Origin of the sequence: Peribacillus sp. YIM B13477 (genome assembly GCF_042787955.1) — a bacterium.
Classification (GTDB): Bacteria; Bacillota; Bacilli; order Bacillales; family DSM-1321; genus Peribacillus; species Peribacillus frigoritolerans.
In genome coordinates this window covers 1-57,671 of sequence record NZ_JBHZPD010000015.1, presented here as the reverse complement: position 1 = coordinate 57,671, position 57,671 = coordinate 1, and the positions used below count along the sequence as shown (strand labels likewise).

Below are 57,671 nucleotides of genomic sequence, written 5' to 3'. Positions count from 1 at the left end.
TTCAATCTTAATTTTTGACCGATATAAATTTTGTCTGGGTCTTTAATTCCGTTTAGACTGACAAGCGATTTTACGGTTGTTTTATGTTTTTTTGCAATGAAGCTAAGTGTGTCGCCTTTTGTTACAGTATAAGTTGAGATTGTTTCAGTTTTAAATGCACGTGGTTCATCAGTCCTAAAAGTATTTATGGTATTTGTAAAATCCCTATAGGCTATATTCAAATCCACCTTTGTGCTGATCCCACTTACCTTACCTGAATCGGAATGCTGCCAAATGTCCGTGCTGCGTCCCAACGTCCTGTTGTATCTTGCAATCCAAAAAGCGTAATTCTTCAACCTTGATTCCTCTAAATCATTTTCGAGAAAATATTTACCAGTATACAGCATAGCCGTGTAGCCAGCTTTTTCAATGGCTGCTAAAAAAGCGATTGCGGCATCGGTCAGCGTTTTTTTATTTGCCTTTTTTTTATTTTCCTCAAGATCAAGAACAACAGGGTAATTTAAAGCAAACGAGCTGATTGAATCTAAAAAATAAGCAGCCTCAGCCTTTGCTTCTGCAGCAGTTGCAAACTTTGCATAATGATAGGCCCCGACTTTCAATCCCGCTGCCAATGCTAGTGGTGCATTTTCTTTGAAATAGGATAGCTTAGAATAACTCGTTCCCTCTGTTGCTTTAATGAAAACGAACTTCACGCCTGCCTTTGCAACTTCCCCCCAATTTATAGTACCTTGCCAATGTGAAACATCGATTCCCTTGATATATTCCATATTAAAGTCCTCCTTAAGGAAATAACCCTATGGGGGTAAATGTTTTATGATTTTAACATATCCCTTATAAAAACATCATATAGTGAAAACTGCAGTCTTGTTGCCCGCTGCCCACCTTATAATAAGATATTTGATTGGGTTAAAACAATTTTAAATCTTTAAATTTGGCTCTTTTCGTAAAGATTGTTGTTTTTAAAACGAAACTATTTAAGGTTGATTGGAGCGGAAGCGAGCATCTGGAGGGAAAATTAACCACACCTCACTACTTGGTAAATAGCAACAAAGTATGTTAAAACAGCCTTAAATTTAGATTGAAAGCAAAGTATTATGCTGTTTCCTTTTGTTTTCAAAGATTATTTTATGCTATACTGATTCTATTAATATCAGAAGGGATGATGGGTGGCCGATGATTAACTAATCTTATTTTTAAAATTTGAAATCGCATATTTCAAATCATACAAAATAGGATTAGTCTGCCCATTTTCTATAAATTTTAGAGCTATCGTGAAAATAGCTCTTATTTGATAATGCACAGGTACGACTAATCCTTCCATATGAACTGGGGAGGATTTTTTTTATTCTCCCTTAAAGAGAGGGATGGATTATATGAAAGAACTTTTAAAATTAACCAATATTAGTTATGAAGTATTGGACCAGAACATTTTTGAAAAAGTTAATGCTACAGTTCAACAAGGCGAGATCATCGGTATCATTGGTAAAAATGGTGCCGGAAAATCTACGTTGTTGCAATTAATCAATAATGATTTAGAGCCTGCACATGGACAAATCCAATGGCTGCAGCAAGACGTGAACGTTTTTATGGTTGAACAAGAAGTCGAGTCCCATTCTTCAGAAGATAAGACGCCTTCAGAAGTTAAATTACTTGATAAAATGCATGTACCAAGACATGACTTCCCACAATTAAGCGGGGGAGAAAAACTGAAAGCCCGGTTAGCAAAAGGACTTTCTAAAGATGCTGACCTTTTACTATTAGATGAACCGACGAACCACCTTGATGAGGAAAGTTTAGAATTCCTCAAAGGACAAATTAAAAATTATGGAGGTACCATCATTTTTGTTTCGCACGATCGTTATTTTTTGGATGCTGTAGCAACGAAAATTTGGTCGATTGAAGATAAAAAGCTAATTGAGCACAGAGGGAATTATTCCAGTTATATGGAGGTTCGCAAACAGAAAAGACTTACACAACAACGTGAATATGAAAAACAGCAAAAAATGGTTGAACGGATTGAGGGACAAATGAAAGAAATCACTTCTTGGTCAAAAAAAGCCCATTCCCAATCGACCAAAAAGGAAGGAATTAAGGAATACTATCGCGTAAAAGCAAAGCGCATGGATGCACAGGTAAAGTCTAAACAAAAGCGTCTTGAAAAAGAGCTTGAAAAAGCAAAAACTGAACCTGTTGAGTCAGAATATACTGTACGCTTTTCAATTAATGCAAAAAACAAGATGGGAAAACGTTTTTTGGAAGTTAAGAAATTAACTAAGTCTTTTAACGGTCGAACACTATTTAAAAACGTCAATTTCACGATTCAACATGGTGAGAAGGTTTCCATAATGGGTCCCAATGGCAGCGGAAAGACTACATTATTAAAAATTATCCTTGGACATGAAACTTATGCGGGCGATGTATGGATTTCACCATCTGCAAAAACAGGCTATTTGACGCAGGAAGTGTTTGATTTACCACTTGAACTAACACCCGCCCAGCTATTTCATAAAGAAACTTTCGAGTCTAGAGGGCAGGTTCAAACTTTAATGAAGCATTTAGGCTTCACGGTATCTCATTGGACAGAACCCATTAAGAATATGAGTATGGGTGAGCGAGTGAAATGTAAGTTAATGGAATATATATTAGAGGAAAAAGATGTGCTCATTTTGGATGAACCGACAAATCACCTGGACTTAGCTTCACGGGAACAACTTGAGGATACCTTAGCACAGTACACCGGAACGCTACTTGTCGTTTCGCATGATCGATATTTTCTCGAAAAAACGACAAGCAGCAAACTCGTCATTTCAAATAATCGCATACAAAAGCAATTGTATGAATCACCCTTAAAAAGAGATGATCTGGAAGAACTGCGATTAACGCTTGAAACAGAAAGACAAGAAGTTTTAGGAAAGCTTAGCTTTATGACTCCAAACGATAAAGCGTACACAGAACTCGACCAAAAGTTTAATGAGCTTACGAAAAAAATAAATGAACTTGCTGACAAATGACTATCTTTTGTAACTTATTGAAACGGATAAATTAAATGTAAAAACCCTTAGAATGATTTAAGTCTAAGGGTTTTTTAGATAGGCTCTTTTCGTAAAGATTGTTGTTTTTAAACGAAACTATTTAAGGTTGATTGGAGCGGAAGTGCGAGACTCCTGCGGGAGCAGCGGGACAGGTGAGACCCCACAGGCGTTTACGCCGAGGAGGCTCACCGCCCGCCCCGCGGAAAGCGAGCATCTGGAGGGGAAATCAACCAAAACTCACTACCTGGTAAATAGCAACAAAGTATGTGAAAACAGCCTTTAGATAAGACTCAAATCGTCCAGGATTTTTGTACACCCCTCAGTTCGAAATCCATTTCCCTTCCTTAATACTCGCTTACTTTTCTTCAAGAACATGGATGAATCACGGTATTTTTCCTAGAAAACAAAAAAACTCATTGGTTTGAGATGTTAAAAGGATATCGGTAATGATAGGATTTGCAATTCGAGCAGAATAATAATGCCCCCTCGTTAATATGCTTTTAATGATGGATTTGTTAAAAGGGGGCATTAGTTATGAATGAGAATACACAGGAAGCCAATATGAGGAATAACTCGGGAATGTTTGTTGCACGCTCTTTAGATGAGATTCGTTTTTGGTCAAGAATAATGAAGGAACACTCGTTATTTCTAAGACTTGGTTTTAGATGTGAAGATACACAGTTAATTGAGGAAGCTAATCAGTTTTATCATTTGTTTGAACGGATAGAACAGCAATCCCATTCATTAACAAATCAAGCTGATCCCGAACAGATCAGGAGATTTAACTCGGAGGTGCAGCAAGCTGCTACAGGAATATTTTTGTTTAAAAGAAAAATATTAGGATTAATACTCACGTGTAAATTGCCTGGTGCGAACAATTTCCCGCTATTAGTTGACCATACAAGCAGGGAAGCCAATTATTTTAGAAAACGATTAAAAGAATTAAATGAGGGTAAATTGAAACCTCTCGCAGATGCGATCATCAAAGAAAATGTTTTCTTTTTAAGAATCATGGCGGATCATGCAAAATTCATCGGACATCTCCTTGATCCATCGGAAAGAAAGCTGGTGGATATGGCGCGAAACTTCAGTAATGATTTTGATCAATTAGTCTTTCAAGCTGTTGACTTAGAGTCCATGAAACCGCAATCACAAACCGCCCCTCTTTTGGATCAATTTCTAGATCAGAACCGTGTTTCCGTCGTATCACTTCGAGACTTTAAGAAAACGGCCAGGGATTTAATCGAAGAATGCAAAATCAAGAGCATTATCCATCCACTTTTGGCTGATCACGTTTTCCGTGAGGCCGAACGATTCCTTGAAATTATCGATATGTTTGAATCTCACCTTACAGGTGAAACATACAATTAATTAGAGATGTTTATAAAATTGCTATTTTGGATTCATATATTCAAATAAAATTGGCCCTTCTCGATATAGAGAAGGGCTTTTATATTTGAAAAGTTAAGAATGGGAGTTCACCATTGCTTTAAGTTTCTCTTTATCAGATACAGAAATCCAAGGTAATTCCTGATTAACTTCATTAATACCAGGTTGGATAACGCGGCTATTTAAAAGGTCACAAATACAATCATTTATTAATTGGATATCCTGGTCTGATATTTTTCGGTTATATGTAGCGGCTCCTGTTTGTTTGGTTATCCCCCCTATCAAGCCTCTTTGATTTAAAGAACTTCTGATCACTTCTCTTATAGCCTCTATACTAGTCAACGGAAATACATCAAGGTGCTTAACAATCATCCTAAAAATATCCTCTTTAGATAAATCCTGTTCAATATGTTGTCGCAATTATTCCACCCCCATTTGTCAAAACATTCTCCAAATGAAACGTAAAATCCTCCTCCTATTAACAAAAATCATTTAACAAATCCCAAAACAAAAAACCCCTCTCAATTAAGAGAAGGGCTTTTAACAATGGAGGAGTACCACTTAGGGGGTAGTACAATAATATAATTATCGCCAAACGTATACATTTATATTCACTCCATTCCTCAAGTTGGTGAAAACGGCCTTGCGTGACATTGAAAAATGACGCCATAGTCGTTCCCGTTCTGCCCTTCCAACGTTTTATCTCCTTTGATCGGAGTGTCGTGATTGGCATTATATTAACGGATTCAAATGATTAAACGGTTGGATGGTCCTATCTTTTGAATTATGGATGCCTCTTACACTATTTAATTTTCACCATGTTTCTGATATGCTTTTATCAATTGAAAAAAGAAAGGTGTAGTTACAATGATAAAAGAATTCAGGGAATTTATTACCAAAGGAAACGTTCTCGATCTTGCGATAGCTGTAGTAATGGGTGCTGCTTTCGGGAAGATCGTTTCATCACTAGTCGATAATATTATCATACCGCTAATAGAAATTTTATTAGGTGGGGTCAATGTTTCTTCGTTATCTTTCCCAGTTGGAAAAGCAGTTGTTCAATACGGTCAATTTGTCCAAGCTGTGATTGATTTCTTGATCATTTCATTTGCGATTTTCATATTTATGAAGGTAGCGAATTCTCTTATTAGAAAAAAACAAGCGAACGAGGAAGAGGTATTGGAAGCGGTACCGGCATCCGAGCAATATTTAAAGGAAATCCGAGATCTTTTACAAAAAAATGCACGGCAGGATGAAACATCGTAAGTATATACTGAATCAGTGAAAAAGTGCAGAAAAAGTCAAAAATCAGAATAAGAAAAAGCCCCTCTCTTTAATGGGAGGAGCTTCAGACTGTAGACAAACTCGATGAAAATCGAGTTTGTCTATTTTTATGACTTGTATAATTTGGACGTTGATTGGAACGTAGGGCACTCGCTTTCCGCGGGCGGTCGGCCCTCGGCTTTCACCTGCGGGGTCTCCCCTAGACGCGCTTTTCCCGCAGGAGTCTCGTACCTTCCGTTCCAATCAACTTTGTCTTACCTTGATAGAACACTTTTGCCTGGAGTCATTTTTGTTTTAAAATAGAAGTATTAAAACTTGAGGTGATGAGGATGCTTTCTAAACATGATTCTATTCAGCGAGATCAACTTGAAATGATTACTTTAGATCAACTGGTGCCACCGAACCATTTGGTTCGTAAAATGGAGGCTGCCATTGACTTCACTTTCATTTATGACTTGGTGAAAGATATGTATTCAGAGTTAGGACGCCCAAGTATTGATCCAGTTATTTTAGTACCTTATACACGTCCTCGCACCAAAGAAGGATTTTTCCGCAAACAGGACTATGTATACGATGAACATTTTGATTGTTACCTTTGTCCTTCGGGCGAAACTTTAAAGTACTCAACAACAAATAAAGAGGGCTATCGCGAGTACAAATTGCCAAAACAAATTTGTACAACATGCTCATTTTTATCTCGGTGTACAGAAAGCAAAGACTGTCAAAAAGTGGTGACACGGCATATCTGGCAAACACATGTGGAAGAAGCAGATCATCTGCGTCATCATCAAGATGTAAAACCTATATATGCAAAGTGTAAAGAAACGATTGAGCGTGTATTCGCAGATGCAAAAGAAAAGCATGGTATACGTTGGACTACTTTAAGGGGACTTAAAAAATTGTCAATGCAGGCGATGCTTACTTTCGCTGCCATTAATTTAACGAAGATGGCCAATTGGACATGGCGAGGTCCAAAAATGGCCTAACTTGTGGGCCCGTAGAGCCGAATCTCTTAACTTTAGGCGAAAAGTCAAAGGGAATTTCAAAAGGGGTTCAGAATTTTAATTCCGAACCCCTTTTGTCTACAAACTGAAGCCCCTCTCTTAAATGAGAGGGGCTTTTTCTTGTCATAATGAACTACGTATCCGTTCCTATAACTGGACAGGCGACACTTATTAAAGAACTTGTGTGTTGGTATTCGTAAAGCAAATTGACAGTAATGTTGGCAATCAAAAGAGGCTCTCTATCAACTCAATAGCAAGTATCAGCTGGAACTGCTGCAATAATTTTTATTATATGAACAAAATTATACAACAACCCTGCTTCTACATATTATTTATCGGCAATATTTATCGCGTAAAGCAAGGGTATACTTAACCGATTGCTCTGTACCTTTTTCTTGATCTTCAATCATTTGTTCTAAAAGTTCTTTTGGAGGATAATAGTAATCCAATGGTTTAATGACACTTAAATCATAAGGAGGTTGTTCAACTTTGAAAGCTCCTTCTCCAACCGCAAAGACTCCGCCAGCACCATGCTCTCTCTTAAAATTGATGGCATATGGAAAACACATTTCAACGTTGATTCTAGTTAGGGTAGATTTCTCAACCAGTATTTTAAAACATTCTTCTGTATCAATATTGCCTGTCCCTACTGGTACACCACATACCCTATAATCCTCGCCATCATGAATGATAATATGATCTTTAAAATGGGTTGTGAATGCATATGGTGCTAATTTCCTTACAGCTTCAACCGGATCCTCCCATGCCATCATTCCGTTGCCCACATCACAATGAGCGCTAACCCAAGGGCTGTTGACTTCATTTATAATTTGAATAACCTCATCTGTTAACTCTTCCTCATGATTTTCCACAGCTAGTTTTATCCTGTATTTCTCTAATAATGGTACAATTTGTTTGATATCTTCTGGTGCTTTTTTCAATCTTTCCGGATCATACTCTCCCAAGCATGTATACGTGCGAATCACATCCGCTCCGATTCTATGTGATGCTTTAATGACTTCTTTTAGATGTTCCGGATCGCTTCCATTTGTGTCTATTTCAGCGAAAAATCCATACTTTTGAATTTCTTTTCTTACTCTCTCTAAATATTCCGGTTCAAATGATTCTAAAGTGCCCCATCCTGACAACCCTGGCCATGGAACAATATTGATCATGACTCCGTCTAATCCCAATTCAGCTGTTTTTCTGATAAAACCGAAAATATCCATTCGCCCTGTAATAAATTGCAAGTGATAGCTTTCTGTTTCCAATCCAATTTTCATTTTTTCCCCACCTTTTATTAAGTATTTAGTTTTTTTGTTGATTTTCTTTTATTTGTTTACGATTTTAACTAGCTGTTTATAATAAAACCTTTGACTCCCAACGCAATCATTGTCAAAAAGACAAGTCTTTTGCCTTCTATTCCTGGTGATCGATCGAACATGCTTCCATGTAGAATAAATCCAAACATAGAAGGGGCATATCCAACTAAGCAGGCTATAGAAACTGCTGCGCCACTTTTTTCTACAGGTCCGCTTAACAAACCATTTTGAATAATTTTGATGAGTTACACTAATTAATTGAATAATATATAGAAGAATACAATTCGTTACCAATGAAGCCTAAATAGAATGACTCCCGCACCATACGGGAATCATCAATTAGCTCCATAAATTAATAGTCTTTTTCGATTAATGTCCAGAAGTCATTTTAATACCTATAGCGCCTACAATGATACAAATAATGAATAGGTTTAATCTTAAACTTCTAGGTTCATTAAAGAAGATCATTCCTGCTAAAACACTTCCAACTGAGCCGATACTGGTCCATATTGCATAGGCAGTACCCACTGGAAGTGAAGTTAATGACAAGGAAAGAAAATAAAAGCTTAAACTACCCAAAAAAAGACACGCTACAGAGGGGAGCAATTTTTTAAAGCCGTCTGCACGCTTCAGGCTAATAACACTACCAATCTCGGCAAATCCGGCAATAATAAGAAAAAACCAAGCCATTGAATCATCCCCTAACCTTGTATTTCCGTTCATTTCCTTTAATGTTTAGGCTCTGCTGGATTGACTTTTATTCCAATTATCCCTAATATCATTAAAGCCATAAAAAATACTTTCAGTGGATCAATGGTCTCACCCCAAAAAAGCATCCCAATTACTACAGTTCCAACCGTTCCCAATCCAGTGAAAATGGCGTAACCAGTTCCTAATGGTATTGAATGTAAAGCTTTTGAAAGTAAAAAGAAACTAAAGATTATAATAACTACCGTAAATATACTAGGTATAATTTTGGTGAATCCGTATGAATGTTTAAGACCAATCACCCAGACAATTTCCAAAAGTCCTGCCATTATGATATATATCCATGCCATTTTATCGCTCTCTCCTTTGGCATTGACACTTATTTTTGAACCACGAAGTTCTCCATATATCGATAAATCGCATAAGCTACCCCATTTTCATCATTATTAAGGGTTGTCGTTGTACAAACAGTTTTTATGACATCTTTTGCATTTCCCATCGCTACGCTGTATCCAACTTTCTGGAACATGGATAAATCATTGTTGCTGTCCCCGATTGCCATTGCCTTATCTAATGAGCCATTCATCAAGAAAGCCAATTTTTCAAGGGCTATTCCTTTTGAAGCTCTTTTACTGGTAATCTCAATGTTATGATCAGCAGATGAAACGACCATCAACTCATCAAACTTTTTGAATTGGTTCCAGGCTTCCTCTAATTTATTTTCATCAAAAGAACATGCTAAAATGTTATGGAATTCTTCCTCCTGTTTTAAGATATCATGATAGTTTTCAACTAAAACATATCCAAACTGGTCAAATTGCCTTTCCGCTATTTCAACTAATTCTTTCATATCTGGATTCAAATCTGCGCTTTTCAAACTTTTAATCTCGTTATGGAAATGTTCTCTTCCTTTTTTAAGAGCATAGATGGCTTTATCAGTGAACACTTCGTAATAATAATTCCGTTCATCTAACCATTGGAGAATGGATTCAACACGATCTTTAGTTATCGTAATAGAAGAAATGCACTTTGCGCTTTTTGAATGAATGGTTGCTCCATTTGTCCCGATTACAAATGGGGATATCCCGGCTTTTTCACATATTGTTTGAACGTCAAAATAAGCCCGTCCTGTTGAAATAACTACTTCAAAGCCTCTATTTTGGGCATATTGAATCGCCTTTATATTTTCTTCACTAATTTCATTCTGGTCGTTTAATAATGTTCCGTCTAAGTCTATCGCAATGAAACTCATGCTATATAGCTCCTTTTCATTCTATCTATTAAATTTTCTTTCTAGCTTTTTTTTGCTGCTATCAAAAAAAGAGAGTACTCCCTCTTCCATCTCTTTTATGGGCTATGCTTGAATCCAATTGACTTCCTCTAATTTTGAATCATTTCTCCATTCCTCTGGAAATGGCTGCTCGCAGACAATCACATCTACTTTTTCTAGAGGACAAACTTTACAAAAGGTGTCAACACCAATTTTAGAGTAATCCGTTAGCAATATGACTTGCTTTGATACCTCGACCATTTTGCGTGAAACTAATGTTTCACGTAAATGATAATTACTAACACCACTTTGAATGGAAACACCACCAGCTGAAATGAACGCTTTATCGATATTAAATTGACTTAACATTTGTTCAGTGAGACCCCCGCATATGGATTGATGCTTTGGATCAATTTGTCCTCCCAGTAATAGAATTTGTCCTGTAAACTTATTTTGATTGAGCAATTCGGTCAACACAGACGACACAGGAAGAGAATTGGTTAAAATCGTAATGTCTTTTTTATTTTCAATACACTGGGCAAATTCAAGCATGGTTGTACCTACATCAATGGCAATCACATCTCCGTTGGAAATGAGTTCCACCGCTTTTTTCCCAACCTTGATTTTTGCTTCTTGATTCACCGTTGTACGCTGTGTAAATGGAGGCTCCTCAAATTCAAAGACTGTTTTAATCGCTCCACCGTAAACCCTCTTTAACAGTCCTTTTTCCTCTAATATCATCAAATCGCGTCGAATCGTTTCCTCTGAAACATTAAATTGATCAACTAATTCTATAACTTTTACTTTTCCCATTTTGTTAAGTTCTTTTAAAATTTCATTCTTTCTTTCTTCAGGCAAAACAGACATATTTCTCCCCCTCGATCATCAATACTTTATAACATAATGCATTCTTTCTTCGGTACAAGAATTTGAACGCGTGCTCCTTGCTCAAACATTTCCCCACGGTGGTGAAGATAGTCTACATGAAAAGCGCACTCCTCTGTTTCTACTTCATATCTTAAAACATTCCCTGCCATGGAAACATCTTTAACAAATCCTTTAATTTCCCATTTTCCTTGTAAGTCCAAGCTGTCCTCACCAACAGAAACTAATTGTAAAACTTCTGGACGAATGGCAACTTCATTCCCTTTTAATTCTGTGGTGCGAACAAGTTTACGGAAAACTTCCATATTACAGACATTATAATTCCCGATAAATTTTGCAACAAATGTATTGACTGGAGAAGTATAAATTTCTGATGGAGAACCGGATTGTACAACTTGTCCTTTATTCATGACAAAAATTCGATCAGACATCGTCATTGCTTCTTCCTGATCATGTGTAACAAAAATAGTTGTAATATCTAATTCTTTCTGTATTCTCTTTAATTCTTTTTGCAGACTTTTTCTGATTTTAGCATCCAATGCGCTTAACGGCTCATCCAGAAGCAGTACTTTTGGCTCCATGACAAGCGCACGGGCAAGAGCAACCCTCTGCTGTTGTCCACCAGATAATTGATGAGGATAAGACTCTTCTTTTCCTATTAAATCAACCATATCAATCATATTATTCACTTTTGACTTAAGATTTTTCACCTTTTTCATTTTAAGGCCGTAAGCGATATTATCAAAAACATTCATATTCGGGAAAAGCGCATAAGACTGAAACACCATACCGACTTCACGCTGACGCGGTGATAAATCAGTAATATCTTTTCCATCAATTAAGATTCTTCCTACATCAACGTCTTCAAGTCCCGCAATGGAACGTAATAATGTACTTTTTCCGCACCCGCTTTGCCCAAGAAGTGTAGCAAATTCACCTTTTTTTAATGTTAAAGAAATATTATTTAAAACTAATTGATTGTCATATCCCTTAGTCACTTGTTCGATGGTTACATAGCTCATTAGTTTTCACCTTCTAAAGTAGTATTTTATGACGGTATTTTTCTTAAAAAAATGAAGGAATTCGCTTCTTATTTTGACCCGACAGGATTTCTTTTGTTTCTAAACGTAAGCTTTAATACAGTCCCCGTTAAAAGTAAAATCATTGAATAATAGGTAATAACAATTGCACTTGTTAAGTGACCACTGCTGTTTAGTTTGTCGGATAGATAAATTTGAAGGGTTTCGAATCGGCCCCCGACAAGCAAATTGGCAAAAGCAAACTCACTAAATAAAAGAGAGACAGATAATAAGGTAGACACTAAAATTCCAGATATGATATTTGGAAACACCACCGTACGAAAGGCTTGGAATTTTGTAGCACCGAGTAATTCAGCTGCATCAACAAGTTGTACAGCATTAAGCGTACGAAGGCTGTTACGAATTCCTTGATACATAAATGGTAGAATGGTTATGAAATAAGCACCAATTAAAATCCAAGGTGTTCCGGCTATTTGAATCGGTCCAGCAGAATAAAGCTTGATTAATCCAACAGCTCCAACAATGGGAGGAACTCCATAAGGAAGCATGGCTGCGGCTTGGAGTAATCCTTCCCATTTACTGAAATATACCGTGATAATAAAAATTGTCGGAAGCATAATAACAACACTAAGACCTACAGACATGACAATTAAAAACAGTGTTCGTCGGAAAGCATCATAAAACCGTTCATCTTGAAACAGTTCAATATACCATTTCAGCGTATAACTCTCAGGTAAAATCGTATGATCCCATTTACCAGCAATCGAGAATAAAAGTGTTCCTACAAGCGGAATTAATAAATATATAACTAGTAATCCAACAAATAATTTATGAAATGTCAATGAAGACTTCATCGTAAATCCCTCCTAACTCTACGCATCATTCGTTCATTGAACCACATCGCCCCTATCATGGTCGTTGCTAGAAGGACTCCCAATGCACTACCTAGCTGCGGCTTTAATGCAACATCACTAGCAACTAGAGAAGCAATTTGCAATGACAATATGTTAAAGTTGCTGCCGACCAATGCATAGGCTGTTGCGTAGGCTCCCATCGCATTAGCAAACAAAATACTGAATGTACCTACAATACTAGGTAAAAGAACTGGAACCCCTATCCGAAGCCAAAATGAAAATGTTGACCCTCCTAATAATGAAGATGCTTCTTTCCATTGTTGCCTAATTCCTTGATAAGATGGGTAAATGAGCATAATGGCAAGCGGAATTTGAAAATAAATATAAACAAGAATGAGGCCTGTCCAGGAATATAAATTAAAATCTGCAAACAGGTCCCAACCAATCTTGGCAAATAGCAACGTAAACAACCCATTGTTTCCAAGTAAGATAATATATGAAAATGAAAGGGGAATCCCTTCAAAGTTTGACGTCATATTGGTAACCATCAGTAGTCGGTTTTGTATTTTTTGAGAGAACTTTGTAAACGAATAGGCTGCAATGACTGCTACAATCACAGAAGTTATAGCAGAAAACAAGGAAATGACCAGGCTATTTTTAATGGCTTGTAAGTAAAATTCACTTTTGAATATGGTTAAGTATTGATCAATCGTAACTTGAATTCCATCATCTGCATAAAAACTATTTTTAATCATTGCCACTAATGGTCCTATCTCAAATCCAATCACAAACATAATAAATGGCAGTAAAAGAGCTAATAAGTAAATTTTTTGTTTTTTTATTTTTCGCAAGACTTCTCGCTCCTCTATGTTCTCTAACAATTTTGGAATTGGTCTAACAGTACATTCGTTAAGCCAATTCCAGTCAATCTTGAATCATCATTTAATGTTTTTACAAGGTGACTTTTCCTTTCAGACCTGGAAATTGATATGAAATCATTTTATCGGACGGCTCAATATTTAATAGTTCACAAACGAGCGGTGCAAAAGCTAATTGCGGAACCACTTCACCATAAATACCAGGCTCAACTTTTGGACTAATGATAAAGAGCGGTACATCACGTTCACCATCAGTTATGCCGCCATGGTTGCCATATTCACTCATGCCATGATCCGATGTAATTAATATGTGGTAACCTTCTTTGATCCAAATGGGCAATAGTTGTGCCAACAAGCTTCCCATTTTTAGGATTTGCTCACGATATTCTTTTGATTCCGAGCCAAAAATTTCTCCTTTTACATCTACACCGAGCGGATGAATATATAAAAAGTGAGGGTCATACTTTCTACGTATAGCTTCTGCATCCATTAACACATGGCTATCTGGATAGTCATCGTCCCAATAAAATTTTCCGTATTGAATTGGATTGGATTCATCTTCTTGCTCACGGTCTTCAATAAAATGGAATGGCGCACGATTATAAAGTTCGCTTACCCAGTAATAGGACACTGTTCCGTTTCTTAACCCGTTTTCTTTCGTAAGATGAAAGAGACTTTTCTCAGTAGATAAACGAACGGCTTGATTGGACGTAATCCCATTCATTGAAGCCGGCGTACCTGTTAACAACACTTCATATAATGGACGGGAAAGACTTGGAAGCTCCGACTTAACTTTGTAAAGTGACGCTTGATTCGTTTCGACTAAATGCTGAATAAATCCCAGCGCTTCGCATGCTTTATCGTATCTCATACCATCAACAACAATTGCTATTACTTTATTTGACATGGACTAACACCTCTTCTTGCCAAATCTGAGGTAAATTTTTAGCCGTTTCTTCCCAAGCTTTGTAATCTTCAATTGGTTTTGCATTTTTGTACTGTTCTTCTGGAACCATTTTTTCAGCTACTTCTTTCGGAAGTTCTACATCGCGAATTGGACGGGCAAATCCTTTAGCTAAATTAATTTGTCCTTCATCGCTTAAGATATATTCTCTAGTTGCCATCGCCGCATGCGGATGCTTTGCAAATTTGTTAATAATGGTTGCGTAGCCGCTTACGACTGAACCTTCACTTGGAATGGTCACTTCAAATTGATCGCGGTCAATTTGGTCAGCGTACCCAAGAGCATTGAAATCCCAAACAAGGGCAACTTCCACTTCCCCTTTTTCGATGTTAGCCGGCTTGGCATCAGTTAAACTAAGGCGGCCTTGCTTGGCAAGCTTAGCAAAAAAGTCAATTCCTGGTTGGAGATTTGTTTCATCACCGCCGTTAGCGATAGCGGCAGCAAGTACGGCCATTTGATTCTGTGTACCACGCTGAACATCTCCAACTGTTACTTTATAATCCCCTTTTAATATGTCATCCCAAGATTTAGGCGGGTTATCTACTAATTCTTTATTAGTAAAGAATGCAATCGTTCCTTGGTAGCCAACAACCCAATCTCCATTGTCATCTTTTGCCCACTCAGGTACCTCGTCCCAATAGGAAGTTTTATATGGCATCGTTAATTCTTTTTGTTCCGCGATTGGCCCAAAGGAAATCCCTACATCGCCGATATCGGCTGTTGCATTCTCTCCTTCAGATTCCATTTTGGCAATCTCTTCGGCACTGGACAAATCTGTATCATTGTGTTCCAATTTATATTTTTTTATCACTTCATTCCAAGTTTCTCCCCAGTTAGCCCATGAATCAGGCATACCGACACTATTAATGGTCCCCTCTTCTTTTGCCTTTGTTTCAATTTCTTTCAAGGTTAACGAACTTGGATCCTTAACCACTGGAGTAGCCTCCTCATTAGTAGCTCCACAAGCGGCTAATCCCAGTACACTCCCCCCTAACATCAAAGCTTGAATAGACTTGTAACAATTCTTCTTGAATGTGCGATTCATAAAAAGTGCCTCCATTTAGTGTGGAATCTTTAATGTTTATTACTGTTTATTACGGTTTTATCATAATCAGTAAACATTAATTCCACATAAACCAAATGTTAAGATTTTGTAAATTAGCTCTTATTTTTCCTTATCATCAGCTTTTTTCTTCATAAGCATTAACAACAATCCGCAAACAGGACCAAGTAAAAATCAAGTCTATAAAAGAGAATGTGAAAAACTTTTATTTAAAACATATCACCCTTTTCCCCCTCTTTTTAGCTCGCCGTTAACAAAAATCCATATTAGCTAAATAAATTTTCATGAAAAAAACTCTCTTGATACAAGAGAGTTTTACATAGATCTTATTATTATCAATGTTTGGCTATATATAATAATTGGTCTGGGTGGAATTTTTATACTTCATCCATTCCCCCAATTATAGCGCACACTACTAAACTGACAATTACAATATAAAAGTCGTTACACTTCAAAGCCATGTCGAGACTATGAACTATAATAGCCACACCAATTGTAACCATCACAGTTTATTTCATATGATCTGGAATTCTTCTTTCAAAAGCACAATTACTGTTCCGAGCACTATGCCTAGTGCATTAGCAGAGGAAACACTTTTTTTCCCATTATTGTAAAAATTCAAGAGAGGAAGAAATAAATATGCGTCATATTTTCGTCAATTCCACTACCCTTAGCGCTTTTCTTTTTCCACTTATTTAACTAAAGGGAAGCTTCCTCCGCTCAATGAAAAGCTCCTTACCCCCTGCATCAACTAAACCAGTTCATTCATTTCAGACTGGGCTAAATCACCAGCAGCTTTCACACGAATACGGGTTGCATTCCCAGGCATATACGCTAAAGGTACATCTTCTATGTCGACAATAACAAGCGTTTGAGGATCGGCTCCAGCACTGATAGCTTCTGACATCGCTATTTCCTTGGCCTGTTCCAATGCCGCTTCCCTTCCTATTTCAGCTAGTGCATATACTTTTTCAATTTGCCCGCTAACCTGGGAGATAGCCGACCCAATGGCATTTGCTACACCTGAATGTAATGGGCGTATGACTTCAGATGCACCTTTTAATTCCTCAGGTAAGAGGATGCTTCCACCCCCAACGAGAATGACAGGCACTGGTGCAGCGCTTGTTTTCATCTTATCGATAGCTTCTTCGACCAGATTGACCATGCTTAAATAGATTCTATTTAATAGCTCCTTATCAAGGTGAGCCACTTTTGAAGCATCCCCAAGTTCCACTTTTCCAAGAGCCACAGCAACATCCGTTGTTGTTAAAGTATCACCTCCGAAAATCAAGGCTTTTTCTGGCAATCGGTAACCGACACTGTCTGGTCCAATCGTGAACTCTCCATTTTCTCCTATGCGGATTATTGTACCTCCTCCAAGTCCAATCGAGATTAAATCAGGCATCCGGAAGTTTGTTCTGGCTCCTCCTATCTCTACTGCCAAAGAAGATTCCCTTGGAAACGATTGAACGAGGACACCGATATCCGTAGTTGTTCCCCCAACATCCAAAACGATTGCATCGGTTAATTCACTCAAATAGGATGCTCCCCTTAAAGAGTTAGTCGGACCGCAAGCAACTGTGAAGATTGGGTATTTGACTGCATATTCGATTGACATTAATGTCCCATCATTTTGGCAAAAGAATACTTTTGCCTCAATTCCTTCATTCTTCAGTGCATTGATGAATCCGTCCGCTGTCGTTTTAGCGACATTCACGACAGCAGCATTAAGAATCGTCGCATTTTCCCTTTCCAGTAAACCGACTGATCCAATTTCTGAAGATAAAGAAATTGAGATTTCTTCTCCGAGTACTTCTTTGAAAATTTCACTTGCTCTTTGTTCGTGTGTTTGCGATACAGGTGAAAAGACGGAAGTTATCGCGATGGAATCCACTTTCCCCTTGATTTCTTCGGCAATTTGATACAAATGCGCTTCATCTAAATCAACAATCTCCCGGCCATCAAATTCATGTCCGCCGCGGATTAGGTATACGTATTTTCCGAGGACGGCGCGAAGGTCATCAGGTACGCCGATAAGCGGTTTAACCGCTAAAGTAGCAGGAGCACCAATACGGATTATGGCGATATTGTTTAATCTCTTTCGTTCAACAATAGCATTTGTACAATGGGTCGTACCCAGCATTGCATATTTAATTTGCTCCCGAGGAACCTTTGCGTCATCGATTATTTTTCTCATTGCTGTATAGATGCCTATGGAAACATCCTCCGTTGTCGGTGATTTCGTTTCCGAAATGACCTGATTATATTGATCTAAAAGCACTGCATCTGTATGGGTTCCCCCGACATCAATTCCTATTCGATAAACACCCATTATACTAGCCCTCCTTTTTTCATTAGTTCTTCAACAGGAACATAATCGACTTCATAGCCAAAGTATTTTGGGCCAACTGCTTCAATTCCCTTTTCGGTTCGCCACTTTGGATGGCATGGCATTCCGATTACCACGCATCTTGCTCCATACCTGATCCCTTCAGTAGTGATCGGCAAGCCTGTTTCTGCATCAAGCACGGCAATTAAATCTGGAGTTACGCAAAGCAAGCGTTCTTCCGTCTGTGCAATTAAATGCTCGTTTTGGAATCGCACCTCGAGTTTTTCTCCCTTGTACTCATTGATTCCCTCAAATGTTGCCACACCTCTAGCAAATCCCGACTCTGTCTTGCGGTTGATATCACTCACTTTTCCACGGAACAATTCAAACCCGTCCGCCTTATTCAACACTTCTTTTATTGGATCAACATTATTTTGCTTTGCAAGCCTGATTGTCTTGCCGATTTGTTCTTCTAAGGTCAGTATATTTTTAATTCCGCTTTCCTTAATATTCTTTCCTGTCATTGGATAAATCGCTGTCATTGTGGAACCGCCCATTTCAATCGTTGCGGCACGGGCAATCCTCTCTGTCCAGACATTGTTTATGGTTGAGAGCAGTGAAGTATTTCCTTTCTCATCCGCAAGCACCATCGGAGTAGCAGCAATTCCGTCCAAATAAAAAGTGACCATTTGCAATTCCGGAAATGCTCTCCCCATCCCATCAACATCCACCACAGGCAAGCCAAGCTTTGCAGCAAGTGCAAGGGGCACCATCGAATTCACTCCGCCCGCTTCAATCGGCATCGTTGCAAAAATCTTTTTTCCCAAATAGGATTCGAGGTTTTCGAAAGCTGCAGTTGCTTCTTCTCCACTCGGAGCTTTTTCCAACATTACCGTCGGTGCTCCCATCATCGCGGAAGGAACCACTAATGCGTCATCAGGAACTTCATCCACATCCAACAATGTGATTTCCCCGTATTCTTCAATTGCCTGTAAAGCCATTAGTTTACCAATGTAAGGATCTCCTCCCCCGCCTGTTCCGAGTAAAGCCGCACCTACTGCTATATCTTCAATTTCCTGTTTACCTAATCTCCTCATTTTCTCAAAACCTCCGACTTCAAAAATTATGATGCGATATGATCCCTATTCTCTTTTTTTCCTTTGATAGATTTTATAAATAACACACCTGCGTAATAGATAATGCCGCTTATTAAAAGGGAATTGATAGATGGTATGCCAACTGTAATAAAGTAGCCGCTTGCAAATCCTGCTGCCCAGGCAACTAAAGTAACTGGATTCAGCTTTTCGGGCTCAGATGGCAATGTTCCTTTCTCTCTGCTTTCATCAAGAGCTTTTCGATACGTTTTCAGCACGAAATAATCAACCACCATAATTCCCGCTATTGGAGGTATCATGATTCCAAGTAAAACAAGGAAGTCTACAAATCTATCGAGAATGCCCATAATGGAAAGCAAAGTTCCGATAGCACCAATTACAAGTGTAACGAGTCCTCGATTCATCTTGATCTTAAAAACAGAATCGAAAATATTAGTAAAGCCAAGCGAAGAGGAATATAAGTTTACGTTATTAATTTTCACTGTGGAAAAAACGACAACTGCAGCACCAAGCCAGCCAGACGTTTGCAGCATGATGCTGACAACATCGCTCGTTTTTGCTGCATGGGCCATTAACACAGCGATCATTCCTACACCAAGTTCACCCACTAATGTACCAATGGTAGTCATCCAAAAAACATCCTTGCCGTTTCGGGCAAACCGACTGAAGTCAGGTGTGATTACGGCACCAATAATGAATCCTCCAGCAACCATTGTTGCACCAACGCCAAGGGAAAGACTTTCTCCCGGAGGAGGCGTGCCCATTAAACTGAAAATGGAATGATCACCGAGAACTTGATAGATGCCAATCCCTACCACTAATAGAAAGGCAGGAACGGTAATTTTGGCTGTCATGCTCAATAGTTTAAAACCAAATATAACCAGTACGGTTACGCCTAATCCGGTGATGGCAGCTGCAATTGGGAGAGTCAATTTACCGTCGGCAGCTTCCACCAAACCATTAGCAAAAACAGTGTTCTGTACTCCAAACCAGCCTATTGTACAAAAAGCGATGACCGCGCCAATGATACTCGAACCATACCTGCCGAATCCTGTCCAACGCGACAAAAGACTAGTTGAAAGGCCTTCACGTGCACCGGCATAACCGATTAGAAAACTAATAACCTGTAAAATGACACTTCCAAACATCATCGCCCAAAATGCCTGCCAAAAAGTCATTCCGTATCCTAATGCCGCCCCAAGCATAAATTGGGAAAGTGTAGCTAGGGCACCAACCCTGACAATCATGATATCCCACATTGGCAATCTCGCATTTTGCGGAACTCTTGATAGAGAGTAATCGTCTCCCAACTTTGTATGATCTTCCATAAAATTCACCCCCTATGATTTACTCCCCAGCTTTATCAATCAACTAGGAGATTTCCCTGCTTTTTAATGCTCTTTTGTATGATGGATACAATTTTTTTCGAATATTCAGTCAATTATCTCCATATGAATAAAACCTTTTAGGTATCCTCCTTAAAAGTCTATGAACGTTTTACTCTCTGTTTAGAAGGTGGAGTCATGTAGGTCAAGCGGCTTTGTTTAACCCCCATAGCAATTAAAATTTCAAGCATCTTTGTGGCTGCAAATGCGGGATCGATAACTGGAACATCATAACCTTTTTGCGATAATCGTTCCTGAAGCTCCGCTGCAATACCCATAAAGCCTGTACATCCTAACACTAAAGCATGGGCATTATCCTGTTCAATCGCTTTTATCATTTCGTCAAACAATGCATTTTTTAACTTTTCCTTGTCTTGAACTTCCAGAACAGGAATATTTACATATCTAATAGAAGCGACATTCCCATCTACACCAAGAGTTTTGCTTATGTTTTCAATCATGGGCACAACGTTGGGCAGCACCGTTACAATAGAAAAGGATTTTGCTAATGAGCTCGCAACAAGCATGGAAGACTCACACGGTCCAACAACTGGGATATTCAATATTTCTCTTGCAGGCTTCACACCTGGATCTCCAAAACAATCACTAATTACACCCTGATACCCCTCTTCTTCAGCCTGCTTTGCTTTTTCCAGGAAATTAGGTATACATAGTGCTTCATCATATTCGCTTTCAATTGATTCAGGCCCATAATCAAGATTGCAAACCCCTACTTCAGTGTTTTCGGTAACATATGATTTAATCTCTCTTCTAATTTCTTCATTAAAAATGTCCGATATAACCGGCATGATTACTTTAATTTTAATTGGAATACACTCCTTTATTTTTATTAGACCTGCTAAACCAATTTTAATTCTTTGTCATGATTTCATTATTTATATCACCCCCTTTTAGGCAACCATTCCGTTTGGCTATTCACTTTTGGACAGTGGCCCATATTTCCTCTCTATATCTCTAAACATGGAGCTGATGAATCGATCTGCAATCTGAACTTGTTCCATTAAATCCTGTCCCTCATACAAGTTAATACCCCAGAATAATCCATTCCCGAGTAAAACAAATTGCTTAATGATTTGGTCCATTTCGTCAGTAGAAAGGCTCGGATAACTCTGCCTCAAGAGATCCTCAAGTGAACTGACCATCCAATCATTAAAATGTAACAAATACTTTTGTAAATATAATTTAATTTCCGGAATGGGTGATGTAACCAACGATATATATGCCATAGTCCCTTGCTCATCATCTTTGTGATACTTAACGATCCCATGAAGCATTTCACTAAAAATCCGATCAACAGATCGTGAACTTGATTCAGCTAAAATTCGTTTCATTTCAGCTAAATGGTTATCAAGTAAATGTTGAAATGCAGCAATAAATAATTCCTCTTTGTTTTTATAAAAAAAATAAATGGATGCTGGTTTTATTCCCACTTCATCCGCAATTTTCTTCATGGTAGCTCCTTGGTATCCATGTAGTGAATAATGCAAAAGAGCTGCATCTATTAATTCTTGCCTTTTCAATTCATCCCCACCTAACGTTTATTAGGTAAATTATAAAACGTATATTTCAGAAAAACAATAATTTTCTGATTTTTTTGTTGAATAACTAAAATCGTGATTACAGGAGTTATACAGGAATCACCACATTGACCTAATAAATATTTTTTACATGGATAAATGTTAGTGAAGTCCAACAGTCGTTTTCTTTTTGTATTAATGGACAAGAGTTATCCATAATGGCAGTCCAGCTGGTATCATCCAGCTTCCGCCCTAACCTCTTGACTTAAAGCGGACTTCTTAAAAAACCTTAATTTTCGAGTGATTTTTTATTATGCCTCAAGAAATTCGTCACTGGTCAAAACAAACTAATCCTTTTGCAGCATCGGCATTAGTATGTACTTTTTGTTGGATCCAGATAGCCGATTCACGGTTCAAAAATCATTTTGTTTATATTTCCAAAAAAACAAAAAATCCATTTATCATTAAATAATGAAAAATGGATTTTAATAAACTTTTATAAGATTCTAGTTAAACACCCAGGTAATCCGTTTTAAAGACTCTTCCGACTGCGCATAGAAATCTACTGATAAAGGTTAGAAAAATTGAAAAATCACGGAGGTTCTGCAATGAATACAAAGGTTTTGCTTATTTATACCCATTTTTCACCTAATAAATATATGCATGATCATAAATCTCCTCTCTCCTTATATTTTTACATTTATTATTATAAGGAGGAGGATCATTTAGCAAGCTACAGGTTATAAACGGTTCTCTTATTTACACTTTTAAACGTTAAGAATTTCGTTGTAATGAAGGAGAATAAATTCGAAAACGAAATAATCATTTCCCTCCAGAGGGGATGCAATTACATTGTTTCATAGTTTTTTATTTCAAATTCATTTAAAGGCCGATTAATCGACTTACTCAATTTTTTACTAAGCTCTTGGTAATCCTTAGTATCATTGGGATCTATACCTTCCCTGACGTTTAGTATCTCGTATCGGTCATACTGTTCTGGAATAAGTTTTCCGTCTACATGGATATAAAGCCTATATTTGATCCTCAGATTCATATTACCATCTCCTTTACTATCAGTTCGATATTGGGTGCTATTTTCCTGCAAGAAAAAAAGCCTATATGTGATGCTCCACTATCTATTCATTTATAACCCGAATGTTCGTAGCTCGTATTATCTCAAAACCTCTTATTTATATATATATTACATTTGAGGAGCACATATACCCGAAGAATCATAAGGAGGAATTGTTATATAAATTATAGAACAGCATATTAATGAATATGCTGTATTGAATATACCTGAATACTTTGTTCTTACTGCATAAATTGTCCAATACGAAAAAACTTGTGTTTATGGAGGTTTTTTTAATGAATCACCCCGAGCCAGTATTAGAAATGTATAACTATCACGCATGGGCAAATGGAGTCATCATCGATCGGTTAAATGAACTTCCAGAACACATTTACCATAAGGAAATCCAGAGTGGTTTTTCGTCGGTATCAAAAGTGTTGTCTCACATTTATCTGACAGATTACACGTGGTTTGATATTATCTCTGGTATAAGTATGGATGAAGCAATGGCATCTTCTAGTGAATTAAAAAAAGAGGTGGAAAAGAAAAGTATTGAGGAAATGAAAAAAATATTTATAGACTTGTACGAAAGAAACAAAGCACTTCTGAGTACAGTGGATATGGAAAAGATAATGGTTGTGGATAACCCATATGCTGGGTCGCTTGAAACTACCATTTCCGAATCGGTATTACACCTTGTCACTCACGGATCATATCATCGTGGCAATATAGCTACCATGTTACGGCAAATGGGGCACACTTCCGTTATGCAAGATTTTGGTCTTTACCTTTATACAAAATAGAACACTAAACTATATACCATTTCCTGAATAGGGGGATGTACCGATGGATGAACTAGTTGGCTCTTGTGTTCGCTGTGCACATGATGTGTATTGTACGGCTGGTTTTCTGAACGGTATTCTTTTAGATAACAAGAATATCTTATGCTTTAATTGTAAGGATATTTTAAATGCGATGATCAAAGAAGAAAGTTTGGAGGAGGAAAATCAAAACTAGATGTTTAAATAGGTCATGCCAAATTAATGGCATGACCTATTTTGCCCGATGAACAGTCAGATTGACCTTGTTGGTTTCACACATGAACGTCGAGAGGTGCACAGGCTGGTCGTTTGCATCGAAAGCAATCTTCACTATTCTAAATAAATTTGCGCCAATATCGCATTCTAAATATTTAGCATGGATTTTTGTAGCACCAATCACGTCTATAATTTTATCGTTACTGACTATTTCGGTATGGTAATCTTCCAATAGGATCTTATAAGTTGATTCATCCCTTGCAATCTTCTTTTCCAAATCCGGAAAACGAAGTAACGAATAATGAGCGGTATCGTAGAAAAGCGGACGCTCATCTACATACATGAGTCGCTCCAGTTCGAGAACGGGGCTTCCTTCTTCAATGAGGAGATGACCTGCAACATCTTTTGGTGCTGCTATGACCTCACTTTTTAAAATCCGGGAATTCGGTATCTTCCCAAGCTGATGACTAAACTCTGAGAATCCACTTATGGATAACAACTCATTATGAAACTTATTAGATGCAACAAAGGTACCCCTGCGCGGAATACGTGTCAGTGTTCCTTCCTTAACCAATTCCTCGATTGCTTTTCGAATGGTGATGCGGCTAACGTTATAAGTTTCACAAAGTTCTGCTTCGGTTGGGATTTGTTCATCTGGTTTGTATTTACCGTTCTGAATATCATTCTTCAACATTTGCCTTATTTGCATATATAGTGGCTGGGGAGTTGAAGGATTTAAATTCATATTAGATTCATCCTTATCCGTAAAAAATTTATTATTTACTACCTATTATACATGATTTACAGTCCCAGTCACCACGCACCGAAATAGCTAATGGTTTTCGCAGCAGACTCTGTACCCAATTCTAAGCAATTTCCGATAGATTGCCCTTTCAATAATCCATAAATAAAACCGGATATGAAGGAATCCCCCGCACCCATTGTATCCACCACATTCGCTTCAACGGCACCGCATTGATAAAATTGAATGCCGTCATAGGCAAGTGAACCATTTTCACCTAAAGTGGCGACCGCAATTTTAGATCCTTGATTTTTTACATCTTTTAAAAATTTGCGGATAAAAGCATCATCCTTCGTATAAGAGAAAAAAGGATAATCAACAAACTGTGGTAAAGTCTTCACTAGATCGTGATCTAGCTGATCTGAGAAATCAAAAGACGTGAGCATTCCATTTTCTTTAAATAAGGAATAGTACTTATCCGCATGTCCCCAAATCCCTGAATGTATGAGCTGGTATGTTTGAATGTAATGGAGTTCTTCCGTCGTTAAGCGGAAATGTTTCATGACACCTTCATCGTATTCTCCAAACCTGCGGTCATTTCCTACCATTTCAACAAAGGTAACAGCTGTTTTTCCTTCTTTCCGCGAAAGATGAGAAATATCAACACCTTTTTCCTGTATCGCTTTAACCATTTTTTCACTGTATTGATCGGAGCCCACCCAGCCGATATAAGCAGATTCAGCACCTAACCCTCTTAAATAGACAGCCACATTTAAAGGATTACCGCCAGGATAGACCTCCCCGCTCTTTTGATAAACATCCATACAGTTATCTCCGACTGTAACCGTTCTCATCATTTTCCCCCGCTTTCTTTAAACTTAAGAGCACTACTAAGTAGTGCTCCACTTATCTTAATATTCCATTTGGCGATAGTATCTTCTAAGTGTTAATGGATGATTTCTCTCACGCTCAAGGTATACGCTGATTCGACTTAATACTGACCAGTTGATGCTAACTGAAAAGTGCTTTCTGAATTCTTCACTGATGCCTTCCATTTCAAAGCTTTTGGTATCAATAACCGCTATATTTTTTGAGATTTTTTCTACAAATCTCTCTACACGGTCCATCAGTGGTCTAGTTTCATCTTCCCCTTTTAATAAAATAACACTTGTATCTTCAACAACAAGTTCAAGCGTACCATGGAAAAACTCTGCAGCGTGGATGGATTTCGCTTGGATCCATTGCATTTCCTCTAAAATGCACATGGCATATGAATAAGTGTTTCCCCATAGGTTACCAGAACCGACCATCATGTGGTAATCCGTGTCTTTATGTGTAATGGCGAATTCCTCTGCTTTTTTGTCAAAAGATTTAACGGCATCTAGAATTGCACGCGGAAGTAGAGAAACCTCCTTCTTGAATTGTTCATATTGCGGGAATTCATTGTTGTTATGCATGAAACGGAAGACGACCATGTACAAAAGCATAAAGAAAGTATCAAAAGAGTGCGTTTCAGAACCAGTCGTTATACAGTAATCCGCAATTTGTGTTAACGGAGTATTTGGCTCTGCAACTAAAGCGATTGTAGTGGCGCCTTTTTCTTTACAATATTCAGCCGCTGCAACTGTTTCTTGAGTAGTCCCGGATACAGATGTAAAAATGCAGACTGAATCTTTGCTGAAATGCTTATGATTCATCACCATGAACTCAGCAGCAATTTCTGCATGGACATCGATGGTAGAATTTGATTTTAAAATGTATTCATATGGATACATCATGGCTATGGTGCCACCAGCACCGATAAGGAAAATATTGCTGTAACCCCTTTTTGTGATTCCATCTACGATTTCTTCAATCTGGCCTCTAAAAGCAAGGCCCTCTTTTTCTACAAGATTTAGAAATAACTCCTCATCAAACTTTAGCATTAACAGCTTCCTCCCTTATCCCCGTTTATTTGTTATGCCTTGTATTATATCTAAACATAATAATTTGCACAATCGTTTTATTTTAAAATTTTTTGGTTTATCAAAAGAAGGCCTAACTTCCCTTATCATTCTGCTAAGCCACGATATCGCTGTCGTTATTTTTCTTTAATCCATATTTCCTTTCCCAATAATAGTATACCGGCAGACCTGTTACGATAACGATCAGCGCTGCAATCACTCCTTGAATAGGCGCCCAAGTAAATGTTCCCCAGGCCAGCCATGATGCTCCAAGAATAGCTAAAACCGTCGTTAACCTCCACATTGGCATACGATAGATTGGATTATAATCATCCCTTTTACGGCATTTATAAACAGCGGCAAAGTCCAGGATGTTAATTACCAATTGAATCAGCGTGAAATAGCCAAGTAACACAGTTAAATTACTGAAGCACACAAGTATACATGCATATGTAACCTGAACGATGATAGAGAAACTTGGAGTTTCATATTTAGGATGAACTCTTGCAAAACGTTGAAAGAATAGTCCGTCCTTTGCCATTGCGTACTCTAGGCGGGGCTGAAACATTATGCAAGAACTCAGCGAACCCAAGATAACAATAATCGCCGTAATCGCCACGAATGATGATGCAATATCAGATAATCCCGGAATATATTTTACAGCTTCAGAAACAGCCGCATTGGAGTTGATTAATTCATCAAACGGCATCAAACCGATGACACAAACGGCTAACAGTGTATATAAAGCCAACACGATGAATACCGAACTAATAAGAGCTCGTGGAAGTATTTTCCCTGGATTTTTGAACTCCCCAGCCATGAAACAAATCGCAGCCATTCCCGTATATGCCCATGTGGTTGCGGATACACCACCTATTAAACTTGACTTTTGGGCACCAGGTCCTGGTGTATAAGCAAAGTTATCAGGGTTCATGTACATAATTCCCAAGACAATGACAATCAGGAAAGGAATGATCTTGATAGCCGTGATAATGACTTGGAAAAGACCTCCTTCCTTAACACTTCGATAATGAATCGACGTGATGAGCAGGATGATCGCAATACCCAATAATTTCCCGGCGACCCCAGAGAAAAATGGGAAAAAGGTTGCTAAATAAGAAACGATCGCTAAAGCCATAATCGATATGGATGGAGGATCCAACGCCCAGAAAGTGGCCCATCCATATAAAAATGCCAGAGGCCTCCACCCAGCTTTATTCAAATAAACGTAACCGCTTCCATTTTGGGGGTATGCTGTCGATAACTCCGCCAGCACCATTACTTGCGGAATGGCAATCACCCCGCCTATTATCCAGGCTAGAATGGAAATGGAAGGAGTACCCGCAGCCTTTGCAACATCACCGGATGAGACAAAAATACCCGACCCTATAGTAGTTCCAACAGCAATAGCCAGAGCAGACCAAAAACCCAGTTTTCGTGTAAGTGTGCCATTACTCATAAAGAGTTCCTCCAAATTAGATGATTAAATTCCCAATTCCCTAACTTTTTCAATTGATTTCTTGATTGCATCGCTTGGATTTTGATAATAATTTGATCCCATAATCTCTAAAGTACAACTTCCTTTGTAACGATGGCTTTGAAGGCTTGTTAAATATTCCCTCCAATTTAAAACACCATCATCAAGTGCCAAATGTGCATCTGATTGACCATCTCCATCGATTAGGTGAAAATGGCATAATTCGGGAAGAAAGGAAAAGTACTCATCAGGTGTTTCACCTGCCAGTTGCATGGAAACCGTATCTATCATTCCTTTTAGTGAAGGAGATTGGATTTCCACTAACATTTTCTTTAGCCCTTTAGAGTCAATTACGAGATTGGATTCATGCTTTGTCAATGGCTCTAAAGCAAGAATCAAACCTTCCTTCTCAGCTACTTTGGTTAATTGAAAGATTGTGTCACTTGCATACTTCCATGATTCGTCTTGTGAAACAGAAAAGTCCCCTATTCCAGAAGTGATAAGCATCATGTTTGTGTCTAACTCCAACGCGGCGTAAAGATTCTCCATAAAATATTCCATGCTTTTTTTCCGCCAATTAGCATCCGAGGATGCAATGTTATAAGGATAAATACATTGTTCTGGAGTATAGCAGATGATTTTCATATTTCTAGACTTAATTTCCCTTCTCAAACTCCTTATATTTCCTAATATGTTTCGATAAACATACAAATGTGGTTCCCCACCCCATAACTCAATGCTATTAATCCCAAGGTTGTCCATGCAATCCAAAAAATAATGAAAAGGGAAATGCCTAAAAGTTATATTCATCCCTGCAATATTCAATTATTTCACCCCCTCATAATGTTTTATTTGTTATGCTTTGTATTATAATTAACCAGTACATTGATTGCAATAATTATTTTGAATATTTAAAAATTAATTATTCATAAAATACGGAAAAGTCGTGATTTTATTATTCAACATTAATTAACTATTTTTTAGTGAATACGAATGGTAGAATGTTAAAGTATTTATACCTAGTGCACAAATTTCTCTGGGACATTTTAAGTATTATATGGGGGATTATTGTTTGAAATATGATATACCTGTAGAATGGATGTTAACCTGGGGGATTTCCAAGAGATAATGTATCCTGAACTATTTTCAAGTGAGTGGTTAATAAAGAATAAACACCTCAAAAAAAGCCGTAATTGAGGTGGATCTCCTTAAATGCTGTATTTTTACCGGAAAATATAGGTGGGTTTACACTAATACTTCGTGAGACGAATTAGTTTCTAAACTTTTAAAAATAGCAGGCAGTACAATTTGTACTATCCTAGCGGAAAGGACGTGCCATAATAATGAATCACGACAAAACAGCCATCACTAAAGTACGTACAGGTCCCATGTTTGCGGTGATGCTGGCTGGTGCTCTAGTCGCTTTCTTAAATCAGACTTTAATTAATATCGCATTGCCTCAATTAATGACTCATTTTGACATATCAGCTGCAACAGCGAATTGGCTTACTACTATTTTCTTATTGGTCAATGGGATTGTCATCCCGATTACCGCTTTCTTAATGGAACGATTTAATACAAGACAATTATATCTAGCTTCGATGGGACTCTTCGCCTTAGGAACTTTTTTATGTGGAATTGCCCCCAGCTTCTCCGTCTTATTGATCGGACGTGTGGTTCAAGCAGCAGGTGCGGGGATTTTGTTCCCGTTGATCACAAATGTGATTTTCACTTTATTTCCGCCTAACAGACGCGGTTTCGCAATGGGTATATTTGGTATCGCGATGAATTTTGCCCCAGCTGTAGGACCTACACTATCAGGATGGATTATTCAAAACTACTCTTGGCGGGTTCTGTTTTTTATCATTTTCCCATTTGCCCTGCTTGACTTCATCTTTGCCATTTTCATCATTAAAAAAGTAGGGAAAACCAGCCGGCCTAAACTCGATAAACTGGGTGTAATTCTATCCACTATCGGATTCGGCGGGGTTCTATATGGATTTGCTACTGGCGGTACCAAGGGCTGGGGCAGTCCCGAAGTACTGACGATGTTCCTTGTTGGAGGAATCAGTTTAGTTTTATTTGTCTGGAGGCAATTTACTGTATCTCATCCTATTTTGGAATTTAGAATTTTTCGATATCGGATGTTCACTTTAACGACAATCATCAACATCATCGCAACCATGGGTATGTTCTCTGGAATGATCATCATGCCGATCTATATGCAGAATATCCGTGGGTTCACTCCGATGGAATCCGGTCTCATGCTATTGCCTGGCGGGATTTTAATGGGGATCATGTCTCCTATCACAGGTAAGCTGTTTGATCGATTTGGTGCGAGATGGCTTGCGGTGAGCGGACTTGCCATCACTATCATTACAACCTATCTTTTAACGCGGCTTCAAACAGATACGTCCTATTCTTATGTGGTGTGGGTATATACCATTAGAATGTTCGGAATGTCGATACTGATGATGCCTATCTTCACAGCCGGATTAAATGAATTGGCACTTAGCCTAAATAAATATGGCACAGCAATGGTCAATACATTGAGAATGGTGGCAGGTGCTGTTGGCATGGCATTCTTTGTGTCCATCATGACAAACCAAGGAACGAAACATGTTCAGGAAATCTTATCTCAAAGGAACATATCACCGGATAATACATCACAAATGGCGATGGCAATTAAACAAGGCAGCGTAATGGGAGTGGATGATGCATTCATGATAGCAACAGGTTTGACCATAGTTGCATTCATACTTGCCTTTTATATCCGGCAAACTTCACCACAAGAAGATACCATAACAAATCGCCTATCAAAAAAAACATCTTGAATAAAAAAAGGCTAAATCCAACCTATTTTCCAAGGTAAAAAAAATTCTTATATTATTAAACTGACTTGCCCCATGCAAACAAGGCAAAAAAAGAGACTCTTTTAGTGTCTCTTTTTTTTTGCCCTAATTACATCATGGCCTCAACGTGAACGCCTTTATTTTGATTAGCGTACCCCATGTGAATTAAAAATACTAATGGAACAGGCGGGTAAAAAGGCTGGAGGAAAAATTGTAAAGGTAAAGATAAAGTAAGAAGAAAGCTAAGGAGTAACATTCTGACTTTTATTACGAGCGTAGAATATTTGCTCAGCAAATTGTTCCTTCTACCCGAAGGCGCTACTGTAAGTTTTAGAGGTTGCATCAAGCAACCGTCATGCAGGCTCGATGCCTGCTCTAAATCGAGAAAAAAGGTTTTTTTTCTCCATGCATGAACGCACCAGCTGACGATCCAGCCGGTGTGCCTCCAGGTAATTCAACTCTTTCTTGTGTTCCATTGCAAAAAATCTACTTTACATCACAAAATTATTGAATGTATTGATTCTTTTCTTTCTTGACAAAAGAGATTTCTGCTGAAATTGCGTAGGTGTGATTCCTTCGTATTTTTTGAACACCCTAGCAAAATAATTGGAATCGGTAAATCCGCATTTCTCGCTTATTTCCATTACAGTTTCCCTACTGTAGCTAAGATGCTGTTTCGCTTTTTCCAGCCGACGGGACGTTATATAGTGAGTGATAGTGCAGCCCGTCTCTTGTTTAAACAGTCTGCTGAGGTACTGACCGTTAAGGTAAACTAATCTAGATAATGTGTCTAAGTTTAAATCTAAATGAAGATGGTTTTCTATATATTCTATAAGGGTTACAACATCGTCATGCGTGCAGGATGCTTTTAAAGAGGGTGGAGCCGGGCTTTTTACCACCGGTATATATTTAATTAATGTTTGTCTGATCTCATTCTGATGAGCTGGTTTTAATAAATAATCATCTGCTTCCAATTTACTCGTCCGGTTGGCTAAGTCACACTCATCATACGCTGTAAGGAAAATGATGCGACAGTCTGGAACATCGTTTTTGATTATTTCTGCTGCTGCCAAGCCATCCATAATAGGCATTTTAATATCCATTAGAACGATATCCATGCGATTTTGCTTCGCCAGGTCTACAGCATCCGCTCCATTTTTAGCTTCAAATAAGTGGCTTATTGCGAGGTTTTCTCTATTAATCATCATCGTTAATACTTCCCGTTCTAATGGTTCATCATCCACTATCATCACATTCAATACAAAACTCCTCCTGAATTTGGAAGGACGAGCCGCACCGTTGTACCAACTTCTGGTTGACTTTCAATGGCAGTAATCCCGTACTCTTCTCCAAAATAATATTGAATTCGTTTTTGTACGTTATTCATCCCAATTCCTGTGGTATGACTGTTTTTTCCCACTCCTGAGTGCGAAAAAATAGAGGCTACTTTTTCTTCCGTCATCCCCACTCCTGTATCAGAAATTTCTAACACTACGTGGTTATCTACTAAAAATCCGTGAATATTAATAACCACTCTACTATCCTGTGGCTCAAATCCATGGATGATAGCGTTTTCAATTATAGGCTGGATAGAAAGAATGGGCATTTTTATGGCTTCTGTATCAAAGTCTATTATCTCTTCGTAATGAATTTGATTACGGAAACGAGATTGTTGAATATTCAAGTAATTTCTTGTGTAATCCAGTTCTTCCCTTAATGAAACAAGCTGGTCTATATTTCGCAGGCTGTATCTCATGATTTTAGCTAGCGAGTACGTCACATTTTGTGTCTGTTCCGCATTCTCTAAATAGGCAAGTCGTGAAATGGTGTTCAAAGTGTTAAATAAAAAGTGCGGATTAATCTGTGATTGCAATACCTTTAATTGTGTTTCCTGAAGGAGTTTCTCCAGTCTGGAACGAACTTTTATCTCTTCCATTAGTTTTTGATTCTTCTCATTTAGCTCTTCTTGTACAAGGTTATTAGCGCCCAATTTGACGATATAATTGGCAACAAGCTGCAGCATTTCTGTTGATGCTTCGATCTTTTTTTGACTTGTAAATTCAATCTTTTCAAAATAAAGTTGGAGGAGTTCTTGATCAATTGGCAAGTGTTTTGTTTTCTCTCGAATCTTGTCCAACTGCTTTTCATCTTGATCTTCTAGTAACACCTGGCCACACAGAACAGATCCAAGGTGTTTATCGTTAAGAACAATAGGAGCAGCTATATCAACTAGACCAGAATGGCAATAATGGATGCTTGGCTTTGCTTGTTTAGCCGCAATCTGTCCCACCTTTTTATCAGACCATACACAGCATCGCATTCCTTCCTGTGAGGAACGCATATGTTTGCAAAAATTTGTGAAATTAGTTGGACTGGTGACAGGCACTCCTTGATCATCTGCAATGATGACTCCCAAACCAGTCACATCGGAAAATCGCTCCTGGATTTCCTGAAGAGTCTCAACATTCACAATGCTCCGTAATGTAAATGCATTCACCATGTACCTCCTTATCAATTTACTTTATATTGTGGAATTTACACTTTTTGTAACATTTATACCTATCATTATAGCTTATTCCTCTCTAGCTAAAAAGTATATTGTCTCCTTCGATAAAGGGATGGTAATGCACATAACGGGCCAATACAACGAAAGAGCTAATCCAATCATGGAATTAGCTTCACCACCCGTTCCTTAAGCTTCTACAGAAATAGATGCCTTGTTACATTCTATTTCGATATACAAGGATATTATTTCAACTTTATCACCGGATTTTGTGTAAATCTTCATTTTTTGCAATCTCTTTATTTTGTCTTTCATTTCAAACATACTAACCAATTTAACTTTCATCAAACAGATTGAATCGTTGGCTCCATGGATATTAACATGGCTATATTAACTGGATGGCAGGTAGACCTCCAATGAATACCATACGGACCCTATCTGATGAGACTAGAAGTTAATTCTATATCATTCAGCACATTAACAGCCGCTTGGGCTACTCGTATATCCTCCTCGACCGAGCCGCCGCTTACGCCAATTGCCCCAATAATTCGGCCTTTTTTGCGTAAAGGAATGCCTCCGCCGAACACGACAACCCGTCCATTATTGGTTGTATTAATACCGTAAAGTTCTTTTCCCATTCCTGCTGCCTGAGCTAAGTCTGCTGTGGGCATTTTCATTGCTACTGAAGTCCAGGCTTTGTTTTGGGCAATATCCACACTGACCAATAAAGCATCATCCATTCGATGGCAGGCTATGAAGTTCCCTCCTTCATCCACAATGCTAATGACCATAGGGACTTCGATTTCGTTTGCTACCTTTTCAGCACCCTCAATTAGTTTTTTTGCTAATTCTAAATTAATCTGCTCCATATTTTTCATCCTTTCCTATTAAAAAGATTAAGGGTAAGCCTTTGATTAGACGAGCCGCGTTCTTTCCTAATCTGCGCCCGTTTTGAAGGCTGTCCTGTAAATAGGGTTCTTCTGGTTTCAATTTTTCGTGATGTAAACATAAATCGCCATTTTGTTCAATGCCTATACCAACTTGCAAAGGGGATATAGATGCTGCTTCCCACCCTAGTTCTATAAAACTACTTGCTTTGTTCCCCTCTTGAAGTAAGAATGGAACCCCTTCTTCTTCCAAGCCCGCACACACTTCTTGAATTTGTCTAGGGGAAAGTGCGCTGTTATATAAAATTGTAATGTATACGTCTCGTTTATTCATTTGAATACCTCATGCCTGATAGAGGATAAGACCAAACCGGTTGCCACCGCATTTCTTGGGCCTTCTGTACCGCGAATATTGGCAAAACCGGCAACGATACCATACTTACCTAGTTCTTCTGTCAACATTTGTGGAATTTCAAAGTCAAGTGCCGATCCCCCCACCATGACAACAAAGGACAAGTGTTTTAAATTGCCTGTTGGGATTACTCGCTTAAGCGCACGCAGAGCATTCGTTAAAAATACTCTTCGCTTGGCGCTGCGGCGTATTTCCCTGACCTTTTCCATGGATACCTTGGTTGATAATGGCGTGAGATCTTTTTCTTCCCGAATGACTACTTTTCCGAAGGTATACGGAGGAAAAGGATCTTCAGAAAATAACATTGTTCCATCTTCTAGTTGCATATGGAACAAGCTCAGCACTTTTCCTAAAGGGAATTTTTTTATTTTTTCAGCTAGTTCCTTGTCTCTCAATGCGAGTTCAGAATTAATCAGCATCGTTACCATGTCTCCTGCACCAGCCAAGTGGCTTGAGATGATGTTGCCGGATTCATTCATCATGGCAGCATCGGTTGAGCCACCGCCCATATCGAGAATGACAATTGGTTTTCTCGTGCCGGGAGTCGTTAAGGCCCCGCGGATGGCCATTTCCGCTTCAACTCCTCCCACTTCAACCTCGATGCCCATTTCTTTTTCCAATAAAGAAGCCACTTTTTGGACCGGCACTTTATCTGTTTTGACCATGGAGGCTAATGCGACGCCACTTTCCATGGAAAGCTCACCCGCCATGGAACCGCTAATGGAGGTCGGGATTACCGCATCAACCGCTAGAAGATCTGAGATGGTAATTTCAAGGGGTGATTGTCCGGTGAGTTGAGCTAAATCATGACGGAGCCCGTTAAACATCCCTCCGACATTAGTTCCTGTTTCTCCCTTGACGTCTATCAGCGTTTCCAGTTTTTCATACTTTTTCATAATGGATTCTGCCCCATCGTTAATGGATACTTCTAGCTGCCGGTTGTTTGTCCCAATTAACATGAATCGTCCCGCTTCTATTTTCCGTTCAACGACTTCCCCCTGCGGTGTCCGGATTACTACGGCAGAACGGTTGCCAACTAATGCTTTAGCGACTAAAGCAATTTGTAACGTCTGGTCCGGATCCAACTGAAAGACAGTAGAGAGCCCGTATGGATTACTTAATGTTCGAATGACATGACCTGGTAAAGCAACTTCAATCGCGGCCAACTTTAAAAGAGGAACTTTATCAATCAACGCAACCTCATCGACGATAGGAATTTTTTTGTACAGTCGATTGTGTATTAACACCCCATCATCCTTTTGTACAATTGCCCCGGTAACAGAAATTCCTACGCTTTTTGCCTGATTTAGGCGGTGAGCCACCCATTCATAATCAAATAAATTAGGAATCACGGCGATATAATCCTGCTCTTTTTCTTCGACGTTCAACAATTGATCGATTAAAACCGTTGTCCCAACACCTAAACCGGCTCCGCCTGGGGTATCCGGATTATGGCCAATCATGGACGATTCCGTGATAATCGTTTCGCTAATAAGATCCATGGCCAAATCGCCAATGACTGGCACAGCATCATTCAATCTGATAAGATCAATATCCTTCAACTCAATATCTGCTTTTTTGACCGCTTCCTGCAAAGCAAGACGGATGCCCTTCACATTATCAGTCGTTCCTTTAATACCCGTAGTTTTGACTAAATGTTGGGAAAGAAAATATGCATGGTCCTCCTCCACACACGCGATTGCTACTTCAGTGGATGAATTGCCGATATCTACACCGGCTAAAATTTTTTTGACCACACCTTTAGTCCTCATTCTTCTTTAATCTTCCGCGTCTTTCGTACACATTTGCCGCTTCACGGATTAATTCTGCGTTTTCTGTCGCTTCGTATTCTTCTTCTAATTCATCGGCAATCGCTAAAAGCTCTTCTTTCGTAGAACGGTTCGGGCGCAAAGCATTATAGATTTCTAGTATACGGGCATCAGATATTTTGATCATTTCAGCTGCTCGGCGAAAATTTTTCGCGAGTTGTGTTCTTCCTAAACTTTCACTAATGTTTGCATGCATTTCAAGCGTTTTGGGGCTTATACGTAAATCAGCTCCTGTTATCTCTCCTTTTAAAGCAGCATCCAATGTTAAATCGTTGTAAGCCTGTTCTCTAGGTGTAAACAATAAATCCGGCCTTTTTGAACCTAGTGGATAGTCTTCTTTTGTTAGAAATTCTGTTTTTTCTTTCATTGTATTTTCCATGTTCATCCCCCTATTCTTTTATGAAAAATTCGGCTTTCAATTCAACTGGCTTCTGTTCTGGAACCAGTGACTGACACTCTTTTAAATAAAGCAATGCAGCTGCCGCCTGATATTTAGGACGTGTCATTTCGTCATTTACTACCAGTACTGGATTAGGGCTTTCCCCTAACGCATACATGGCAGCATTCCGTCCAATCTCCCGGTACATGTCTAACGTAATGACTGGAGATTGAGGGAATAATTCAAGATTACTTAGCGGATCCAAATCGCGCTGGTGGATTACAATCGTTCCCCTCGACTGCAAGCCAATGCTGATACCTGAACCACTTATTTGGGCTGCTCCATGCGCCATAAAAGCTAAGTCAGCCGTTCGCAAGCTACGAATCACCCGGGGAACGGCTCCCTGCTCTTCAATTCCAGATAGGATTTCACGCAGAACCAAAGCGTGATCAACTTTCACGATTGTTTTATTCATCTCTTTTCCAAAAGCTGGGCCTAAGGCTACTATCACTTCTCTTGCGTTCGTTCCTTTTGCTGGCGTCCCAATTTCAGTTAATTTCATTTCAATAGAAAATGTTGGTACCGTCATGTTTGCTCCCTCCTTTAATCAAAGTCTTTCGGACTGATAGCTTGACGAATGTTTTTGATTTCTTCCCATCTTTCCGGACTAAGGCGATAGCCCGTTCCAGGTCCTTTATAGTCATTTTCATCATTGACCGCACTTATCACCACATTATCCTTATTGATAATGGCTGATGTATGCAAATAGTCACCAGCAACCCTTTGTTTTAACAAATCGAAAATCCGTTCAGCTGTTTGTCGATATCCGCGTTTCGCTAAAATAAGCGCGATGTCAAATCCTGAAATCCCATCCTGTAAAATCTGCTCGGCCGACTTTAAGTCCTCTACCACGTTTCTTGTCGGCATATCTTCGCTACTGTTGGCATAAGTGGCAGCTTCCACTTCTTCATCTGTAATGACCGGGAATCCTAGCTCATCAAAAATAGCTTGCAACGCTTTCGCCGCTTGATAACGGACTTTGATTACCTCTTCTTCGCTTACTGGTTTTAAACCGCCGTCCACCATCATGTCGCGCTGAAGAATCAAGTAATCATCCAGATCGCTGGAATCCATATTTGATCCTGCAAACATATCCTCGTTGTTCGGTACAGCACTAAATCCAGCAAAGATAAAATCTGTACCAGGTAGCATTTGGCACAGCATTTTAGCGCTACGTCTGATTTCCGAATGGGAAAACGTTTGGTCGTTTCCTGATGCTACTTCCATATCAAACAAGGTAGTCGCCAAATTTTCTGCTAACACGGCGCGGATTCCGCTCGGTACAGAGGCTGGTATACCAATACAACTAATGGAACCATTTTGTAGCCCTTGCACGCCTGCTCCCTTGGCCATCATCACGCAGCGAATTTCTAAATAGAGCATGGATTTCCCTTCAGCTCCGGCCATTTGCACTTCTGAACCTGTACCTGATGTAAAGCGCATTTTAGCACCGCGTGAAGCATATGCAGAGGCTAAAAATGATTTGGACCATGGGGTATCATCTCCGTCCATGAACACAGACTCTGTACCATAAATTGAAATGGTTTCAGCGTAAGACGTTAATCCAAGCATGGCTAAACGAAGTTCTGTCGCTTCTTCTAATGAATCCTGTGTTAAGATTCCTCCTCTCGCGGTTTGGGAACCAACGAGTAATGCTAACGCATTGAAGGGGGCATAACGAACAACTCCAACAGTTGTTTCCTGTTCATCAAATCCGTAAACTCCCGCTTCTGCAGCGTCCGCCGCCATGAGGACAGGATTATCACGCACGTTCGTGACATGACATTGGTTGGACGGCGTTTTTCTTGCCCTCATCTTTTGTAAAGCCATCATCATTTCCACGACATTCATATGATTAAGTACTTCCAACACTTTTGCTGGCGTGAGTCCTTTTGACAGCTCTACGATTTCTGAACGAGGGACATTAATATCCACAAGTTTTCGGGCAATTTCCAAGCTGTCAAGAGCCATGATTTTTTCCGTTACGCTTGCATCAATCGTATAATCGGCAATAAACTGGTCGAGCATATCGAAGTCTTCTCGTCTTTTTTCATCCAATTCTACAATCGTGCCATTTTCTACTTTGATAGAAGGCTTTGGATCATTAGGACCTGTCATTGCAACAAATCCCATTTCTGGCCATTCTTTGACAAATCCATCTTTATTCACGGGTCTTTCTTCTAAAATCTCAAATCGTTTTGAACGCAGCATAAGAAATATCCCTCTTTCTATCAGTATTTGGTTAGATAATTTTTTAAGATGTGTGTTTCCGTAGAAGCAGTAATTTCTTCCTGAGTGCTTACTATTTTCAGAGACGCAGTGTCTTTAGAAGGTAGATACTTTCCAATGAGAGAGTGATACAGTCCTCCCCCTATAATCGCTGAGGTTAAATATAGAGCCAAACTCACCGCTATTCCCCAAATGATGGCTAAACCCTAAATCGTGTATTGGGCATCATTTAAGACAAGAGCAGCGACACAGCCAGCACCAAAGAAAATCAGAATAAAGCAGCCAATAAACTCGGCGATTAATACCCCTTTTCATGCTTTTATGGGATACACCTTCTTTCCATTTTTTAAAAGCCACCTCCATGAAGCGATGGGGCGTATCCTAGTTTCCTTCCATTGGAAGTTTGTTGCTCAACTAGCTGGCAAGGAGCCTACGTTCTGCTAACGTAATAGGTTGAATATTTTCTTTTGACTATAACCTCCTCTTTTTTAATTTGATAAACTTATTATAATTTTCTGAATTTTAAATGTCCCTAGACATAACTTACATGTCCTAGCACTTTTTCTACTTTTTAAATCAAGGAATTTTATTAGTACCTAACTAGACATGTGTATATGGACCACTTTAAAAAAGAAGGTGTCTCCCTTATGCCATTTGGTTAAATATAAGAGGTTAAAGTGGTTTGTTAGTCTGCTACAAAAAAAGACATGTATAAACGTTGTCACACGTTCCGTACACGTCTCACCTCTTACTAAAATGATTTTATATAAAATGGAAGAGTTGGAGGACTTAGTCCATGTTCACCCAGACACTCTTCACTTCTGTATAGTTAACTAATACGTTACTTCCCATTTCACGATCAATACCAGATTGCGTGTAGCCGCCAAATGGACTTGCTGCATAAATGCATTATAGCAGTTGACCCATTCTGTACCCACTTAAATCCGTTGTGCGAGGTAGTGAGCTTTCTTAATATCCTGTGTCCAAATTCCAGAAGCTAAACCGAAATCGGAATCATTTACTTTTACAATCAAATCATTTAAATCATCAAACGGCATTGCCGCTACAACAGGGCCGAAGATCTCTTCTTTGGCAATAGCCATCGAATGGTTTACATCAGGGTAGGACTTACGGTGCTTGGGACCATGATCCCGTCCATTGAGACTTTGAAGGTTTCTACTTAAACTAAAGGGGCTTATGCATTAAATTCCAAATAATAGTTTCACTTAAAAGCGCCTTCTTTTCGGTTCACCACTATTTATCCTTACTATTTTACCTTTTGTAAGTCAGCGCAATTCTTCCTTCGCAATCTGGCCAATTGTTGAATAACTCCTTATGTACTCTTCAACTAGCTGCCCCGATGGTTCCATAAGAAAAAGCTGCCTTAAAGACAGCTCTGATCTTCAGCTAACTAAGATAAGCGTTGTTTACTTCTTGAAAAAGGTTAAATGTTTTTAATATTTAATAATTGTTCTTCCCAAATGGTGACCATTTTTAATCGCTTCAATCGTTTGAGGTAATTCTTCAAGTGAAATTTCACTTATTAGAGTAGTTTGAGAAATATTCCATTCATTCACTATTTTCTCCCAAATATAACCACGATCTTTTATTGGTACATTTACAGAAGCCCTCTAAGTATAAACGGCAATACTGTTGATGTTAGTTTTATACCACCTGCTTTCCCACACATACTCATACATCCACCATAAGAAATTTGAGTAATTAATACAGAAGCAATTTCCCCACCAACAGTATCTAGGACAAAGTCAAACTTTTGCTTATTTAATGGTTTATTTTGCACTCCTAATTCATTTACAAAAATGACATCGGTAGCTCCTATAGATATAGCTACCTCTATTTGGTGTTCTTTTCGAACTAAAGCAGCAATATTTTTGTAACCAATTTTAGATAAAATTTGTAAAGCAATACAACCTACTCCACCAGTTGAACCAGTGACTAGAATCCTAGGATTTTTAATTATATCCATACCTTTCTCCTCTAAAGCTATGATAGAAAGGTCAGCCGTAAACCCTGCTGTTCCAAAAACCATGCATCTTTTAAGGATAAGTTGACCGGCATAGGAACAATCCAATCTCCAGGGACTCTAGCATAGTTTTACTAGATACTAAACTGGATCAAGGAACTAAAACACATGAAAAACCTAGACACCACGATAGTCGGAATGGAACCTACCGGTCATTATTGGATGAACCTCTCAAAGTGGCTAGTCAAACAAAACATGGATGTCGTTACGGTCAATCCTTAATGTCAAAAGAAACAAAGAAAATCGTGATAATACGCAATCCAAAAGTGATAAAAAAGATGCCCTTGTCATCGCTGATATGGTAAAGAATGGCTACTATGCCTTCATTCGTTCCACTTCAGATCATTTGAAAAACTTCGTGTCCTTATGGCTAACCGAGATGTGATCGTTAAGCGTCTTGTTAGCTCCATCAACCAAATTAATCGCTGGGTGGATGTTGTCTTTCCCTATCCGTCTTCAACTATTCTGCCCCTTTAGCTCTATAAGAAAAAGGCTGCCTTAGCAACCTTCCCCATGAACATTTTACATATTGAATACAAGTAATCTCTTATTGGCGTTGCATGATTCTTATATTTAAAACCGACCGACCTTTCTAATTTAAACTAAGTTCAATAATGCTGTTCAAGAGATACCTTTAATGATTTGAGTTAAGCCCTCACTAATTGGTGTAGCTGACCGTCCAAGAAGTTTTTCGAAATCATTGCTTTCTACTTCAAGGGTGCCTTCTCGAACGCCTTTTTGGATATCAACGAGCATAGGAATAAGGAAATCAGGTAAGCCAACATTTTTCATAATATCAGCATAAGTAGCATCATCAACCTGTTGAACAGGTACTTCTTTACCCAATACATTACCAACTGCAGATGCAAGTTCTTCCTGAGTCAATAACTTGCCTGAAAGCTCATAGATTGTATTTTCATGTCCGTTACCAGATAGTACCGATGCCGCAGCTTCTGCATAATCTTGTTGTAGTGCCCATCCTACCTTGCCATTTCCTGCTGATGTCACCCAAGGAGCTCCTGCTTGAACACCTTGAATACTTGAAATTTCATTCTCCAAATACCAGTTGTTGCGTAAGAAGGAGTATGGAATGCCTGTTTTCAGAATGGATTCTTCTGTTGCCTGATGCGTTGGAGCAAGAAAATTTTTACTTTCCTTTGCATTGGCCAAGCTAGTATAAGCAATAAATTTAACTCCAGCACGCTCTGCCGCAACTACCGCATTTGAATGCTGACGTATCCTTGTTTCGTTGTCTCCATCCGCAGAAATAATTAACAAGCGATCAATTCCTGCAAAAGCTGTATCCAATGTTTCTGGACGATCAAAATCTCCTTGACGTACGTCTACTCCGCGAGTTCTTAATTCTTCAGCTTTCTCTGGATTTCGCACACTTACAGCCAGTTGATTAGCTGGTACAGTTTTCAATAAGGTTTCTACAACTTTCGTTCCCAACTTTCCTGTTGCTCCTGTTACTAATATTTTCATTTGGGATTCCTCCAATAATTTTTTATATTCAAATTAAACATCCATTAACCTGTATCTATATCTAATACATGTATTTATAATAGATACATGTATTTGTCTTGTCAACCAATTTATAAACCTTTTATATTTTCTTCAAATTTTAAGGTATAATACGTTGTAATCAAATTAAATACATGATTATCCGTGTAATAAACTTTGCGATGAAGTAAAAGGTAGGTGAATGATATGTCCATCAGCAGCCGATTTACCGTTGGTGTTCATATATTAGCTCTTATTGAATTAAATAAAGAGGGAATAAGCTCATCGGAGTTCTTAGCGGGGAGCGTAAACACAAACCCAACCTTGATAAGAAAAATTATGGGTATGTTAAAAAAGGCAGGGTTAATTGAAGTACAACCTGGTATTGCAGGGGCAAAACTAGCCAAGGAACCTTCTTATATAACATTACTTAACGTTTATAAGGCGGTCGATGTTGTGCAGGAAAAAGAATTGTTTAGTATGCATGAAAATCCGCACCCTGATTGCCTTGTGGGCAGGAACATTCAAGATTCGATCACTCCTGTGTTGTCAGCGGCTCAATTTGCTATGGAAAAGGAACTGGAAAATGTAACCATCGAAGATATTGCTAAGGATATTGTTGAAAAAGAAAAGCTTAAAATACAATACTAAATTAATAAAAGACATTCTTGAAAACAGAATGTCTTTTATTCGTAGTCCAAATCCCTTCTTTAACCTGCCCTGCACCGATTGTTGCATAAGAAAAAGAGCTGCCAAAGCAACTGTTAGTGGGACAAGGAAGGATTAAGTGTATAGTTCTTTTTTTAAAGCCTTTATTCCATCAATTACACTTTTTACATTTTCATCATTATTCAATTTGTTTCTTGCATGGAGCAAAACTGGTCTAACAGATTCCACAGAACGTCCAAAATCGTACATCCATTCATATCGAGGAACCATCCAAGTATGAAAATGGTGGGTAGTATCTTCATTATAAAAGTAATAAACATGTTCAATCCCTAATACTTCCCTTTGAGCCTTTCTAATCTTGGATAATAAGTTTATGTAATCAACCTTTTCTAAGTCATTTAACTCGTCCAAGCACTTAATATGGCGTTTAGATGCTAAAATTACTAAACCTTTAATGGGATATGCAACGTCTTGGTGAGCATGAAAATATTCAGTTTCGACTATTACACCACCATCCGGCTCTATTTCCCCACTTGTTAAAGCACAACTTAAACATTCGACTTCAACTGTTTTTCCATTAGACAAAGTAATTTCCCTCATAATTCCCTCCAAAAACAAAATATTATCTCTCAAAATAAACAAACCCTTGTTGAGCTATCCTGCCCCAATAGTTCCATAAAAAAAGCTGCCTTAAAGACAACTCCGATCTTCAGTTAATGCACCCGTTTACTGTATTTAAATTCAAATGTATTTTTTTCTAGACATATTGCTTCATCAAAAGTTTTGATAATAATATCAAAACGCTGACTGTATGGATGCATAAATACTTCGTACTGAATCCGACGTTCTTCATGAGACTGCCTTAAATAATTGATATTGGTTCCTCTCTCAACAACATCACGGCTCGAACTTCTCATTAATTCCGTTTCACCATCTGTATAGAAGTAAATTTTTAAATCAAATAAATCTGGATTAATAAATGCGACACTCATTCCTTCTACAATCGTTACTTTGTTTTTCGAAGAAATTAACTCACTTTTCATATAATGCTTATCTATTGTATATAAATCTAAACCATCTCTAACCATCTGAACATCTCCTTCTAAAGAATGCAAATGATGAGCTGATGGATGGCAAGCTGTCATTTTATAACGATGATTTTCGTTTTGATATGTATAGTCGATAACTGCATGTTTTCGTATGTTCGAACTAACAATATATGGATCTGCATTAATATAATTCACTTCATTTTGATTTAGTAGGATTGCGAGCCTATTGGCAAACGTCGCTTTTTCCAGCAGCACCATGTCCTGAAATGCCAATAACAATTTGTTCATCAGTCATTCTGACCCAATTTATGATTTCTTGTAATAACTTATCCACCCCTCTCCCCCTTTTACTAAAATAATGCTCTTTTCAGGCATAACTTACAAATTCCAGATGAAGCATCTGATTTCCTTTCTTACTCCAGAATATGGCGCAAATTGTTGAATAAAGATCAAACAGTACTCTTCAACTATCCTGCCCCGTTAGTTCTATAAGAAAAGAGCTGCCTTAAAGACAGCTCCGATTCTCAGCTAACACACCCGTTAGTTGAGAATCGGGGCTAAACTTCATAATTTATTTAAGTAACTTTATTAAATTTGGTGGTATATACACAGCTTAATCTTTTTTGTGAAAGTGGCAGATGGATGCAAAAATATCTTGCTATCTCCACACAAAAAATTATTCATGCAAAAAAATTTGGCAGTCTAAAGTCGCTAATACTCTTTTAATTCTGCGAGTTACAAGTTGGCCCGATACTTGCATTGTAGATTAATATAGATATAAAAACTTAGGAGGTACACAAAATATGTCCTTAACTCTAAAATAAAGAACCATTTATAGAATAATTCATCATGCGTATAGCAGCTTATTGTTTGGAAGAAGAAAGACCGCTGAATCTTCTCGTTTTCGATGGTTATAAAATCATCTAATGGAAAAACACATTTAAAAAACTTTTTATTGGAGGCCTTTTATGTGGGTAATCACTGTTCATTCAAAGAACAACATTAAAATATATGAGTTTGACTCTGAAAAAGAAGCTAAAGATGCTTTCAGGAGGATGCAGGGTTGTAAAATCCTAACAGAAGTAATTTATTTTAATGATTTTGATTTAGTTAAATCATAAAAATTCAGAATTTTTAGCTAATTATAACTTTTTACATTCCTTCTTTAAATTAGTCAGGATTATCAAAAGAAAGATAGACGTACTAGAACCTTGTTCAAAATCGAATCGATATGAACGAGACAGTTTCACTATTTTAGAAATAGATATGAAGATGTTTATTAATTAAAGGGAGATATTTAAATGGAAACTAAATACTGTAAAGAATCAAGAGTTGTAAGAACAAGTCGTATTTTCCCAAATGATGTAAATAATCATAATACTTTGTTCGGTGGTCGTTTGATGAGTCACTTGGATCAGGTATCCTCAACTTCTGCAGCGCGTCATAGCCGTAGGGAATGTGTAACTGCCTCAACAGATTCAGTTGATTTTTTACATCCAGTTCGAACAACAGATTCAGTCTCTTTTGAATCTTATGTAACATGGACAGGTACCTCTTCAATGGAAGTCTTTGTAAAAATTATTGCAGAAGACTTAAAAAGCGGTAATCGTAAAATCGCAGCAACTGCACTATTAACTTTCGTAGCACTAGATCAACATAACCGGCCAACACGTGTTCCACAAGTCATTCCAGAAACAGAAGAAGAGCGAAAATTACATGAAACCGCACCTGATCGAGCAAGAATTCGTAAGGAAAGGAAACAAAAAAGTAAGGAATTGGCTGCATTTTTAACTGCAAATTATCCCTGGGAACAATATAGTTCATGCTAAGCTTTATGGACAAGTAGTAGAATGGGGTAAATTAAATAAGTTAAGTTAAGTTCATGAGGGGAATGGTAGTCCTAGTGACTCTTACAATCAGGATGGAGAGAGGATATTGTGTCAGTCTTATGGATTAGTGAAATTTCCGCTGATGTTCTTAACCAATAAGCGAATTTACGAAAAATGAAATGATTAATTCTTGCCTTTACTCCCATGGAGCAAAGGCTTTTTTTTGACGAGTTACTACTACTGATAACGATTATATTCTTTAATAATAAGTTCTAACTTTGAATTCACAGAGGTATACAAGAAGATATAGGGAAACAAAATGTTAATTTTGGGACGGTTATTTTAGTATCCCCCAAAAAAACATCATTTTCTTTGGGGGACAGTTCAAAGTCACATATGCTTACTTTTTTTTGCGTTCCTGGGCTTTTAATGCTATTTTTTCCAGTCCATTATTCGCAAATTCTACATCTGTTTTAGGTAAAGCATCATTATTCTTCAATTGCTTATTTTTATTTTTAGACATTTTTTCACCCCCTGTAGTTTGATTCAGTTAAATGACTTGGATGCCAACATTAATTAAACATACTATTTAATGATACTGTGTAATTTTTATCCTTTTTCGTTATCGGCAACCAGTAATTTTAGTTTGCGTTCTTTTTTGCAGGCTATGCTATTTGAGATTCTTCTTCAACCTCATGATTTTAACTTTCCATTCAGCCCAAAGTTTTGTGTGTTATTATCTTCATTGAAGGGATATTTTTCATCCATAACTAAACAATTACTATTATGCAGCTGGCCACAACTCTTCTAAAAAATGATACGCTTATGAATACTGTTACGGGGATTAGTAAAAACAAACAAAGCTCTACGTCACCTGTAACGAAAGTTCCTGAAAAACAAGAAAATACAGAGCTGGTTTCGTTATATCAAAAATTAGAGAAAATCGATAATGTAGTTTCAGACATTAAACAAGAAAATATAATACTGGCTTCTTTATCAATAAAACTTGTGAATATCGAATTTGAAATTTCAGAATTAAGAAAAGAAATACAAGACCTAAAAGAACATAAGATATTCAAAAAAAATTCTAAAGATAGTAAGAAAGACAACGGATAAATTGGAACAAGTGCGAGTGAAGAAGAAATTAAACTGTTCTTTTTTCAATCTAACAAGTAGCAGAGTTTAGCTAACATCCTTGTTAGCTTTTTTGTTTTATAGCTAACTAAGAAGAATTTTTCAATAATATAACTTAATTTCCTCATCAAACCTTTTTTAACAAATGCTTGGTTGTCTACTCTTTTCTAGTTTGGTTCAATAATCTCCTCCATTTTAGTAATATATCATTATAATCCTTCTTCAACTATCCTGCCCCGTTAGTGCCATAAGAAAAAGGCTGCCTTGAGACAGCTTCGATCTTAAGCTAACGCACGTTGAATGGCTATTCAAGTAATAACTCGGACTTAAATACGATTACAGCATTTCCCGCAATCCTTACTTCCTCTGGTTCCTGATTACAAATTTTCACTTGGACATCAATGATACCCGACCGTTTTATAGCTTCGCCCTGCACTGCTTTAAAACTGAATAAAGAATTATCATGTTTGACAAGTCCATGGTGTATTAAGTATGCGCCTAAAGGACCGTTCGCATTACCCGTAACAGGGTCTTCGTTAATACCAATTGCAGGAGCAAACATTCTTCCATGAATTAAAATTTCCGAGTCGGGAGCATTCATCGTAAAAACATAGAAACCATTGCAATTAATTAATCCACTGACTTTTGTAAGTAGATCCATATTAGGGTTTAATTGGTGAAGAAGTTCCGAACTCCTAATTCCAATCATCACCTTGGAATGCCCGGTAGAAACGATTTGTACTGGACAATCTTCTAATAAATCTTTTTCACTAATATTGAGAGCCGTTAATATGTTTTCCAAAGCTACACCATCAATCACCGTTTCAAAACTAATACTACCCTGCGTCATTATAATTTTGTAATCATTATCTTCATTAATCACATCGACTGGTAAAATGCCGGCACCGGTTTTATGATAAACTTTACCTGTATTTAAACTATTTTCAACTGCACGAGCATAGTGGGCCGCAATCGTCGCATGTCCACAAATGGGAACCTCATGTGTAGGCGTAAAAAAACGAATATGTACATCAGATTCACTATTGGCTGATTTAAAGATAAATGCCGTTTCCGAATTGTTTAGCTCTCTTGCAATCCTCTGCATCTCACCCGAAGATAAACCATCTGCATTTGTAATTACACCAGCAGGATTACCCGATAATTTTTCTTTCGTAAATGAATCAATTTGATATAATCGGTACTTTCTTGGCATGTCATTTCCCACCCTTTAATATAGTGAATTTCCGGTCCTTTATACTTTCTATAATTCTTATTATATTAAATTACCCCATTAGCTCCACAAGAAAAAGAGTGATCGTCACAGCTCTTTAAAGAACTAACGCACCCGTTAGTTCAACAAAGGACAACTGGAAAATTAAATACTTTTTAGTATCTTTGCTGGGTTTCCAGCCACTATCGTATTTGCAGGAACATTTTTTGTAACAACAGAACCAGCAGCAACGATTGAATTATCTCCAATCGTGACTCCAGCCAGGATTATGCAACTTCCACCAATCCATACATCGTTTCCAATTATAATTGGTATTCCATATCCACTCTTGTTCCTATCCTTGGGTTCGATTGAATGACCAGCCGTATATATCCCTACATTGGGGCCTATCATACAGTTGTCACCAACCCTAACTTCTGCCATATCTAAAATAGTGCAGTTATAGCCATCATAGAAATTATCGCCAACGTGGATATTGTAGCCCAAATCACAATGGAAATTGTGTTCAATACTAGGATCAACACCTACAGTACCAAACAAATTCTTTATTATTTCTTCTCTTTTTGAGAAATCTTCTATAGCACTATTGTTAAATTCTTGAACAAGTTTATGAGCACGAATATTTTTTAATTTTAGTTCCTCCGTTCCTCGTTCATAATAGATTTTCTCTTTATCGTTCATACCTAATTTCCCCCTTTCAGTTAGTACAAATGTTACCATAATCTTCAACTAACCTGCCCCGATAGTTCAATAAGAAAAAGCTGCCTTAAAGACAGCTCTGATCTTCAGCTAACGCACCCGTTAGTTTAAGTACATTTCTTTACAAACTTATATTAGTTCACAACTAAGATTTAAGAACATAATTGATAAATTCTGTTTTTGCTTTAGTGTACGCTTCACGATCATTGCTATATTTTTTTGCTAAATTTCTTTTAAGAATAGCGTATTCATCAATAAACTGCTGATTAGTCTGTAATAAATCACGAAAAAGTAGCTGATTATCCCACCGTTCTTCTCCCTCAAGTAAAATATGTAAATGTACTACTCGTTTGTCGTTAATTACTTTCACAAAAAATCTTTGCCAAGGTCGATTGTCTATGTTAGGTGGTACATAATTCCAGTCGCGATTAGCTAACAATGAAGATATTTCTTTTATTTTTTGAAATGAATCAATTTTAGCCATTAAATCAATGATTGGTTTAGCTGGTAAATTTGGAATAGATGTACTTCCATAATGTTGAATTTCCGTTATGCCGAAAGTTGAAAGAAGATTAAGAAGAAGTACTTTTTCCTGATTACCTTTTTCTACCCACTTAGGATTTGGTTCGACAATGTCTATTGTCTCATTAGCCCAAACAGGCCATGTGCTTTCATCATGAATATCTTTCATTTTACTCTCCCTCAAGATTTTAATTTTTTCAGTTTCAGAAAAATCTTAGTACCTGCATTCTTTTACAAACCTGCCAGAAAAAGCTGCCTTAAAGACAGCTATGATCTCGCTAACGCACCTTTTAGTAAAATAAGTTCAGCCAGATATTTCTGGTTGAACCCACTAATTCACTGTCGGTCCACTATTTGGCGAATAATTCAGCATATCTCCACCCAAAAACGAAACCAATTACAAATAAGCAGTATAATCTATAATCCTACTAAGTTAATAATTCCATAATACACTAGGTCTTCAAATCGATTTTCTTTCCTCACATGGTCAATTAATATCCCTTCTTTTTTCAATCCTAATTTTTGCATCACTCTTCCTGAAGCTGGATTTGAATTAAAGTAACGAGCAAATACTTTATGGTATTGCTTTTCTTCAAATGCAAAATTTAATATAGCTTGAGCTGCCTCTGTAGCATATCCATTTCCCCAAAATTTTTCACCAATCCAATAGGCTAATTCACCATTATTAAACTTTTGGTTGTTAGATAGCGCTATAGCTCCATATAATTCTCCACTTTCGTTATCTGTTATAGCAAATTCATATGATTTATTAGCATTAAAATTATCAAGATGATGCTCAATCCATGATAAAGCATCATCTATAGAGTATGGATAAGGTAGGTACAATGTATTTTTATAAATATTATAATTATTACAAAGTTTAGTAACAGCTACTGCATCAGGTTTTTGAAACAGTCTTAGTACTAGCCTTTTAGTGGTAATTGTTTTATTTAGATTATCATATATCATAAGAAATCCTCCCTATTTTGGATACTTATTCTTGCATATATTTACTATAATTATCCAAAAGTTTTTCTTCAACTAAACTGCCCCGATAGTTGAATAAAGAAAAAGCTGCCTTAAGACAGCTCAAATCTTCAGCTAAAGCACATGTTAGTTGAAGTAATTTTTAATTTCTTTCTTATTTGTCACAACTAATATCTTATTATCGTATATCCCAAATTTATTATAGAAATTTGGTTTCCCTACTTCTTCGAAGTATATATTCCACTTAAACATTTTAAAAAATATATTTAATGAGGGTTTATAGTTTGACCTTTCTAATCCAATCTTTTGTAAGATAAATCTTTTTATTATTCGATAGATTCTCACTGAATAATTTGTATCTAAGAAAATAATTAATTCCGCATTACGAAAACTATTAGACACCCATTCTTCATTATGAACCCCCTCTACGATCCATGTTTCAGAATGAATAATAGTATTAAAATGTTCTTCTCTTTCTTCTTCAGTTCTTCTAATATCTCCAGATTCATACCTTTTCCAAATAACATTATCCAATTCATAAAGTGGGATATTTAACTTAGAGGATAACTCTCTTGCTAAGGTTGTTTTTCCACTACCAACTGAACCTATAATATGTATTTTATTTGGAATTTTTTTCAATATGACCACCACCGTCATTAGAGTTCTCTATATCAAATTTATTCTATTTATTTATTGGAATGTCCTCTTCCAACTTCCACTATCCTGCCCCTTTAGTTCCATAAGAAAAAGCTCCTTAAAGACAGCTTCGATCTTCAGCTAACGCACCTGTTAGTTCTTTAGTGCCGTAAAATTTATGTACTTATTTCACCGTTTTTTGTTTTTATTTGTTTTAAAAAAACACCTACACCTACTATGAATAATACCAATCCAAATCCAAAGGTGAAATTTGTTATGCCCCAAATGTATGTGGGAGTTAAATCAAGAATAGCTTGTATTTGATGTATGTCACCATTATAAGCTAAAAAAATAAGTACCTTTTCTAAACCACTTAATCCCATTAAATTTATCCCTGAAAATAAAAGTGCCACACCAAATAGTTTCATAGTACCCCTCCCTTTACATTTAATTTTAACACAATTTTCCAACAACTTTATTGGATTAACCTGCCCCGTTAATTCATTAAGAAAAGGAGCTGTTGATCAGCTCCTGGCATTGAAGTAAAGCACCCGTTAGTTTGCAATAAGAAGGTGTTTACTCTTTAATCCACTCTAACAATTCCATACGGTTACCAAAAGGATCGGAAATATAGAACCTTTTAGCTCCTGGAAGTTTATCGTCTTCAATAACATCAATACCGTTTGTTACCAGATGTTTTTTTAATTCCTCTATATTTTCTATTTCAAAAGCAGGATGTGCCTTTTTGGCTGGATAAAATGGTTCTTCGATTCCTATATGTATTTGATAATTTCCAAATTCAAACCAAACCCCGCCACGTTTCTTTAATTCTTCAGGTTTTTCAACCTCGTCAAAACCAAAAATATTCTTAAAAAATTTTCTTGCAGTGTCCTCACTATCTTTAGGAGCAGCGAGCTGAATATGGTCAATTGCTTTAAAAATAAAGGGCATTTATATCCTTCTCCTCTGACTTCAAATGGATATTACTTTTGCTATTTCCAATTTTACGCCAAATGGAATGATAAGGAAATTTTAAAGTTGTTATTTATAACCATAAGTCTTCCTTATGGTTATAAATCTTTTGTTCTTAAACTAACCTGCCCCTTTAGTGCAATAAGAAAAAGGCTGCCGCAACAACCCCTGTTAATGAACTAAAGCACCCGTTAGTTGAAGAAAATTGCTTATGTATTGTGTATTATCTTTGTACTAAAAAACAGCTTATTTAATGTCTCTAAGATTTATAGTCCACTATGTCTCCCTCGTCATAAGCTTCTTTAAATAATGGTGGCGTTTTCGCTTCAGACTGATTTTGTGATGAGGAACGAATACCATTCTCAGCTAAGATATCTAAAATTTTTTGAATATCTTCTTTGGTTGCGGGTGCTTTGTTTGGCTTTAGGCTAGTCGCTATTTTACCATTGGGCTCTAATATCGCCAATTCAACATCTTCGACATTTCCTATATTTTTTTGGCGAAGTGCACTTTGTATCTCATCTGTCGTTAATCTGGCTTTTTTTAGCTCTTCTAACTTTACCTTTCCATCTTTAATTAGTATTGATGGTACTCCATTAATAAACTTTCTGGATTTTGGAAACCATATTTGTATTTTTGCTAATAATACAATTCCTATAATGAGCAAAGCTCCAGCATATACTGCTTGCCATTCCTCTTTCAATGCTAAAGGTTGGATTAGTACAGCACCAATCGAAATCCTTAACACAGCTTCCGAAACTGTTGTTTCTGCAAGTGATCTCTTTCCTGCGATACGCAGAAGAATAATTGCAGTACAAAAAATTAACAATGCCTTTAATACATAAGGTAAGGTAGATATGTCTTCTAAAAAATCCATCATTTTTCTCATTCCTTTAACATTTTTTGTTAGTATCTGTTGACTCTATACCAAATATGTAGATAGTTTTTGGAAACTAGGTAATAACAAAAATTCAGGTGTTTTTTAGAATGTAAAATAAAGGCTAAATAACTAATTCTCCTCTTCAACTAAACTACCCCTTTAGTTCCATAAGAAAAAGCTGCCTTAAAGACAGCTCTGATCTTCAGCTAACGCACCCGATAGTTCTATAAGACTTATTAATTGAGTTGACAAGTGAAGGAGGAAGTAGGATGGAGAAAATCATTAGAAAAGATAGAAAAACGCCACAAAAAAGGCGTTCAATTTAATCATCTTTATTTATTTTACCGTCGTTCCCCTTGTCCATACCAGTAGCGTTATTAACTATTTGTGGAAACAAGTTTAACCCTTGATCCAAGGCATTCATTGAATCGGCTTTTTGGCCAATATTTTTTGATTTTTCTTGTTTTTTCATTTTTGTCGCCTCCTAAAATTAGGATTCGTAGTAAATCAAAAAATATTCCAAAGTAATTTTAAAATGATTATGTTACACAGTTCGAATAAACTATGCTACCTGAACTAATCTGCCGTGCCATAAAGAAAAAACTGCTAACTTAAAGGCAGCTCTGATCTTCTGCTAAAGCACCTATTACTGTTAATTAAGAAAATTATTTTTTAGGGCTTGTGCATTATCTTTATCTAACTCTCCATAACTTTCGTTTTCATTATTGCTAATAATTGTTGCTGTACCTGAACTTTCATTAAACCAAATTTCATATTCATAAAGTCTTTCAGGTTTATTTTCATCAAAAGTGTAAAACAAAGTAGCTTCTACGTCTGGTTTTCTAGCCATTTTAACCACTTTATCATCCCATTTGATTTGTTCAAATGCCTGCATTAGCAGCTCTATTGATTCTCTATCTGTTATCATTACGACATCTTCGTATTTTCCTTCTGTATCAATTTTTTGAACATCTACTCTTGATAATTGTCCTTTTTCTTCCCCAATACATCCGACCAATAACACCATAAAGACAAAAAGAGAAGTAAAATTTATTATTTTTTTCATCATACACCTCCATAAATTTAGACGTTTACATTACAAAATAGTTCCAGCTTATCTTCAACTAACCTGCCCCGATAGTTGCATAAGAAATATTAAGTATTAGACCTATACAGTCCAGAAAAAGGGAGCTAAATATATCAGGGAAGTTATTATCCCTCAATTACTAATAATTCTTTCAACATCAGTAAAGGGCATGTTTTGAAAAAAGATTAACCAAAACCTGCCCTTATTATATTAAATTGGATTATTCTTTTATAAAAAAAGATTGATAAGGATGGAGGCGTAACCCTCGCCTGGTCTTATTTCTAGTTATTGCAAGTCAACACTATCTTTATTATTGATCCAATTAGACAAAGAAGGGGAAGGCACTATCTATACCCTCCCCTTTTTCAAACACAACTTATTTTTTAGATCTTCTTCTAAATCCTAAATACAGACACCCTACAATAAAAGCCATAATTAGAATGGCAATCCATGGGCCAAAGGCTGTGAATGGAGTTACATAATCGCTAGTTTCGGATATTCCTTTAACAACATGGGAAGAACCTAGAATCATAGGTCTCAGCTCCTTAAGAGAAAGTAGATGTAGCTTTGAAACAAAGTTTGGTCAAATTAATACAAGAAACCTTGATAAATAAATAGAAGGAGTATGTCTTGAAAAAAGATTAATCAAACATGCCCTTATAATATTTAATTGGATTATTCTTTTATAAAAAAGATTGATCATTTTTGGTAATGAACTAACGCACCAGTTAGTTCCGTAAGAAAAAGGTTACCTCAGCAACCTTCCTTATTAAAGTAAAGCGCCTGTTAGTTTAAAATCTATCTCCAAGTAACTTGTTTTTAACACAGAACTTAACGCTAAATCCTCCAGGCACTTCTTCGTAGAAAGTATACCTGTGTAAGTGTTATAAGGTTTTTCCTATCACTGAATGGAGGGGCCCCCTTTTTTATTTAATAATTATTTGTGCCCCAGCTAAAAAGTAGAATTTATCTTTACTTTATTTATCTGTATATAGTAGGAACACATATGCATCTATACAAGTGAATACAATGTAAAAATCTATTCACTGGAGGAGAAGAGATGCCTAATAACATAAATTATCAATTAACGACTCAACAAATGATTAGCATTATTAGAAATGGTCTTAAAAAGTCGCAAGTTCCCAAACATATTACTATTGTTGGCGCAGGACTAGCAGGACTGGTTACGGCTTCTCTATTGCAGGAGGCCGGGCACAACGTCACAATCCTTGAAGCAAACAACAGGGTAGGCGGACGTGCCTATACCATACGCTCCCCCTTTAGTAATGGGCTTTATTTTAACCTAGGCCCAATGCGTATTCCTGATGTTCATTTTTTGACCTTAGAGTATATTAAAAAATTCGGGCTAACCCTAAACCTGTTTATTAACCGAACTCCAATGGATATTCTTTATCTCAATGGAATCAAAACACGTCTTAACATTTTTGAACGTTCTCCTGGTATTCTAAACTTTCCCGTTGCCCCAAATGAAAGAGGTAAAAGCGCAGAGGATCTGGTGAAATTAGCTACACAGCCAATTCTTGATTTTATTAAACAAGACCCAACGAGAAATTGGCATCTCGTAGAAAAAGAATTTAAAAACTACTCACTAGGTACTTTCTTAAACTCTTACCATTATCAATATGGAACGACTTTTTCAGATGGCGCGGTTGATATGATCGGTGTACTCCTTGACTTAGAAGCATATATGGGGATGTCATTTATTGAAGTTTTGCGAGAAGAGGCTTCCTTCAGAGCAAATCGTTTCTATGAGATAACCGGTGGTATGGATCTGCTGCCAAAGGCATTTCTCCCGCAATTAAAAGAAGTTATTATGTTCAATCAAAAGATGACGAAAATTGTCCAACATAACAACAGAGTAACCATCCATTCCACCCATCAGCACACCTTAGAGGATTCCACCATAACTGGTGACCTTGCCATCATAACTCTCCCCTTTACAGTGTTACGATTTGTGAAAGTTGAACCATACCATTCTTTTTCCTATTATAAACGGAGAGCTATTCGTGAACTGAACTATATGAGCGCAACAAAAATCGGAATCGAGTTTAAAAGCAGGTTTTGGGAAAGACACCATCAATATGGTGGTAAATCCATAACTGACCTTCCGATTCGATTCACTTATTACCCAAGTCAGGGGATTGGTACAAAAGGACCTGCTGTGGTTTTGGCAAGCTATACATGGGCGGATGAGGCTTTAACATGGAACGGTCTATCCAACGAAAAACGCATTCAATATGCTTTAAAGAACTTAGCTGAAATTTACGGAGACCAAGTCTATTCTGAGTTTGTGTCAGGAACTTCCTTTAGTTGGGTCGATAATGAATATTCCTCTGGAGCTTTCACTGCTTTTGAACCGAGTCAGGAAACCGAGTTGTATCCTTATATGCCTATACCTGAAGGAAGAGTGCACTTTGCCGGTGAACATACTTCACTTACCCACGGTTGGATGCAAGGGGCGATTGAATCTGGAGTACGGGTTGCATATGAAGTGAATGACTTGCCAAAGTAAATTAGGAAAAATAGATAAATTAGGACTGTTATAGAAATTTTTTATTCAACTAAACTGCCCCGATAGTTCCATAAGAAAAAGCTGCCTTAAAGACAGCTCTGATCTTTAGCTAAAGCACCCGTTACTTGTAATTGGATTATTTCACAATCATGGTAAGTTCCACAGAAAAAGGCATAGATCCTACCTGCTGAATCAATGCCTTCACTTTTTGAAATTAACTTTACTATTATTTTTTTTAGTTAACATATAGCTTTGTTTTATCATTTCGTAAATGTCTTCCTTTGGAACAGTACCGTCAAGAATTATCGAATTCCAATGGTCCTTATTAAGATGAAAAGCCGGAACTACCGAATGGTAAATCTGACGCCAATAATCCAACAAACCAGGTTCACATTTCACATTAATCCAAATATG

60 protein-coding genes and 3 pseudogenes (1 of these 63 running past the window's edge) are annotated in these 57,671 nt (G+C 37.5%); 13 read left to right on the top strand and 50 right to left on the bottom strand.

Features of this window, described 5'->3' with window-relative positions:
• Positions 1 to 767, bottom strand: partial view of a GH25 family lysozyme gene (locus ACFX4H_RS25110; RefSeq protein ID WP_241637610.1) — the 5' portion only. Its footprint begins 4 nt before the window's first position; the window shows 767 of its 771 coding nt (coding positions 1-767); the start codon lies at positions 765 to 767; its stop codon lies off the left edge, out of view.
• 606 nt (positions 768 to 1,373) lie between these two features.
• Between ACFX4H_RS25110 and abc-f the strand changes: the two genes are divergently transcribed.
• Both abc-f and ACFX4H_RS25100 read left to right on the top strand, forming a co-directional pair.
• Positions 1,374 to 3,011: a ribosomal protection-like ABC-F family protein gene (abc-f, locus tag ACFX4H_RS25105; RefSeq protein ID WP_377436464.1), complete on the top strand. Its 1,638-nt coding sequence runs from the start codon at positions 1,374 to 1,376 to the stop codon at positions 3,009 to 3,011.
• Positions 3,012 to 3,566: 555 nt separating this feature from the next.
• Complete coding sequence (locus tag ACFX4H_RS25100) at positions 3,567 to 4,403, top strand: DUF2935 domain-containing protein (protein ID WP_241637612.1); 837 nt, start codon at positions 3,567 to 3,569, stop codon at positions 4,401 to 4,403.
• A 93-nt stretch (positions 4,404 to 4,496) separates the two neighbouring features.
• On the opposite strand, the gene ACFX4H_RS25095 is transcribed toward ACFX4H_RS25100, so the two are convergent.
• Positions 4,497 to 4,841, bottom strand: a complete 345-nt coding sequence (locus ACFX4H_RS25095; protein ID WP_034313125.1) for a hypothetical protein — start codon at positions 4,839 to 4,841, stop codon at positions 4,497 to 4,499.
• Between the two features lie 447 nt (positions 4,842 to 5,288).
• Between ACFX4H_RS25095 and mscL the strand changes: the two genes are divergently transcribed.
• Both mscL and ACFX4H_RS25085 read left to right on the top strand, forming a co-directional pair.
• Positions 5,289 to 5,687 carry a large conductance mechanosensitive channel protein MscL gene (mscL, locus tag ACFX4H_RS25090; RefSeq protein ID WP_249598305.1) on the top strand — a complete coding sequence of 133 codons (399 nt, stop codon included), beginning with the start codon at positions 5,289 to 5,291 and terminating at the stop codon, positions 5,685 to 5,687.
• 341 nt (positions 5,688 to 6,028) lie between these two features.
• Positions 6,029 to 6,691 (top strand): transposase, encoded by a 663-nt coding sequence (locus ACFX4H_RS25085; protein ID WP_483878275.1) that lies wholly within the window; start codon positions 6,029 to 6,031, stop codon positions 6,689 to 6,691.
• 350 nt (positions 6,692 to 7,041) lie between these two features.
• On the opposite strand, the gene ACFX4H_RS25080 is transcribed toward ACFX4H_RS25085, so the two are convergent.
• From ACFX4H_RS25080 to ACFX4H_RS25005, 16 genes are all read right to left on the bottom strand, one after another.
• Positions 7,042 to 7,992 carry a sugar phosphate isomerase/epimerase family protein gene (locus ACFX4H_RS25080; protein ID WP_034313131.1) on the bottom strand — a complete coding sequence of 317 codons (951 nt, stop codon included), beginning with the start codon at positions 7,990 to 7,992 and terminating at the stop codon, positions 7,042 to 7,044.
• A 408-nt stretch (positions 7,993 to 8,400) separates the two neighbouring features.
• Positions 8,401 to 8,721, bottom strand: coding sequence for a DMT family transporter (locus ACFX4H_RS25075; protein WP_034313134.1), 321 nt, complete (start codon positions 8,719 to 8,721; stop codon positions 8,401 to 8,403).
• Positions 8,722 to 8,759: 38 nt separating this feature from the next.
• Complete coding sequence (locus ACFX4H_RS25070; protein WP_034313138.1) at positions 8,760 to 9,089, bottom strand: DMT family transporter; 330 nt, start codon at positions 9,087 to 9,089, stop codon at positions 8,760 to 8,762.
• A gap of 29 nt (positions 9,090 to 9,118) precedes the next feature.
• Positions 9,119 to 9,991, bottom strand: coding sequence for a Cof-type HAD-IIB family hydrolase (locus tag ACFX4H_RS25065; protein ID WP_377436463.1), 873 nt, complete (start codon positions 9,989 to 9,991; stop codon positions 9,119 to 9,121).
• Between the two features lie 102 nt (positions 9,992 to 10,093).
• Positions 10,094 to 10,876, bottom strand: coding sequence for a DeoR/GlpR family DNA-binding transcription regulator (locus ACFX4H_RS25060; protein ID WP_377436462.1), 783 nt, complete (start codon positions 10,874 to 10,876; stop codon positions 10,094 to 10,096).
• A 26-nt stretch (positions 10,877 to 10,902) separates the two neighbouring features.
• Positions 10,903 to 11,916 carry an ABC transporter ATP-binding protein gene (locus tag ACFX4H_RS25055; RefSeq protein ID WP_377436461.1) on the bottom strand — a complete coding sequence of 338 codons (1,014 nt, stop codon included), beginning with the start codon at positions 11,914 to 11,916 and terminating at the stop codon, positions 10,903 to 10,905.
• Positions 11,917 to 11,984: 68 nt separating this feature from the next.
• A complete protein-coding gene (locus ACFX4H_RS25050; protein WP_034313149.1) occupies positions 11,985 to 12,788 on the bottom strand; it encodes an ABC transporter permease in 804 nt (267 codons plus the stop codon).
• Positions 12,785 to 13,639, bottom strand: coding sequence for an ABC transporter permease (locus ACFX4H_RS25045; RefSeq protein ID WP_034313152.1), 855 nt, complete (start codon positions 13,637 to 13,639; stop codon positions 12,785 to 12,787). Before ACFX4H_RS25045 ends, ACFX4H_RS25050 begins: the two co-directional genes overlap by 4 nt.
• Before the next feature lie 100 nt (positions 13,640 to 13,739).
• Positions 13,740 to 14,573, bottom strand: coding sequence for an alkaline phosphatase family protein (locus ACFX4H_RS25040; RefSeq protein WP_377436459.1), 834 nt, complete (start codon positions 14,571 to 14,573; stop codon positions 13,740 to 13,742).
• Entirely contained in the window at positions 14,563 to 15,675 is a 1,113-nt protein-coding gene (locus ACFX4H_RS25035) for an ABC transporter substrate-binding protein (RefSeq protein ID WP_377436457.1), read from the bottom strand. Before ACFX4H_RS25035 ends, ACFX4H_RS25040 begins: the two co-directional genes overlap by 11 nt.
• A gap of 769 nt (positions 15,676 to 16,444) precedes the next feature.
• Positions 16,445 to 18,025 carry a hydantoinase/oxoprolinase family protein gene (locus tag ACFX4H_RS25030; RefSeq protein ID WP_241637618.1) on the bottom strand — a complete coding sequence of 527 codons (1,581 nt, stop codon included), beginning with the start codon at positions 18,023 to 18,025 and terminating at the stop codon, positions 16,445 to 16,447.
• Entirely contained in the window at positions 18,025 to 19,119 is a 1,095-nt protein-coding gene (locus ACFX4H_RS25025) for an S-methyl thiohydantoin desulfurase family protein (RefSeq protein WP_241637619.1), read from the bottom strand. The genes ACFX4H_RS25030 and ACFX4H_RS25025 overlap by 1 nt, the downstream gene beginning before the upstream one ends.
• A gap of 26 nt (positions 19,120 to 19,145) precedes the next feature.
• The gene (locus ACFX4H_RS25020; protein WP_241637620.1) at positions 19,146 to 20,465 is read right to left on the bottom strand and encodes a purine-cytosine permease family protein; all 1,320 of its coding nucleotides are present in this window, start codon (positions 20,463 to 20,465) and stop codon (positions 19,146 to 19,148) included.
• Positions 20,466 to 20,623: 158 nt separating this feature from the next.
• A complete protein-coding gene (locus tag ACFX4H_RS25015) occupies positions 20,624 to 21,331 on the bottom strand; it encodes an aspartate/glutamate racemase family protein (RefSeq protein WP_377436454.1) in 708 nt (235 codons plus the stop codon).
• A gap of 123 nt (positions 21,332 to 21,454) precedes the next feature.
• Positions 21,455 to 22,063: a TetR/AcrR family transcriptional regulator gene (locus tag ACFX4H_RS25010; protein WP_377436453.1), complete on the bottom strand. Its 609-nt coding sequence runs from the start codon at positions 22,061 to 22,063 to the stop codon at positions 21,455 to 21,457.
• A gap of 844 nt (positions 22,064 to 22,907) precedes the next feature.
• A complete protein-coding gene (locus ACFX4H_RS25005; protein WP_034313159.1) occupies positions 22,908 to 23,114 on the bottom strand; it encodes a hypothetical protein in 207 nt (68 codons plus the stop codon).
• A gap of 314 nt (positions 23,115 to 23,428) precedes the next feature.
• Between ACFX4H_RS25005 and ACFX4H_RS25000 the strand changes: the two genes are divergently transcribed.
• Complete coding sequence (locus ACFX4H_RS25000; protein WP_241637623.1) at positions 23,429 to 23,935, top strand: DinB family protein; 507 nt, start codon at positions 23,429 to 23,431, stop codon at positions 23,933 to 23,935.
• Positions 23,936 to 23,978: 43 nt separating this feature from the next.
• Positions 23,979 to 24,149 carry a hypothetical protein gene (locus tag ACFX4H_RS24995; RefSeq protein ID WP_170946962.1) on the top strand — a complete coding sequence of 57 codons (171 nt, stop codon included), beginning with the start codon at positions 23,979 to 23,981 and terminating at the stop codon, positions 24,147 to 24,149.
• Positions 24,150 to 24,185: 36 nt separating this feature from the next.
• Here the strand turns inward: ACFX4H_RS24995 and ACFX4H_RS24990 are convergent, their stop codons facing one another.
• From ACFX4H_RS24990 to ACFX4H_RS24970, 5 genes are all read right to left on the bottom strand, one after another.
• Positions 24,186 to 24,914: a GntR family transcriptional regulator gene (locus tag ACFX4H_RS24990; RefSeq protein WP_063591579.1), complete on the bottom strand. Its 729-nt coding sequence runs from the start codon at positions 24,912 to 24,914 to the stop codon at positions 24,186 to 24,188.
• A 68-nt stretch (positions 24,915 to 24,982) separates the two neighbouring features.
• Positions 24,983 to 25,765 carry a fructoselysine 6-kinase gene (gene frlD / locus ACFX4H_RS24985; protein WP_241637624.1) on the bottom strand — a complete coding sequence of 261 codons (783 nt, stop codon included), beginning with the start codon at positions 25,763 to 25,765 and terminating at the stop codon, positions 24,983 to 24,985.
• Between the two features lie 57 nt (positions 25,766 to 25,822).
• A complete protein-coding gene (locus ACFX4H_RS24980; RefSeq protein ID WP_377436451.1) occupies positions 25,823 to 26,836 on the bottom strand; it encodes an SIS domain-containing protein in 1,014 nt (337 codons plus the stop codon).
• Positions 26,837 to 26,969: 133 nt separating this feature from the next.
• Positions 26,970 to 28,313 (bottom strand): amino acid permease, encoded by a 1,344-nt coding sequence (locus ACFX4H_RS24975; RefSeq protein WP_377436450.1) that lies wholly within the window; start codon positions 28,311 to 28,313, stop codon positions 26,970 to 26,972.
• Positions 28,314 to 28,337: 24 nt separating this feature from the next.
• Positions 28,338 to 29,156, bottom strand: a complete 819-nt coding sequence (locus ACFX4H_RS24970) for a TIM barrel protein (RefSeq protein ID WP_377436449.1) — start codon at positions 29,154 to 29,156, stop codon at positions 28,338 to 28,340.
• A 518-nt stretch (positions 29,157 to 29,674) separates the two neighbouring features.
• Between ACFX4H_RS24970 and ACFX4H_RS24965 the strand changes: the two genes are divergently transcribed.
• Positions 29,675 to 31,165, top strand: coding sequence for a DHA2 family efflux MFS transporter permease subunit (locus tag ACFX4H_RS24965; RefSeq protein ID WP_034313176.1), 1,491 nt, complete (start codon positions 29,675 to 29,677; stop codon positions 31,163 to 31,165).
• Between the two features lie 509 nt (positions 31,166 to 31,674).
• Here ACFX4H_RS24965 and ACFX4H_RS24960 read toward each other — a convergent pair.
• From ACFX4H_RS24960 to ACFX4H_RS24910, 11 genes and pseudogenes are all read right to left on the bottom strand, one after another.
• Positions 31,675 to 32,433: a response regulator transcription factor gene (locus ACFX4H_RS24960; RefSeq protein WP_318262233.1), complete on the bottom strand. Its 759-nt coding sequence runs from the start codon at positions 32,431 to 32,433 to the stop codon at positions 31,675 to 31,677.
• Between the two features lie 5 nt (positions 32,434 to 32,438).
• A complete protein-coding gene (locus tag ACFX4H_RS24955; RefSeq protein WP_340875879.1) occupies positions 32,439 to 33,680 on the bottom strand; it encodes a sensor histidine kinase in 1,242 nt (413 codons plus the stop codon).
• 440 nt (positions 33,681 to 34,120) lie between these two features.
• Complete coding sequence (locus ACFX4H_RS24950; RefSeq protein ID WP_241637628.1) at positions 34,121 to 34,555, bottom strand: GlcG/HbpS family heme-binding protein; 435 nt, start codon at positions 34,553 to 34,555, stop codon at positions 34,121 to 34,123.
• On the bottom strand, positions 34,542 to 34,907 hold the full coding sequence (locus tag ACFX4H_RS24945; RefSeq protein ID WP_095394189.1) for a glycerol dehydratase reactivase beta/small subunit family protein: 366 nt from the start codon (positions 34,905 to 34,907) through the stop codon (positions 34,542 to 34,544). The genes ACFX4H_RS24950 and ACFX4H_RS24945 overlap by 14 nt, the downstream gene beginning before the upstream one ends.
• On the bottom strand, positions 34,904 to 36,742 hold the full coding sequence (locus tag ACFX4H_RS24940; RefSeq protein WP_377436447.1) for a diol dehydratase reactivase subunit alpha: 1,839 nt from the start codon (positions 36,740 to 36,742) through the stop codon (positions 34,904 to 34,906). Before ACFX4H_RS24940 ends, ACFX4H_RS24945 begins: the two co-directional genes overlap by 4 nt.
• A gap of 4 nt (positions 36,743 to 36,746) precedes the next feature.
• Positions 36,747 to 37,193 (bottom strand): diol dehydratase small subunit, encoded by a 447-nt coding sequence (locus ACFX4H_RS24935; protein WP_241637630.1) that lies wholly within the window; start codon positions 37,191 to 37,193, stop codon positions 36,747 to 36,749.
• Positions 37,194 to 37,203: 10 nt separating this feature from the next.
• Positions 37,204 to 37,782 carry a propanediol/glycerol family dehydratase medium subunit gene (locus ACFX4H_RS24930; RefSeq protein WP_241637631.1) on the bottom strand — a complete coding sequence of 193 codons (579 nt, stop codon included), beginning with the start codon at positions 37,780 to 37,782 and terminating at the stop codon, positions 37,204 to 37,206.
• 14 nt (positions 37,783 to 37,796) lie between these two features.
• Positions 37,797 to 39,461 (bottom strand): propanediol/glycerol family dehydratase large subunit, encoded by a 1,665-nt coding sequence (locus tag ACFX4H_RS24925; RefSeq protein ID WP_241637644.1) that lies wholly within the window; start codon positions 39,459 to 39,461, stop codon positions 37,797 to 37,799.
• Positions 39,462 to 40,271: 810 nt separating this feature from the next.
• Positions 40,272 to 40,606 (bottom strand): annotated as a pseudogene (locus tag ACFX4H_RS24920) (aldehyde dehydrogenase family protein); the annotation flags it as partial.
• Positions 40,607 to 40,936: 330 nt separating this feature from the next.
• Positions 40,937 to 41,059, bottom strand: coding sequence for a hypothetical protein (locus ACFX4H_RS24915; protein ID WP_283249145.1), 123 nt, complete (start codon positions 41,057 to 41,059; stop codon positions 40,937 to 40,939).
• 41 nt (positions 41,060 to 41,100) lie between these two features.
• Positions 41,101 to 41,469 (bottom strand): zinc-binding dehydrogenase, encoded by a 369-nt coding sequence (locus ACFX4H_RS24910; protein WP_241637632.1) that lies wholly within the window; start codon positions 41,467 to 41,469, stop codon positions 41,101 to 41,103.
• A 135-nt stretch (positions 41,470 to 41,604) separates the two neighbouring features.
• Between ACFX4H_RS24910 and ACFX4H_RS24905 the strand changes: the two are divergent.
• Positions 41,605 to 41,973 (top strand): annotated as a pseudogene (locus tag ACFX4H_RS24905) (IS110 family transposase); the annotation flags it as partial.
• 174 nt (positions 41,974 to 42,147) lie between these two features.
• On the opposite strand, the gene ACFX4H_RS24900 reads toward ACFX4H_RS24905, so the two are convergent.
• Entirely contained in the window at positions 42,148 to 43,011 is an 864-nt protein-coding gene (locus tag ACFX4H_RS24900; RefSeq protein WP_241637633.1) for an SDR family oxidoreductase, read from the bottom strand.
• A 225-nt stretch (positions 43,012 to 43,236) separates the two neighbouring features.
• Between ACFX4H_RS24900 and ACFX4H_RS24895 the strand changes: the two genes are divergently transcribed.
• Positions 43,237 to 43,680: an Rrf2 family transcriptional regulator gene (locus ACFX4H_RS24895; protein WP_241637645.1), complete on the top strand. Its 444-nt coding sequence runs from the start codon at positions 43,237 to 43,239 to the stop codon at positions 43,678 to 43,680.
• A 132-nt stretch (positions 43,681 to 43,812) separates the two neighbouring features.
• Here ACFX4H_RS24895 and ACFX4H_RS24890 read toward each other — a convergent pair whose 3' ends face one another.
• Complete coding sequence (locus ACFX4H_RS24890; protein ID WP_249598321.1) at positions 43,813 to 44,298, bottom strand: HIT family protein; 486 nt, start codon at positions 44,296 to 44,298, stop codon at positions 43,813 to 43,815.
• 113 nt (positions 44,299 to 44,411) lie between these two features.
• Positions 44,412 to 45,081 (bottom strand): annotated as a pseudogene (locus ACFX4H_RS24885) (uridine kinase family protein).
• Positions 45,082 to 45,715: 634 nt separating this feature from the next.
• Between ACFX4H_RS24885 and ACFX4H_RS24880 the strand changes: the two are divergent.
• Positions 45,716 to 45,868, top strand: coding sequence for a hypothetical protein (locus ACFX4H_RS24880; RefSeq protein ID WP_230302362.1), 153 nt, complete (start codon positions 45,716 to 45,718; stop codon positions 45,866 to 45,868).
• 180 nt (positions 45,869 to 46,048) lie between these two features.
• Positions 46,049 to 46,576 (top strand): acyl-CoA thioesterase, encoded by a 528-nt coding sequence (locus ACFX4H_RS24875; protein ID WP_230302361.1) that lies wholly within the window; start codon positions 46,049 to 46,051, stop codon positions 46,574 to 46,576.
• A gap of 400 nt (positions 46,577 to 46,976) precedes the next feature.
• On the opposite strand, the gene ACFX4H_RS24870 is transcribed toward ACFX4H_RS24875, so the two are convergent.
• On the bottom strand, positions 46,977 to 47,099 hold the full coding sequence (locus ACFX4H_RS24870) for a hypothetical protein (protein ID WP_283249181.1): 123 nt from the start codon (positions 47,097 to 47,099) through the stop codon (positions 46,977 to 46,979).
• A gap of 302 nt (positions 47,100 to 47,401) precedes the next feature.
• On the opposite strand from ACFX4H_RS24870, the gene ACFX4H_RS24865 reads away from it, so the two are divergent.
• Positions 47,402 to 47,692, top strand: a complete 291-nt coding sequence (locus ACFX4H_RS24865; RefSeq protein WP_241638056.1) for a hypothetical protein — start codon at positions 47,402 to 47,404, stop codon at positions 47,690 to 47,692.
• Positions 47,693 to 48,014: 322 nt separating this feature from the next.
• Here ACFX4H_RS24865 and ACFX4H_RS24860 read toward each other — a convergent pair whose 3' ends face one another.
• The 11 genes from ACFX4H_RS24860 to ACFX4H_RS24810 all read right to left on the bottom strand — a co-directional run bounded on the left by ACFX4H_RS24860 (position 48,015) and on the right by ACFX4H_RS24810 (position 55,256).
• Positions 48,015 to 48,923, bottom strand: coding sequence for a PhzF family isomerase (locus tag ACFX4H_RS24860; RefSeq protein WP_377436445.1), 909 nt, complete (start codon positions 48,921 to 48,923; stop codon positions 48,015 to 48,017).
• A 162-nt stretch (positions 48,924 to 49,085) separates the two neighbouring features.
• Positions 49,086 to 49,622 (bottom strand): sugar O-acetyltransferase, encoded by a 537-nt coding sequence (locus ACFX4H_RS24855; protein ID WP_241638052.1) that lies wholly within the window; start codon positions 49,620 to 49,622, stop codon positions 49,086 to 49,088.
• 163 nt (positions 49,623 to 49,785) lie between these two features.
• Entirely contained in the window at positions 49,786 to 50,331 is a 546-nt protein-coding gene (locus ACFX4H_RS24850) for a GrpB family protein (protein WP_241638051.1), read from the bottom strand.
• Between the two features lie 248 nt (positions 50,332 to 50,579).
• A complete protein-coding gene (locus ACFX4H_RS24845) occupies positions 50,580 to 51,131 on the bottom strand; it encodes a GNAT family N-acetyltransferase (RefSeq protein WP_241638050.1) in 552 nt (183 codons plus the stop codon).
• A 144-nt stretch (positions 51,132 to 51,275) separates the two neighbouring features.
• Positions 51,276 to 51,791 carry an AAA family ATPase gene (locus tag ACFX4H_RS24840; RefSeq protein WP_249598330.1) on the bottom strand — a complete coding sequence of 172 codons (516 nt, stop codon included), beginning with the start codon at positions 51,789 to 51,791 and terminating at the stop codon, positions 51,276 to 51,278.
• A gap of 170 nt (positions 51,792 to 51,961) precedes the next feature.
• On the bottom strand, positions 51,962 to 52,213 hold the full coding sequence (locus ACFX4H_RS24835; RefSeq protein WP_137020520.1) for a hypothetical protein: 252 nt from the start codon (positions 52,211 to 52,213) through the stop codon (positions 51,962 to 51,964).
• A gap of 148 nt (positions 52,214 to 52,361) precedes the next feature.
• Positions 52,362 to 52,736: a VOC family protein gene (locus tag ACFX4H_RS24830; protein WP_377436442.1), complete on the bottom strand. Its 375-nt coding sequence runs from the start codon at positions 52,734 to 52,736 to the stop codon at positions 52,362 to 52,364.
• A gap of 280 nt (positions 52,737 to 53,016) precedes the next feature.
• Positions 53,017 to 53,637, bottom strand: a complete 621-nt coding sequence (locus ACFX4H_RS24825) for a DUF421 domain-containing protein (RefSeq protein ID WP_377436441.1) — start codon at positions 53,635 to 53,637, stop codon at positions 53,017 to 53,019.
• 322 nt (positions 53,638 to 53,959) lie between these two features.
• Positions 53,960 to 54,109: a hypothetical protein gene (locus tag ACFX4H_RS24820; protein WP_249599337.1), complete on the bottom strand. Its 150-nt coding sequence runs from the start codon at positions 54,107 to 54,109 to the stop codon at positions 53,960 to 53,962.
• 180 nt (positions 54,110 to 54,289) lie between these two features.
• Entirely contained in the window at positions 54,290 to 54,703 is a 414-nt protein-coding gene (locus ACFX4H_RS24815; RefSeq protein ID WP_377436440.1) for a YhfM domain-containing protein, read from the bottom strand.
• 397 nt (positions 54,704 to 55,100) lie between these two features.
• Positions 55,101 to 55,256: a hypothetical protein gene (locus tag ACFX4H_RS24810; protein ID WP_249599326.1), complete on the bottom strand. Its 156-nt coding sequence runs from the start codon at positions 55,254 to 55,256 to the stop codon at positions 55,101 to 55,103.
• 528 nt (positions 55,257 to 55,784) lie between these two features.
• Here ACFX4H_RS24810 and ACFX4H_RS24805 point away from each other — a divergent pair.
• Entirely contained in the window at positions 55,785 to 57,257 is a 1,473-nt protein-coding gene (locus ACFX4H_RS24805) for a flavin monoamine oxidase family protein (RefSeq protein ID WP_249599325.1), read from the top strand.
• Positions 57,258 to 57,458: 201 nt separating this feature from the next.
• Here the strand turns inward: ACFX4H_RS24805 and ACFX4H_RS24800 are convergent.
• Positions 57,459 to 57,671, bottom strand: a 213-nt coding sequence (locus tag ACFX4H_RS24800) for an MmcQ/YjbR family DNA-binding protein (protein WP_377436439.1), incomplete at its 5' end; no start/stop codon positions are given.

Excerpts from the sequence above, each read along its gene's own strand:
- ACFX4H_RS24825 (WP_377436441.1), bottom strand. The coding sequence starts at position 53,637 with ATGATGGATTTTTTAGAAGACATATCTACCTTACCTTATGTATTAAAG.
- ACFX4H_RS24980 (WP_377436451.1), bottom strand. The coding sequence starts at position 26,836 with ATGCTAAAGTTTGATGAGGAGTTATTTCTAAATCTTGTAGAAAAAGAG.
- ACFX4H_RS24960 (WP_318262233.1), bottom strand. The coding sequence starts at position 32,433 with ATGATAGTGGATGATGAACCATTAGAACGGGAAGTATTAACGATGATG.
- ACFX4H_RS24845 (WP_241638050.1), bottom strand. The coding sequence starts at position 51,131 with ATGATATATGATAATCTAAATAAAACAATTACCACTAAAAGGCTAGTA.
- ACFX4H_RS24875 (WP_230302361.1), top strand. The coding sequence starts at position 46,049 with ATGGAAACTAAATACTGTAAAGAATCAAGAGTTGTAAGAACAAGTCGT.
- ACFX4H_RS24900 (WP_241637633.1), bottom strand. The coding sequence starts at position 43,011 with ATGAAAATATTAGTAACAGGAGCAACAGGAAAGTTGGGAACGAAAGTT.
- ACFX4H_RS25065 (WP_377436463.1), bottom strand. The coding sequence starts at position 9,991 with ATGAGTTTCATTGCGATAGACTTAGACGGAACATTATTAAACGACCAG.
- frlD (WP_241637624.1), bottom strand. The coding sequence starts at position 25,765 with ATGAGAACGGTTACAGTCGGAGATAACTGTATGGATGTTTATCAAAAG.
- ACFX4H_RS25080 (WP_034313131.1), bottom strand. The coding sequence starts at position 7,992 with ATGAAAATTGGATTGGAAACAGAAAGCTATCACTTGCAATTTATTACA.
- ACFX4H_RS24815 (WP_377436440.1), bottom strand. The coding sequence starts at position 54,703 with ATGAAAAAAATAATAAATTTTACTTCTCTTTTTGTCTTTATGGTGTTA.
- ACFX4H_RS25100 (WP_241637612.1), top strand. The coding sequence starts at position 3,567 with ATGAATGAGAATACACAGGAAGCCAATATGAGGAATAACTCGGGAATG.
- mscL (WP_249598305.1), top strand. The coding sequence starts at position 5,289 with ATGATAAAAGAATTCAGGGAATTTATTACCAAAGGAAACGTTCTCGAT.
- ACFX4H_RS24805 (WP_249599325.1), top strand. The coding sequence starts at position 55,785 with ATGCCTAATAACATAAATTATCAATTAACGACTCAACAAATGATTAGC.
- abc-f (WP_377436464.1), top strand. The coding sequence starts at position 1,374 with ATGAAAGAACTTTTAAAATTAACCAATATTAGTTATGAAGTATTGGAC.
- ACFX4H_RS24865 (WP_241638056.1), top strand. The coding sequence starts at position 47,402 with ATGAATACTGTTACGGGGATTAGTAAAAACAAACAAAGCTCTACGTCA.
- ACFX4H_RS24890 (WP_249598321.1), bottom strand. The coding sequence starts at position 44,298 with ATGAGGGAAATTACTTTGTCTAATGGAAAAACAGTTGAAGTCGAATGT.
- ACFX4H_RS24870 (WP_283249181.1), bottom strand. The coding sequence starts at position 47,099 with ATGTCTAAAAATAAAAATAAGCAATTGAAGAATAATGATGCTTTACCT.
- ACFX4H_RS24855 (WP_241638052.1), bottom strand. The coding sequence starts at position 49,622 with ATGAACGATAAAGAGAAAATCTATTATGAACGAGGAACGGAGGAACTA.
- ACFX4H_RS25060 (WP_377436462.1), bottom strand. The coding sequence starts at position 10,876 with ATGTCTGTTTTGCCTGAAGAAAGAAAGAATGAAATTTTAAAAGAACTT.
- ACFX4H_RS24820 (WP_249599337.1), bottom strand. The coding sequence starts at position 54,109 with ATGAAAAAACAAGAAAAATCAAAAAATATTGGCCAAAAAGCCGATTCA.
- ACFX4H_RS25085 (WP_483878275.1), top strand. The coding sequence starts at position 6,029 with ATGAGGATGCTTTCTAAACATGATTCTATTCAGCGAGATCAACTTGAA.
- ACFX4H_RS24950 (WP_241637628.1), bottom strand. The coding sequence starts at position 34,555 with ATGGAGCAGATTAATTTAGAATTAGCAAAAAAACTAATTGAGGGTGCT.
- ACFX4H_RS25070 (WP_034313138.1), bottom strand. The coding sequence starts at position 9,089 with ATGGCATGGATATATATCATAATGGCAGGACTTTTGGAAATTGTCTGG.
- ACFX4H_RS24830 (WP_377436442.1), bottom strand. The coding sequence starts at position 52,736 with ATGCCCTTTATTTTTAAAGCAATTGACCATATTCAGCTCGCTGCTCCT.
- ACFX4H_RS25050 (WP_034313149.1), bottom strand. The coding sequence starts at position 12,788 with ATGAAGTCTTCATTGACATTTCATAAATTATTTGTTGGATTACTAGTT.
- ACFX4H_RS24860 (WP_377436445.1), bottom strand. The coding sequence starts at position 48,923 with ATGCCAAGAAAGTACCGATTATATCAAATTGATTCATTTACGAAAGAA.
- ACFX4H_RS25040 (WP_377436459.1), bottom strand. The coding sequence starts at position 14,573 with ATGTCAAATAAAGTAATAGCAATTGTTGTTGATGGTATGAGATACGAT.
- ACFX4H_RS24930 (WP_241637631.1), bottom strand. The coding sequence starts at position 37,782 with ATGACGGTACCAACATTTTCTATTGAAATGAAATTAACTGAAATTGGG.
- ACFX4H_RS25005 (WP_034313159.1), bottom strand. The coding sequence starts at position 23,114 with ATGAATCTGAGGATCAAATATAGGCTTTATATCCATGTAGACGGAAAA.
- ACFX4H_RS24895 (WP_241637645.1), top strand. The coding sequence starts at position 43,237 with ATGTCCATCAGCAGCCGATTTACCGTTGGTGTTCATATATTAGCTCTT.
- ACFX4H_RS24945 (WP_095394189.1), bottom strand. The coding sequence starts at position 34,907 with ATGAATAAACGAGACGTATACATTACAATTTTATATAACAGCGCACTT.
- ACFX4H_RS24975 (WP_377436450.1), bottom strand. The coding sequence starts at position 28,313 with ATGAGTAATGGCACACTTACACGAAAACTGGGTTTTTGGTCTGCTCTG.
- ACFX4H_RS25015 (WP_377436454.1), bottom strand. The coding sequence starts at position 21,331 with ATGCCGGTTATATCGGACATTTTTAATGAAGAAATTAGAAGAGAGATT.
- ACFX4H_RS24810 (WP_249599326.1), bottom strand. The coding sequence starts at position 55,256 with ATGATTCTAGGTTCTTCCCATGTTGTTAAAGGAATATCCGAAACTAGC.
- ACFX4H_RS25020 (WP_241637620.1), bottom strand. The coding sequence starts at position 20,465 with ATGGAAGATCATACAAAGTTGGGAGACGATTACTCTCTATCAAGAGTT.
- ACFX4H_RS25030 (WP_241637618.1), bottom strand. The coding sequence starts at position 18,025 with ATGGGTGTTTATCGAATAGGAATTGATGTCGGGGGAACCCATACAGAT.
- ACFX4H_RS25055 (WP_377436461.1), bottom strand. The coding sequence starts at position 11,916 with ATGAGCTATGTAACCATCGAACAAGTGACTAAGGGATATGACAATCAA.
- ACFX4H_RS24835 (WP_137020520.1), bottom strand. The coding sequence starts at position 52,213 with ATGAAACTATTTGGTGTGGCACTTTTATTTTCAGGGATAAATTTAATG.
- ACFX4H_RS25035 (WP_377436457.1), bottom strand. The coding sequence starts at position 15,675 with ATGAATCGCACATTCAAGAAGAATTGTTACAAGTCTATTCAAGCTTTG.
- ACFX4H_RS24995 (WP_170946962.1), top strand. The coding sequence starts at position 23,979 with ATGGATGAACTAGTTGGCTCTTGTGTTCGCTGTGCACATGATGTGTAT.
- ACFX4H_RS25000 (WP_241637623.1), top strand. The coding sequence starts at position 23,429 with ATGAATCACCCCGAGCCAGTATTAGAAATGTATAACTATCACGCATGG.
- ACFX4H_RS24935 (WP_241637630.1), bottom strand. The coding sequence starts at position 37,193 with ATGGAAAATACAATGAAAGAAAAAACAGAATTTCTAACAAAAGAAGAC.
- ACFX4H_RS25075 (WP_034313134.1), bottom strand. The coding sequence starts at position 8,721 with ATGGCTTGGTTTTTTCTTATTATTGCCGGATTTGCCGAGATTGGTAGT.
- ACFX4H_RS24880 (WP_230302362.1), top strand. The coding sequence starts at position 45,716 with ATGTGGGTAATCACTGTTCATTCAAAGAACAACATTAAAATATATGAG.
- ACFX4H_RS24965 (WP_034313176.1), top strand. The coding sequence starts at position 29,675 with ATGAATCACGACAAAACAGCCATCACTAAAGTACGTACAGGTCCCATG.
- ACFX4H_RS24990 (WP_063591579.1), bottom strand. The coding sequence starts at position 24,914 with ATGAATTTAAATCCTTCAACTCCCCAGCCACTATATATGCAAATAAGG.
- ACFX4H_RS25025 (WP_241637619.1), bottom strand. The coding sequence starts at position 19,119 with ATGAGGAGATTAGGTAAACAGGAAATTGAAGATATAGCAGTAGGTGCG.
- ACFX4H_RS24910 (WP_241637632.1), bottom strand. The coding sequence starts at position 41,469 with ATGGATATAATTAAAAATCCTAGGATTCTAGTCACTGGTTCAACTGGT.
- ACFX4H_RS24850 (WP_241638051.1), bottom strand. The coding sequence starts at position 50,331 with ATGAAAGATATTCATGATGAAAGCACATGGCCTGTTTGGGCTAATGAG.